Annotated in this window: 54 protein-coding genes and 1 pseudogene (2 of these 55 only partly in view); 29 read left to right on the top strand and 26 right to left on the bottom strand. The window is 71.0% G+C overall.

Annotation, left to right across the window (positions count from 1 at the left end; all coding sequences use genetic code 11):
* The 3 genes from ABD844_RS29235 to ABD844_RS29245 all read left to right on the top strand — a co-directional run.
* Nucleotides 1-407 carry the end of a M28 family metallopeptidase gene (locus tag ABD844_RS29235; protein WP_344885041.1) on the top strand. Its footprint begins 1,150 nt before the window's first position, so 407 of the gene's 1,557 nt are visible here — the last part of the coding sequence; its start codon lies off the left edge, out of view; the stop codon is at nt 405-407.
* 186 nt (nt 408-593) lie between these two features.
* Nucleotides 594-1,208, top strand: coding sequence for a hypothetical protein (locus ABD844_RS29240; RefSeq protein ID WP_344885044.1), 615 nt, complete (start codon nt 594-596; stop codon nt 1,206-1,208).
* 240 nt (nt 1,209-1,448) lie between these two features.
* Nucleotides 1,449-2,057, top strand: coding sequence for a copper resistance CopC family protein (locus tag ABD844_RS29245; protein WP_344885047.1), 609 nt, complete (start codon nt 1,449-1,451; stop codon nt 2,055-2,057).
* 49 nt (nt 2,058-2,106) lie between these two features.
* On the opposite strand, the gene ABD844_RS29250 is transcribed toward ABD844_RS29245, so the two are convergent.
* The 3 genes from ABD844_RS29250 to ABD844_RS29260 form a co-directional block, all read right to left on the bottom strand.
* Nucleotides 2,107-3,351 (bottom strand): MFS transporter, encoded by a 1,245-nt coding sequence (locus ABD844_RS29250; protein WP_344885050.1) that lies wholly within the window; start codon nt 3,349-3,351, stop codon nt 2,107-2,109.
* Entirely contained in the window at nt 3,348-4,439 is a 1,092-nt protein-coding gene (locus tag ABD844_RS29255) for a PLP-dependent cysteine synthase family protein (protein WP_344885053.1), read from the bottom strand. Before ABD844_RS29255 ends, ABD844_RS29250 begins: the two co-directional genes overlap by 4 nt.
* A 95-nt stretch (nt 4,440-4,534) precedes the next feature.
* Nucleotides 4,535-4,948, bottom strand: coding sequence for a hypothetical protein (locus ABD844_RS29260; protein ID WP_344885056.1), 414 nt, complete (start codon nt 4,946-4,948; stop codon nt 4,535-4,537).
* A 220-nt stretch (nt 4,949-5,168) separates the two neighbouring features.
* On the opposite strand from ABD844_RS29260, the gene ABD844_RS29265 reads away from it, so the two are divergent.
* From ABD844_RS29265 to ABD844_RS29280, 4 genes are all read left to right on the top strand, one after another.
* Nucleotides 5,169-6,467 carry an aminotransferase class V-fold PLP-dependent enzyme gene (locus tag ABD844_RS29265; RefSeq protein WP_344885059.1) on the top strand — a complete coding sequence of 433 codons (1,299 nt, stop codon included), beginning with the start codon at nt 5,169-5,171 and terminating at the stop codon, nt 6,465-6,467.
* A 42-nt stretch (nt 6,468-6,509) separates the two neighbouring features.
* A complete protein-coding gene (locus ABD844_RS29270) occupies nt 6,510-7,172 on the top strand; it encodes a hypothetical protein (protein WP_344885062.1) in 663 nt (220 codons plus the stop codon).
* Between the two features lie 67 nt (nt 7,173-7,239).
* A complete protein-coding gene (locus ABD844_RS29275) occupies nt 7,240-7,617 on the top strand; it encodes an ArsR/SmtB family transcription factor (RefSeq protein ID WP_344885065.1) in 378 nt (125 codons plus the stop codon).
* A 71-nt stretch (nt 7,618-7,688) separates the two neighbouring features.
* Nucleotides 7,689-8,381: a cation efflux transmembrane domain-containing protein gene (locus ABD844_RS29280; protein WP_344885260.1), complete on the top strand. Its 693-nt coding sequence runs from the start codon at nt 7,689-7,691 to the stop codon at nt 8,379-8,381.
* Between the two features lie 50 nt (nt 8,382-8,431).
* Here ABD844_RS29280 and ABD844_RS29285 read toward each other — a convergent pair whose 3' ends face one another.
* Entirely contained in the window at nt 8,432-9,322 is an 891-nt protein-coding gene (locus ABD844_RS29285) for a PhzF family phenazine biosynthesis protein (protein WP_344885068.1), read from the bottom strand.
* A gap of 145 nt (nt 9,323-9,467) precedes the next feature.
* Nucleotides 9,468-10,421 carry a hypothetical protein gene (locus ABD844_RS29295; RefSeq protein ID WP_344885074.1) on the bottom strand — a complete coding sequence of 318 codons (954 nt, stop codon included), beginning with the start codon at nt 10,419-10,421 and terminating at the stop codon, nt 9,468-9,470.
* A 131-nt stretch (nt 10,422-10,552) separates the two neighbouring features.
* On the opposite strand from ABD844_RS29295, the gene ABD844_RS29300 reads away from it, so the two are divergent.
* The 3 genes from ABD844_RS29300 to ABD844_RS29310 all read left to right on the top strand — a co-directional run bounded on the left by ABD844_RS29300 (nt 10,553) and on the right by ABD844_RS29310 (nt 13,788).
* The gene (locus tag ABD844_RS29300; protein WP_344885077.1) at nt 10,553-11,065 is read left to right on the top strand and encodes a SigE family RNA polymerase sigma factor; all 513 of its coding nucleotides are present in this window, start codon (nt 10,553-10,555) and stop codon (nt 11,063-11,065) included.
* Complete coding sequence (locus tag ABD844_RS29305) at nt 11,052-11,792, top strand: hypothetical protein (protein WP_344885080.1); 741 nt, start codon at nt 11,052-11,054, stop codon at nt 11,790-11,792. Before ABD844_RS29300 ends, ABD844_RS29305 begins: the two co-directional genes overlap by 14 nt.
* Nucleotides 11,793-11,934: 142 nt before the next feature.
* Nucleotides 11,935-13,788 (top strand): gamma-glutamyltransferase family protein, encoded by a 1,854-nt coding sequence (locus ABD844_RS29310; protein WP_344885083.1) that lies wholly within the window; start codon nt 11,935-11,937, stop codon nt 13,786-13,788.
* Nucleotides 13,789-13,859: 71 nt separating this feature from the next.
* Here the strand turns inward: ABD844_RS29310 and ABD844_RS29315 are convergent, their stop codons facing one another.
* The gene (locus tag ABD844_RS29315) at nt 13,860-15,359 is read right to left on the bottom strand and encodes a multicopper oxidase family protein (RefSeq protein ID WP_344885086.1); all 1,500 of its coding nucleotides are present in this window, start codon (nt 15,357-15,359) and stop codon (nt 13,860-13,862) included.
* Nucleotides 15,356-15,757: a hypothetical protein gene (locus ABD844_RS29320; RefSeq protein WP_344885090.1), complete on the bottom strand. Its 402-nt coding sequence runs from the start codon at nt 15,755-15,757 to the stop codon at nt 15,356-15,358. Before ABD844_RS29320 ends, ABD844_RS29315 begins: the two co-directional genes overlap by 4 nt.
* Before the next feature lie 152 nt (nt 15,758-15,909).
* On the opposite strand from ABD844_RS29320, the gene ABD844_RS29325 reads away from it, so the two are divergent.
* From ABD844_RS29325 to ABD844_RS29340, 4 genes are all read left to right on the top strand, one after another.
* Nucleotides 15,910-17,037: a sensor histidine kinase gene (locus ABD844_RS29325; protein WP_344885092.1), complete on the top strand. Its 1,128-nt coding sequence runs from the start codon at nt 15,910-15,912 to the stop codon at nt 17,035-17,037.
* Complete coding sequence (locus ABD844_RS29330; protein WP_344885095.1) at nt 17,034-17,699, top strand: response regulator; 666 nt, start codon at nt 17,034-17,036, stop codon at nt 17,697-17,699. The genes ABD844_RS29325 and ABD844_RS29330 overlap by 4 nt, the downstream gene beginning before the upstream one ends.
* A gap of 115 nt (nt 17,700-17,814) precedes the next feature.
* Nucleotides 17,815-18,414 (top strand): hypothetical protein, encoded by a 600-nt coding sequence (locus ABD844_RS29335; protein ID WP_344885098.1) that lies wholly within the window; start codon nt 17,815-17,817, stop codon nt 18,412-18,414.
* Nucleotides 18,415-18,416: 2 nt separating this feature from the next.
* Entirely contained in the window at nt 18,417-19,322 is a 906-nt protein-coding gene (locus tag ABD844_RS29340) for a hypothetical protein (RefSeq protein WP_344885101.1), read from the top strand.
* Between the two features lie 61 nt (nt 19,323-19,383).
* On the opposite strand, the gene ABD844_RS29345 is transcribed toward ABD844_RS29340, so the two are convergent.
* Nucleotides 19,384-20,268 (bottom strand): phosphotransferase enzyme family protein, encoded by an 885-nt coding sequence (locus ABD844_RS29345; RefSeq protein ID WP_344885104.1) that lies wholly within the window; start codon nt 20,266-20,268, stop codon nt 19,384-19,386.
* A 78-nt stretch (nt 20,269-20,346) separates the two neighbouring features.
* Between ABD844_RS29345 and ABD844_RS29350 the strand changes: the two genes are divergently transcribed.
* The 5 genes from ABD844_RS29350 (at nt 20,347) to ABD844_RS29370 (ending at nt 25,127) form a co-directional block, all read left to right on the top strand.
* Nucleotides 20,347-20,889: an MFS transporter gene (locus tag ABD844_RS29350; protein ID WP_344885108.1), complete on the top strand. Its 543-nt coding sequence runs from the start codon at nt 20,347-20,349 to the stop codon at nt 20,887-20,889.
* A gap of 91 nt (nt 20,890-20,980) precedes the next feature.
* Nucleotides 20,981-22,075 carry a FecCD family ABC transporter permease gene (locus ABD844_RS29355; RefSeq protein ID WP_344885111.1) on the top strand — a complete coding sequence of 365 codons (1,095 nt, stop codon included), beginning with the start codon at nt 20,981-20,983 and terminating at the stop codon, nt 22,073-22,075.
* A complete protein-coding gene (locus ABD844_RS29360; protein ID WP_344885114.1) occupies nt 22,072-22,851 on the top strand; it encodes an ABC transporter ATP-binding protein in 780 nt (259 codons plus the stop codon). The genes ABD844_RS29355 and ABD844_RS29360 overlap by 4 nt, the downstream gene beginning before the upstream one ends.
* Nucleotides 22,848-23,849, top strand: coding sequence for an ABC transporter substrate-binding protein (locus ABD844_RS29365; protein ID WP_344885117.1), 1,002 nt, complete (start codon nt 22,848-22,850; stop codon nt 23,847-23,849). The genes ABD844_RS29360 and ABD844_RS29365 overlap by 4 nt, the downstream gene beginning before the upstream one ends.
* A 126-nt stretch (nt 23,850-23,975) precedes the next feature.
* Nucleotides 23,976-25,127 carry an aromatic ring-hydroxylating oxygenase subunit alpha gene (locus ABD844_RS29370; RefSeq protein WP_344885120.1) on the top strand — a complete coding sequence of 384 codons (1,152 nt, stop codon included), beginning with the start codon at nt 23,976-23,978 and terminating at the stop codon, nt 25,125-25,127.
* A 9-nt stretch (nt 25,128-25,136) separates the two neighbouring features.
* Here the strand turns inward: ABD844_RS29370 and ABD844_RS29375 are convergent, their stop codons facing one another.
* Nucleotides 25,137-25,967, bottom strand: coding sequence for a hypothetical protein (locus ABD844_RS29375; RefSeq protein ID WP_344885123.1), 831 nt, complete (start codon nt 25,965-25,967; stop codon nt 25,137-25,139).
* An 81-nt stretch (nt 25,968-26,048) separates the two neighbouring features.
* On the opposite strand from ABD844_RS29375, the gene ABD844_RS29380 reads away from it, so the two are divergent.
* Nucleotides 26,049-26,504: a VOC family protein gene (locus ABD844_RS29380; RefSeq protein ID WP_344885125.1), complete on the top strand. Its 456-nt coding sequence runs from the start codon at nt 26,049-26,051 to the stop codon at nt 26,502-26,504.
* A gap of 94 nt (nt 26,505-26,598) precedes the next feature.
* On the opposite strand, the gene ABD844_RS29385 is transcribed toward ABD844_RS29380, so the two are convergent.
* Complete coding sequence (locus ABD844_RS29385; RefSeq protein ID WP_344885263.1) at nt 26,599-28,914, bottom strand: ATP-binding protein; 2,316 nt, start codon at nt 28,912-28,914, stop codon at nt 26,599-26,601.
* A gap of 537 nt (nt 28,915-29,451) precedes the next feature.
* Between ABD844_RS29385 and ABD844_RS29390 the strand changes: the two genes are divergently transcribed.
* Both ABD844_RS29390 and ABD844_RS29395 read left to right on the top strand, forming a co-directional pair.
* A complete protein-coding gene (locus ABD844_RS29390) occupies nt 29,452-32,481 on the top strand; it encodes an AfsR/SARP family transcriptional regulator (RefSeq protein WP_344885128.1) in 3,030 nt (1,009 codons plus the stop codon).
* Nucleotides 32,482-32,643: 162 nt separating this feature from the next.
* Nucleotides 32,644-33,396 carry a hypothetical protein gene (locus ABD844_RS29395; RefSeq protein WP_344885131.1) on the top strand — a complete coding sequence of 251 codons (753 nt, stop codon included), beginning with the start codon at nt 32,644-32,646 and terminating at the stop codon, nt 33,394-33,396.
* Between the two features lie 255 nt (nt 33,397-33,651).
* On the opposite strand, the gene ABD844_RS29400 is transcribed toward ABD844_RS29395, so the two are convergent.
* From ABD844_RS29400 to ABD844_RS29410, 3 genes are all read right to left on the bottom strand, one after another.
* Complete coding sequence (locus ABD844_RS29400) at nt 33,652-34,197, bottom strand: hypothetical protein (RefSeq protein WP_344885134.1); 546 nt, start codon at nt 34,195-34,197, stop codon at nt 33,652-33,654.
* A gap of 74 nt (nt 34,198-34,271) precedes the next feature.
* A complete protein-coding gene (locus ABD844_RS29405) occupies nt 34,272-34,886 on the bottom strand; it encodes an RNA polymerase sigma factor (RefSeq protein ID WP_344885137.1) in 615 nt (204 codons plus the stop codon).
* Between the two features lie 55 nt (nt 34,887-34,941).
* Nucleotides 34,942-35,295 carry a hypothetical protein gene (locus tag ABD844_RS29410; protein WP_344885140.1) on the bottom strand — a complete coding sequence of 118 codons (354 nt, stop codon included), beginning with the start codon at nt 35,293-35,295 and terminating at the stop codon, nt 34,942-34,944.
* Nucleotides 35,296-35,645: 350 nt separating this feature from the next.
* On the opposite strand from ABD844_RS29410, the gene ABD844_RS29415 reads away from it, so the two are divergent.
* On the top strand, nt 35,646-36,470 hold the full coding sequence (locus ABD844_RS29415) for a helix-turn-helix domain-containing protein (protein WP_344885143.1): 825 nt from the start codon (nt 35,646-35,648) through the stop codon (nt 36,468-36,470).
* Nucleotides 36,471-36,612: 142 nt separating this feature from the next.
* A complete protein-coding gene (locus ABD844_RS29420) occupies nt 36,613-37,368 on the top strand; it encodes a hemerythrin domain-containing protein (protein ID WP_344885146.1) in 756 nt (251 codons plus the stop codon).
* A 75-nt stretch (nt 37,369-37,443) separates the two neighbouring features.
* Here the strand turns inward: ABD844_RS29420 and ABD844_RS29425 are convergent, their stop codons facing one another.
* Nucleotides 37,444-38,121 carry a helix-turn-helix domain-containing protein gene (locus ABD844_RS29425; RefSeq protein ID WP_344885149.1) on the bottom strand — a complete coding sequence of 226 codons (678 nt, stop codon included), beginning with the start codon at nt 38,119-38,121 and terminating at the stop codon, nt 37,444-37,446.
* A 286-nt stretch (nt 38,122-38,407) separates the two neighbouring features.
* Here ABD844_RS29425 and ABD844_RS29430 point away from each other — a divergent pair, with 286 nt between their 5' ends.
* Both ABD844_RS29430 and ABD844_RS29435 read left to right on the top strand, forming a co-directional pair.
* Complete coding sequence (locus ABD844_RS29430) at nt 38,408-40,687, top strand: heavy metal translocating P-type ATPase (protein ID WP_344885152.1); 2,280 nt, start codon at nt 38,408-38,410, stop codon at nt 40,685-40,687.
* 129 nt (nt 40,688-40,816) lie between these two features.
* Entirely contained in the window at nt 40,817-41,752 is a 936-nt protein-coding gene (locus tag ABD844_RS29435) for an aminoglycoside phosphotransferase family protein (protein ID WP_344885155.1), read from the top strand.
* 9 nt (nt 41,753-41,761) lie between these two features.
* Here the strand turns inward: ABD844_RS29435 and ABD844_RS29440 are convergent, their stop codons facing one another.
* Nucleotides 41,762-42,664: a LysR family transcriptional regulator gene (locus ABD844_RS29440; RefSeq protein ID WP_344885158.1), complete on the bottom strand. Its 903-nt coding sequence runs from the start codon at nt 42,662-42,664 to the stop codon at nt 41,762-41,764.
* A gap of 97 nt (nt 42,665-42,761) precedes the next feature.
* On the opposite strand from ABD844_RS29440, the gene ABD844_RS29445 reads away from it, so the two are divergent.
* A complete protein-coding gene (locus tag ABD844_RS29445) occupies nt 42,762-43,229 on the top strand; it encodes a cupin domain-containing protein (RefSeq protein WP_344885161.1) in 468 nt (155 codons plus the stop codon).
* Complete coding sequence (locus tag ABD844_RS29450) at nt 43,226-44,560, top strand: MFS transporter (RefSeq protein WP_344885164.1); 1,335 nt, start codon at nt 43,226-43,228, stop codon at nt 44,558-44,560. Before ABD844_RS29445 ends, ABD844_RS29450 begins: the two co-directional genes overlap by 4 nt.
* A gap of 107 nt (nt 44,561-44,667) precedes the next feature.
* On the opposite strand, the gene ABD844_RS29455 is transcribed toward ABD844_RS29450, so the two are convergent.
* The 9 genes and pseudogenes from ABD844_RS29455 to ABD844_RS29490 form a co-directional block, all read right to left on the bottom strand.
* Nucleotides 44,668-45,480: an SAM-dependent methyltransferase gene (locus tag ABD844_RS29455; protein ID WP_344885167.1), complete on the bottom strand. Its 813-nt coding sequence runs from the start codon at nt 45,478-45,480 to the stop codon at nt 44,668-44,670.
* Between the two features lie 118 nt (nt 45,481-45,598).
* On the bottom strand, nt 45,599-47,407 hold the full coding sequence (locus ABD844_RS29460; protein WP_344885170.1) for a glycoside hydrolase family 15 protein: 1,809 nt from the start codon (nt 47,405-47,407) through the stop codon (nt 45,599-45,601).
* Nucleotides 47,404-47,916, bottom strand: coding sequence for a hypothetical protein (locus tag ABD844_RS29465; RefSeq protein ID WP_344885173.1), 513 nt, complete (start codon nt 47,914-47,916; stop codon nt 47,404-47,406). The genes ABD844_RS29460 and ABD844_RS29465 overlap by 4 nt, the downstream gene beginning before the upstream one ends.
* Nucleotides 47,913-49,259, bottom strand: a complete 1,347-nt coding sequence (locus ABD844_RS29470) for a molybdopterin-dependent oxidoreductase (RefSeq protein ID WP_344885176.1) — start codon at nt 49,257-49,259, stop codon at nt 47,913-47,915. The genes ABD844_RS29465 and ABD844_RS29470 overlap by 4 nt, the downstream gene beginning before the upstream one ends.
* 145 nt (nt 49,260-49,404) lie before the next feature.
* Nucleotides 49,405-50,694: an amidohydrolase family protein gene (locus ABD844_RS29475; protein ID WP_344885179.1), complete on the bottom strand. Its 1,290-nt coding sequence runs from the start codon at nt 50,692-50,694 to the stop codon at nt 49,405-49,407.
* Nucleotides 50,695-50,856: 162 nt separating this feature from the next.
* Nucleotides 50,857-51,459 (bottom strand): TetR/AcrR family transcriptional regulator, encoded by a 603-nt coding sequence (locus ABD844_RS29480; protein WP_344885182.1) that lies wholly within the window; start codon nt 51,457-51,459, stop codon nt 50,857-50,859.
* Nucleotides 51,456-52,541 carry an MFS transporter gene (locus ABD844_RS29485; protein ID WP_344885185.1) on the bottom strand — a complete coding sequence of 362 codons (1,086 nt, stop codon included), beginning with the start codon at nt 52,539-52,541 and terminating at the stop codon, nt 51,456-51,458. The genes ABD844_RS29480 and ABD844_RS29485 overlap by 4 nt, the downstream gene beginning before the upstream one ends.
* A 25-nt stretch (nt 52,542-52,566) precedes the next feature.
* Nucleotides 52,567-52,893: pseudogene (locus tag ABD844_RS53315) on the bottom strand (MFS transporter); the annotation flags it as partial.
* A 161-nt stretch (nt 52,894-53,054) separates the two neighbouring features.
* Nucleotides 53,055-54,272 (bottom strand): cytochrome P450, encoded by a 1,218-nt coding sequence (locus tag ABD844_RS29490; protein ID WP_344885188.1) that lies wholly within the window; start codon nt 54,270-54,272, stop codon nt 53,055-53,057.
* Nucleotides 54,273-54,407: 135 nt separating this feature from the next.
* Here ABD844_RS29490 and ABD844_RS29495 point away from each other — a divergent pair, with 135 nt between their 5' ends.
* Nucleotides 54,408-54,923 (top strand): MarR family winged helix-turn-helix transcriptional regulator, encoded by a 516-nt coding sequence (locus ABD844_RS29495; protein WP_344885191.1) that lies wholly within the window; start codon nt 54,408-54,410, stop codon nt 54,921-54,923.
* 9 nt (nt 54,924-54,932) lie between these two features.
* Here ABD844_RS29495 and ABD844_RS29500 read toward each other — a convergent pair whose 3' ends face one another.
* Both ABD844_RS29500 and ABD844_RS29505 read right to left on the bottom strand, forming a co-directional pair.
* Nucleotides 54,933-55,283 (bottom strand): DUF3703 domain-containing protein, encoded by a 351-nt coding sequence (locus ABD844_RS29500; RefSeq protein ID WP_344885194.1) that lies wholly within the window; start codon nt 55,281-55,283, stop codon nt 54,933-54,935.
* 52 nt (nt 55,284-55,335) lie between these two features.
* On the bottom strand, nt 55,336-56,005 hold the 3' portion of the coding sequence (locus tag ABD844_RS29505; RefSeq protein WP_344885197.1) for a phenylacetate--CoA ligase family protein. The gene runs 710 nt beyond the window's last position; only the last 670 of its 1,380 coding nucleotides appear in the window; the start codon falls outside the window, past its right edge; the stop codon is at nt 55,336-55,338.

Consider the following 56,005-nt stretch of genomic DNA (forward strand, 5'->3'; position numbering starts at 1 on the left):
ACGTGATCGAGGAGGACTTCGAGAAGTTCTTCGCCGGGCGCGGGCTGCCGTACAAGGGGAGCGCGTTCACCGGGCGCTCCGACTACGGGCCGTTCATCGCCGTCGGGATCCCGTCGGGCGGGCTGTTCACCGGCGCCGAGACGCTCAAGACCGCGGAGGAGGCCGCGATCTTCGGCGGCACGGCCGGGATCCCGCTGGACCCCTGCTACCACAGCGTCTGCGACACGATCGAGAACATCAACGACAAGGCGCTGGACGTCAACTCCGACGCGATCGCGACCCTGACCGCCAAGTACGCGTTCGACACCGGGACGATTCCCACCGACCCGGCGCCCACGGCGGCGGCCGCACAGCGTGCCGACGCCAAGCACCTCCACCAGCACGGGCCCGCCGACTCGGCGAGCTGATCCATCTCCGGACGGCGCCCGCATCCCCTGTGGTGCGGGCGCCGTTCCGCGTCCGTGCCTGTCGTCTGGGCCCGTCGTCCGTGCCCGTCGTCCGGCCCTGTCGTCCGGGCCCGTGTGATGCGGGGTGGCGCGTCCTGGATCGTGTTCTGACGCGACGGGCGTCACGCGCTCTGGCAGGATGGCGGCGTGGAGGTCGGCCGCCCTGTGATCCGCGCGTTGCGCGCCGCGGCGTTCGCGGCGATCTGCATCCTTGCCTCGGCCGCCCTGCACCTGCTGGTCGGGGGCGGTGCCATCAGACCGCAGGCGCTCGGCCTCGCGGTGGTGGCGACCTGGGCGACCGCCTACGCCCTGGGCGCCAGGCAGCGCGGCGGGCCGACGCTGCTGGCCCTGTGCGGTCTCTCCCAATACGGGCTGCACCGGCTGTTCGCCACGCCCGACGATGTCGCGTCGACCCTGGTGCCGTCGATCACGTTCGATCCGGCGGGTCACGAACACGGCGCAGGATCCGGCATGGTGCTGATCCACGTCGCGGTGGCCGTGGGGTCGAGTTGGTGGCTGGCCCGTGGTGAGGCGGCGCTGGCCGCGCTGCTGCGGCTGGCCGCCGTCCGGGTCGCCGGATGGTGCGGCCTGGTGGTGGCGGCGCTCGCCGTACCGGTGCGGACGGCGGTGGCGACCGGCCCTGCTGTCGTGCCGGTCTGGCCGGAGACGGCCCGCCGCGTCCCGGCGTCGCTCGTACGAGTCGTGTCGCGCCGAGGCCCGCCCCAGGGCCCGCCGAGGGTTGCCGCCCTGCCGCTGATCTGAGACCGCCGATCTGAGACCGCTGATCCGAGGCCCTGATCCGAGGCCGCCGATCCGAGACGGCCGATCTGAGATGGCCGATCTGAGACGGCGGCCTCACGAACGAATGTCCATCCGCCGCTCGCGGCCTTCATGGCCCCGCGAGCGCCCACCATGCCGTGCGGGTATCGCCGCGTGGTGCGTGCGTCGCCGTGCGCCGCCGACAGGCGGCGCGTCTCACCATCTAGTCTTCGGAGTCCGCACTTGACTCACTTTCCCACCCTCGTCCGCCGCACTCTGGCCTCAGCGGTCGGCGCCGCCATGGTGCTGCTGCTCACCGCTCCCGCGGCGCTGGCGCATGACAGGCTCAAGTCCAGCTCCCCGGCCGACAACGCCAAGGTCGAGAGCGTGGAGACGATCGAGCTCGAGTTCACCGCGCGCATGACCATGCCCACGATCGTGCTGGAGGGCCCGGACGGCGAGCGCGTTCCCCTCGGCAAGCCCCGTACGGAGGGCGTCAAGGTCTTCGCCGAGCCCGAAGGCGAACTGGCCGCGGGCCGCTACCGGATCGCCTGGCGGGTGGTCTCCTCCGACGGCCACCCCATCCAGGGCGAGATCCGCTTCACCCTGACCGCCCCGCCCAGCCCCAGCCCCAGTCCCAGTCCCAGCACGACGGAACCTTCACCCGTGCCATCGGAAACCCCGCCGACGGCCTCCGCGCCGCCCGCCTCGCCCGCGGGTGCGCCGGTCGCGGCCGAGCAGGAGGGTGGCGGCGTGCCCGGCTGGCTGTGGATCGCCGCCGGAGCGCTCGTCCTCGGCGGTGTGGCGATCTTCTTCGGGGGTCGCCGCCGTACCGGCTCCGACAGCTCCTGACCGCGACCCTGGTGTGGCCGGTGACCGGCCACACCAGGGCCCCCCGTCCTCAGGCCGCGGCGGTGACAGGGCCGACGCGGGGGAGCCGTTCGCGGCGCTCCAAACGCGTGATCGCCGCCGCGGAGAGCAGGCCGGCGACGGTCAGCAGCGCCCATGGCAGCCAGGCCAAGCCGTACGCGCGGGCGACGTCCATCGTGGTGCCCGCCAGCACGTTCCCGGCGAGGATGCCCACTCCGGACAGCAGGTTGTACAGGCCGTAGTAGGTGCCGATCAGCCGGTCCCCCGCCATGTCGGCGATGGTGGCCATCTCGAACGGGAACGCGATCAGCGACCCCACGGTGATCAGCAGGGTGCAGGCCACCACCGGGGCCATCGCCCACACCACCGGCGGCGACAGGTCCGCCATGGCCGCCAGAGGCAGGAAGGCGACTCCCATGAGCGCCAGGCCGCGGGCGATGGCCTGACCGCGGGTCCACCGGGCCGAGCACCAGGCGGTGAGGCGTACCTGACCGGCGATGCCGAGCAGCGCGGAGACCGCGTACAGGGCCATCACCCCCGCCTGCCCACCGCCCACGCGCTGCACTTCGAGCGGCAGGGCCAGATACATCTGGTACGACAGCGCGTACGAGGCGATCATCGCCGCCGCGAAGGAGACGAACGCGCGGTCGCCGAACGCCTGCCGCCAGTCCCGCAGCACCGGCCGGTCCGACGGCGCCGGGCCGCGCCGGGCGGGCAGGCACAGGCCCTGAAGGACGGTGAGCACCGCGAAGATGCCCGCCGCGGCCAGGCAGACGGTCGTGAACCCGCTGTTCAGCAGGGCGATCCCGGCGAGCGGGCCGAGCAGGATGCCACCCTGGTAGAACACGTTGAAGACGGCGAACGCCGCCACCTTGCGCTCTCCTGCCGCCACGGCCAGGTAGGCGCGGGCCGCCGGGTTGAACAGCGCCCCCGCGAACCCGGTCACCGCCGCGGCCACGATGAGCATCGGCAGCGACGTGGTGAGCCCGAACATCGCGAACCCGACCGTACGCAACGCGCACCCCAGCATGATCATGGGCTTGTAGCCGAGCCGGTCGGCCAACGTGCCGCCGATCAGGAACATGCCCTGCTGGCTCAGGTTCCGCAGCCCGAGGAGGAGCCCGATCGCCCAGGCCGCCAGACCTGCGCTGGCCGAGAGATGCTGGGCGAGATACGGCATCAGCAGGTAGAAGCCGAGGTTGATGCCCGCCTGGTTGATCTGCAGGAGCTGGATCGGCCGGTCGAAGGAGCGGAACTCCCGCAGCGTGCCGCTCATCGGGTGTCTGCCAGCGGGTCGGTCACGTTCGCGCAGCGCGTCCAGCGGTGCACCTCGCGCTCGCCGGGGACGCGCAGCTCGTCGGGCTCGTCGGCGGGAGTCTCGCCGAGCAGGCCGTGGGCGCGGCAGTACTCGTCGTCGAAGACGGTGTTCCAGTACCGCCAGGGCCCGTCGGGAAAGATCGCGACGATGGACTGCTCCGGCGCGGTGCGGGCCAGCCAGCGCGCCACCAGCGTGACGGCGCCGGTGCTCCATCCGCCCGTCACGTACTGGCGGGCGGCCAGGGTGCGGCAGGCCCACACCGCCTCGGCCGGGCTGACCCAGTGCACCTCACCGAAGGCGTCGTAGGCGACGTTGCGCGGGTGGATGCTGGAGCCGAGCCCGCGCATCAGCCGCGTCCGCGGGGGCTGGCCGAAGATGGTCGAGCCGATCGTGTCGACGCCCACCAGTCTCAGGTCGGGGAAGTGGCCGCGCAGCACCTTGTGGATGCCCGCGCTGTGCCCGCCGGTGCCGACCGAGCACACCAGCGTGTCGATGTGGGGCAACCGGCCGAGCAACTCGTGCGCCAGCCCGGCGTAGGCGTCGACGTTGTCCGGGTTGTTGTACTGGTCGGGGCAGTAGGACCCCGGGATCTCCGCGAGCAGGCGCCGTACGCGTTCGCGCCGGGCCTGCTGCCAGCCGCCGACCGGATGCGGCTCGGTCACGATCTCCAGGCGGACGCCGTAGGAGGTGAGGAGGCGGCACATGAGCGGCTCCATGCCGGGGTCTGCCACGAGTACGACCGGGTGGCCGAACACGATGCCGGCCAGGGCCAGGCCGAGGCCCAGCGTCCCACTGGTGGACTCGACGATGGTGCCACCCGGCCGGAGGTCTCCCCGAGCCCGCGCCCTGCGCACCATGTGCAGGGCGGGGCGGTCCTTGATCCCGCCCGGGTTGAAGCCTTCGAGCTTGGCCCAGAACCCACCCCCTCCCGGCACGAAAGGCGCCGACACATAGGCGAGCGGAGTATTGCCGACGGTAAGCGAGAGCGAGGAATATCCGATTTGTGGCGCCGCTTGCGGGCGCGCGAGAACGACATTGGACGACATTGCTCAATCCCCGAAGTGAATACGCGTGATCCACGGCATGACGGAACCGCCACGGATCGGAGTGGACCGGTGGACGACGAATATCGGCCGTCGTCCTATATGCGCATCACGCAGAGAGTTTCCGGATGGGCGCCCACGAGGCGGGCAAGGCCCCCGCAAGCCTGCGGCGCGTGCCCGGCTTCCCCCATGGAGCAGCCGGGCGGGGCCGCGGGTGCGGTGGTGGAGCTGGGCGTCGCGGCCGGGCCGGTCGCCGAGAAGTCCTGCTCGGTGCCATGCCGGTGGTGCTCGGGCAGTTGGTTGTGCAGGCAGTGCGCGCTCTCCTGGACGGCGCCGCTTTCGAAGTGGACCCCGTGGGCCACCGGCTCCGACAGCTCCACCGCCGCGCAGGCGCCGCCGTGCGCGAACACCGTGCCGATGACGAGGGCGATCACGAGCACGACGGGGCTCAGCAGCCGACCGGCGCCGAATGCGGCCGGGCGGCGAGAAGCTGTCGTTCGTGTCGTGAGCATCATCGGCAATCATGCCCTCGGGTTGATGGTCTGCGCCCATCAACGACAAAGGTTCCGGTAAAGAACGCGCCCTTATCCGATCGGCCGGGCGCGTCGATGAGGACCATTCACTCGGGAAAATGTTGCCTCATTCACGCCGACGTCGCAGCGGGGACGCGGCATTTATAGTGCATTTCCCAACAAACCGGCCAGCCCGCTGCCATCTCAGGTGGAGTCCGCCATGACCTTGTCCAGACGTCGGATCATCGCCGGGGCCGGAGCGCTGGCCGCCGGTGCCATGAACGCCCGCCCCGCCGCCGCCGAGCCGCCGCCGCGCGCGCCTGCCGCCGTCACCGCCGCGCGGCTGGCCGAGGACGAGCGCTTCTGGGCCTCCGTCGCCCGGCAGTTCCGGGTGAGCCCGGACTTCGTCAACCTGGAGAACGGCTACTACGGCATCATGCCCGAGCCCGTCCGCCGGGCCTACCACGGCCAGGTCGACCACCTCAACGAGCACAGCTCCCATCTGCTGCGCACGGCGTACAAGCCGCGTGCCGACGAGGTCCGTGACCGCATCGCCGCGCTGCTCGGCGTCACCGGGAACGAGATCGCGCTGACCCGGGGCGGCACCGAGGCGCTGCAGAACCTGATCTCCGGCTACCGCCGCCTGCGCCCCGGCGACGCCGTCATGTACGCCGACCTGGACTACCACAGCGCCCAGTACGCGATGAACTGGCTGCGTGAGCGGCGCGGCGTCCGCGTCGTCCGGATCGTCATTCCGGAACCGGCCACCCGGCGGGCGGTGCTCGACACGTACGAGCGGGCCCTGCGCGACCACCCGGGGGTGCGGCTGCTGCTGCTCAGCCACATGAACAACCGCACCGGCCTGGTGGCGCCGGTCCGCCAGATCATGGCCATGGCCCGCAGCCGCGACGTCGACGTGATCGTGGACGCCGCGCACTCGTGGGGGCAACTCGACTTCACCCTGACCGGCCTCGACGCCGACTTCGCCGCGTTCTCCCTGCACAAGTGGATGGGCGTGCCGCTGGGAGCCGGGTTCATCTACATCCGCGAGCACCGCCTGCCCGACATCGACCCGGCTTACGCCGACGAGACCTATCCCGCCACCGACATCCGCTCCCGCGTCCACTCCGGCACCATGAACGTCGCCCCCTTCCTCACCGTGGACGCCGCCCTCGACTTCCACGAGTCCCTCGGCGCGCAGGCCAAGCAGGCCCGCCTGCGGTATCTGCGCGACCGCTGGGTCCACCAGGTACGCGACCTCGGCGGCTTCGACGTCCTCACCCCTGAGGAGCCGGACATGTACGGCGCCATCACCGCCTTCCGCGTGCGGGGCCGTATCTCCGAGGCCGACAACCTCGCCCTCGCCGACGAGCTGATGAAGCGGCACCGGATCTTCACCGTGGCACGCAAGGGCATGAGCGGCGGCGATGCGGTACGGGTGACACCGGCCTTGTTCACCTCGGCCGACGACGTGGACCGGCTCGTGGCCGCCCTGCGGGGCGTCTCCCGTCGCCACTGACACGTGCTGAACCGTTGCCGCCGGGCCGTACGTGGTAGGGGCATGACGCTGCGACTGCTCGCCCTCCTCGCTCTCGTCGCCGCCTTCGTCGTGGGCACGTCCACGGCCGCCCGCGCCTGCGACTGCGCGGACCTCGCACCGGCGGAGTCGATGGGCCACGCGGAGGCGGTCTTCACCGGCACCGTCGTGAACGTCCGCGCGGGTGCGGCCGATCCCTTCGGCCCACGGCCGCCGATCGTCTACACGTTCCGGGCGGACAACGTGTACAAGGGCGCTGCCGCCGCCGAGTTCGTGGTCGCCACCAACGCCGACAGCGCCTCGTGCGGGTACGCGTTCGGCAAGGGCGGGCGCTATCTCGTCTTCGCCGACTCGGACGCTTCCGGACTCGTGCAGAAGGCTCCGGAAACGGTCCTGTCGTCTTCGCTGTGCGCGGGCAACGTCCCGGTCGACCCGGGCTCCGGCCCACTGCGGCCCGGCGACGAGCGGGCCTCCGGGCACGAGAGCCTCGCGGGTCCTGTCGACGCCGAGCTGATCACCGCCCTGGGCGCTCCCACCAGGGTGAACGCGCCCTCGCCGGGCAACGCCGGAGCCGCCGGTGAGCCGTCAGGGTCCGCCTGGGGGTGGATCGTGGCGGGCGCGGCCGTGGTCGTCGCGCTCGTCATGACGGCCGCGCTCGTCGTCCGCCGCCGTCGTCCCGCCCCCTGACGGCGAACGGGGCTCCCCTGCGATCGGGGCTTGCGGTCAAATGCGATTCTGGCGCTATCATCGTAATATGGCGATTGATAGTGAGAGCGGCCGTTGTGTGAGCGCGGACATCGCGGCGGGGATCCCTCCTGCGGCGGCGCTGTTCCAGTCCCTGGCCGACGAGACCCGGCTGCGCATCGTGCAGCGCCTGACGCGCGGCGAGGCCCGCGTGGTCGACCTGACCACCGAGCTGGGGCTCGCGCAGTCCACGGTGTCCAAGCATCTGGCCTGCCTGCGTGACTGCGGCCTGGTCGACTACCGCGCCCAGGGTCGCCAGTCCTTCTACTCCCTCACCCGTCCCGAACTGATGGATCTCCTCGCCTCCGCCGAACACCTCCTGGCCGCCACGGGCCACACCGTCACGCTGCGCCCCGCCCACGAGCAGGCAGGGGAGACGGTGTCGTGACCACGCCGACCCCCTCCGTGCCGAACCCGGATGCGCCGACCACGTCCGTACCGATCCTGTCCGTGCCGATCCTGTCCGTGTCCGGCCGGAGTCTCTCCCCGGCCCGGCGCGCCTCGCTCCAGCGGCGCATCCGGCTCCTGGTCGCCGCCACCATCACCTACAACGTGATCGAGGCGGCCGTCGCCATCACCGCGGGCACGCTGGCCTCCTCGACCGCGCTGATCGGCTTCGGCCTCGACTCCGTCGTCGAGGTCGCCTCCGCGACCGCGCTCGCCTGGCAGTTCTCCACCGCCGACCACGAGCGCCGCGAGCGCGCCGCCCTGCGCGTCATCGCGATCTCCTTCTTCGCCCTGGCCGCGTACGTGTCCTTCGACGCCGTACGCGCCCTGCTCGGCGCGGGCGAAGCCGAGCACTCCACGCCCGGCCTGATCCTGGCCGCCCTGTCGCTGCTGATCATGCCCTTCCTGTCGTACGCCCAGCGCCGCGCCGGTCGCGAACTCGGCTCGGCCTCGGCAGTGGCCGACTCCAAGCAGACGCTGCTGTGCACGTACCTGTCCGGGGTGCTGCTGGCAGGGCTCGCGCTCAACAGCCTGTTCGGCTGGTCGTGGGCCGATCCGATCGCCGCCCTGGTCATCGCCGCCGTGGCCGTGAAGGAGGGCCGCGAAGCCTGGCGCGGAGACGCCTGCTGCGCCCCACCGGCCGGGTCGATCTCCGCCGCCGCCGGGTCCGGCGAGTGCGCGGACGGCTGCTGCTCACCCACCTGAACGAGGAGCGCCGACCCCTGAAGGTCACGGGCCCGGCGGCGGTGACAGGGCTAGGGTGCGGGGAGCAGCATGGTGCCGTTGCCGACGATGGTGGCGTGTCCGCCGACGGTGACCTCCTGGAGCAGGCCGTCCCGCTTGCGGGCGGTCCCCTCCAGGGCGCTGCGGCGGCCCATGGCCACGCCCTGCTCGACCTGCACGCGCCAGGTGCCATCTCGTTGCGGTGACCGCTGGGCGAGGCCGGCCACCAGCGCGGCGCAGGCCGATCCGGTGGCGGGGTCCTCGTCCACGCCGAGCGCGGGCGCGAAGGAGCGGGCGTACAGGTGCGCGCCGTCGCGCCATTCTCCGGCGAAGACGTACAACTGCGGAGACCAGCCGTCGGCGATGGTGGCCTCCCAGGCGGCCTTGTCCAGGGCGGCGCGGTCCACCAGCTCCCGATCGGCCAGCCGAACGAAGCAGAACCTCAGGCCCACGCCCGCGTACCAACTGTCGACGATGGCGTCCTCGGGGAGCGCCAGGGCCTTGGCGATCGCGCCGGCCGGTGGATCCTCGCCGGTGCTCAGGTAGTCGGGGGAGCGCAGGAGCAGCCGGATGAGGGGCCCGTCCACGGCGACGGCGACCGGCCCGATGCCCTCCTCGAACACGAACCGCCGCTCGGTGGCGCCCTGGTCACCGGTGTTCGCCAGGACGGCCGCGGTGCCCACGGTGGGGTGACCGGCGAACGGCAGCTCCTGGTCGGGGGTGAAGATCCGGACCTGGCAGGTGTGCGCGGGATCGCGGGCCGGCAGCACGAAGGTGGTCTCGGAGAAGCCGAACTCGCGCGCCAGTTGCTGCATGGTCTCCTCGGGGATGCCCTCGGCGTCGGGGAACACCGCGAGCTGGTTGCCGCCGAACGGGCGGTCGCTGAACACGTCGACCAGCGTGAACTCCCAGTTCGTCGTCACGCTGCCACCAGGTCCATCTCCACGGCCGCGCCCAGCGGCAACGCGGCCACGCCGATGGTGGTGCGGGCGGGGTCCCCACCCCCGACGCCACCCATCTGCACCACCGGGTCAGGAAACAGCCGGGTGACGCCTGAGCGCGGCTCCGCTACGGCAGGGCGGGTACCGCCGGGGCGGCGTCGGTCCAGCCGACCTGGAGCAGGAGGTTGGTGTAGGTCTTGTTCGGGAACTCCTTGCCGTCGATCGTGACCGTCCCGCTTTCCGACAGCAGGAGCATCGTGCCGGTGTCGATGATCAGGACGTTCCACACCTTGTGGTCGTCCTTCGGCCGCACGCCCTTTTCCTTTGCCGCCGAGTCCCCCGTGGCCTGCGGGCGGTCGATCCTGACGGCCGTGCCGGTCCTGCCCGCGTCGTCCTTGACCGTCCCAAGGGAGCGGACGTTCGGCCTCGTCAGCAGGGCCTGGTAGGCGGCGGCGCGCACCTCCTTGGGCGCGGGCAGCCGGTGGAAGAGGTCGCGCAGCGACTCGGTGACGCTGCTGTCCACGTCCATCTCCTGCGCGACCCGCGCGGCCTCCCCCAGCCAGGACTTCAGCCCGTCCGGGTCCGCGGGGAGCCGCTGGACCTCGTCGTACGTCAGTTTCTGCCCGCCCAGCATGAACGGGGTCTGTCCCACCCCCGGGGTGACGTGGCCGCGGGTCGGTTTGGTGGACAGCTTCACGACCTGGCCGTCGGCGGTGCGGGACCACTGGGCCGGTGAGCCGTCGCGGCGCCACGCGGCCCGGTCCGCCGCGCTCTTCGGGTAGGCCCCCGGCTGCCGCGACCCGTACCAGGACTTGCCCTCGGGCGTGGTCCAGCCCTCCAGGAGGTGCTGCTCCACCACCCAGTAGCGGTTGGCCCCTCTGCCGAGCTGACGCGGGCTGGTGCGTTTCAACAGCGTCCTCGTATGCCAGTACGCGCCCTGCGGAGGAGCCGAACTCGCGGTCGTGGACCGCGTCGGCGCCTGCGCGTGGCTCGGCAGGCTCGGGAGCAGGGCGGCGCCCGCCACGGCCAGGCCGGCCCCGACCGCGAGGAGCGGCCGGACCGATGTGGTCGTGAATTTCATGCTTCCTCCAGAACGTTCGAACCCGACATCCTGCCAATACGCTTGGGCGCCGCCCGAGGTTGCCCGCGGCACGCAGGCAACTGCCTGTGCGGCCGAGGCGTATTAGGGGGCGTGGAATTGGACAGACAGCAGTGAGCGGCGCGGAGCACGACTTCGGCGCCTTCGTGGCCGCGCGGGCCACGACCCTGCTGCGGGTCGCCTACCTCGCCTGCGGAGACCAGGCGGAGGCGGAGGACCTGCTGCAGACGGCGCTGGAGCGCACCTATCGGAACTGGGACCGGGTACGGCACGACACCCCCGAGCCCTACGTGCGCAGGGTCATCATCAACACCGCCATCAGCCGGGCACGCAGACGGGCGATCCTGAACATCGTCCCGGTACGCGTCCCGCCGGAGCGCCCGGCCAGATCGACCGACGTCGACCTGCGCCACGTGCTCATGGACGCGCTGCGCGGCCTGCCGCCCCGGCAGCGGGCGGTGATCGTCCTGCGGTACTGGGAGGACCTCAGCGAGGCGCAGACCGCTGAGGTCCTCGGCTGCACGATCGGCACGGTGAAGAGTCAGGCGTCGAAGGCGATGGCCAAGCTGCGTACGGCGCTCGGTGAGACGTCCCTGGAAGGAGTGATCGGGAATGCCCACGCTTGAGGACCGGATCCGGCAGATCATGGCGGATGAGACCGCGAGGCTGGTCCCCGCCCCCGACCTCGCGGAGCGGGTCGTCCGTTCCACGCGGCGGAAGAGACGGCGGGGCAGGATCGCGGCCGTGGCCGCGTCGCTGGCCGTGCTCGCGACCGGGCCCCTCTACCTGACGGTGGCCCCGGGCGCCATGAGCACGCCCGACGTCTCCGAGACGCCCGTCGCGTCCGAGACGCCCGCGCCGCCCGCGATCGACGACACCCCGTCCATGCCGTCCGAGCCGCCGAGCTTCGGGGATCTGGGCGACGGGCGGGAGTTCGGGCGGGTCAAGGTGGGCTACCTGCCCGAGGGCCTGCAGTGGTCCAACTGGTCCGTGAACTACGGCGACCGGTACACGACCTCGTGGAACTTCGACGGCGACAAGAACGGCTTCTACTGCGTCCAGATCTACGTGCACGAGGGCGACGCCGTCCTGGAGGTCGACAACAGCGTGCAGGTGTACCGCGACGAGGGGGAGGGCGAAAGTGTGACCATCGGCGACCGGACCGGGTACCTGGTCGTCGCGGGGGTCGGCGAGGACGGAGGGAAGGGCACCCCCACGCTCATCCTGGACATGGGTGACCAGCGGCGGGCACAGATCATGTTCAGCCCCACGTACGTCAAGGAGTTCGCCGATGACGCGGCTGTGAACCGCGAGCTGCGCAAGATCGCGGAAGGGCTGACCGCCGTGGACTGACCGGCCGGTTAGGGGGCACGCCGCCCCGGCGGAGGATCCGACAGGGGATCCGACTATGGGTCTATTGCAGCGGTCTGGTTCGTATGTCACATTCTGTATGCGGTATGTGAATCACCGGGCACCCAGGCGGAGAGGGAGACCCATGAGACGCGCAGGCCGACTTCTGGCAGCCGCCGCGATCCTCCTCCTGCTCAACGCGGGCCCCGGAACGGGGCTCGCCCAACCTCGACCAGGCTCCGAGACCCCGTTCGGCAGGCCGAACGCCGCGACGCCCAATCCCGGAGTGAACAACAAGGCGGTTCCGGCGACCCGACCCGCCGGATACCTGGACCAGACGCGCTCGGAGGTCCTGGCGCGCAACGGCGTCGCCGCCACGAGCAACCCGCTGGCCACCGCCGCGGCGGAGCGGATCCTGCTGGCCGGCGGGAACGCGGTCGACGCCGCCGTCGCCGCGTCGGCGACGCTGGGCACCGTCGAGCCCATGAGCACGGGTCTCGGCGGTGACCTGTTCGCGATCGTCTGGTCGGCGAAGGACAGGAAGCTCTACTCGCTGGCGTCCAGCGGCTGGGCGCCCAAGGCGTGGACGGTCGGCTACTTCAGGAACACGCTCGGCGTCGACGAGGTCCCCGGCAGGGGGATCAACTCGGCGGTCGTCCCCGGCACCGTCTCCGGCTGGGACGCGCTGCTGAAGCGCTTCGGCAGCATGGGGTTCAAGGAGGTGCTGGAGCCGGCCGCCTCGTACGCGGAGGACGGCTTCGCCATCCACGAGGTGATGCACGGCCAATGGAGGTCGTCGGCCAACGCGCTCAGGGAGGACCCCGACTCGGCGCGGACGTGGCTGCCCGGCGGGCAGGCGCCCGAGCTGTACAGCGTCTTCCGCAACCCCGACCTGGCACGCGCGCTGCGCCTGATCCAGAAGGACGGGCGGGACGCCTTCTACAAGGGCCCGATCGCCAGGGCCATCGTGGCGAAGTCGAGGACCGCGGGCGGGGTGATCGCGGCGGACGACCTCGCGCAGTACCAGTCGGAATGGGTGACGCCGCTCTCCACCGACTACCACGGCTACCAGGTGCACCAACTGCCGCCGCCCGGCCAGGGATTCGCGGCCCTGGAGCTGCTGAACGTCCTCGACGTGTGCGCCCCGCGGCTCGGCCTCGACCTGGCCGAGCTGGGTCCGCGTGACCCGCGCTACTGGCACCTCCTCATCGAGGCCAAGAAGCTCGCCTACTCCGACCTGCACCGCTACAACGCCGACCCCAAGTTCGACCCGCCTCCGCTCGACCGCCTGCTCTCCAAGGAGTACGCGGCGACGCTGTGCGACAGGATCGACCCCGACCGCGCGACGCCGCTCGAGGTCACCGGCTCCGACCAGGGCAGCACGGTCTACTTCGCCACGGCGGACCGCTGGGGCAACATGGTCTCCCTGGTCAACAGCGTCTACTCCAGCTTCGGTTCCAAGGTCACCGTGCCCGGCTACGGGTTCGCGCTGGCCAACCGGGGGTCCGGCTTCACGCTCGACGAGGCCCACCCCAACGTGGTGGAGCCGCGCAAGCGGCCGTTCATCACGATCATCGCCGGCTTCCTCACCAAAGACCGCCGGCCGGTGATGGCCTTCGGGAACATGGGCGGCGGCACCCAGCCGCAGGCCCACGCGCAGCACGTGGTCAACCTGATCGATCTCGGCATGAACGTCCAGGCCACGACCGACGTCGCCCGCTTCGACCACAGCCAGGAGAACGACGTCACCAGCCTGGACACGTACCTGTACGACCTCGTCGGGCCGAGACTCCAGGAGATGGGCCACCGGCTCAACCGGGCCAACGGCCACGCGGGCGGCTATCAGGGGATCCTGTTCGAGCCGGATCCGCGCCTGCCGGAGCCCATCCTGCCGAAGGGCGACGGTCCGCGCACGGGTGAGGCGTACGAGCGCCCGGTGAACGGCGTCTACCGGGCCGGCTCCGACCCGCGCAAGGACGGGCACGCCGGAGGCTGGTGACGGGCGCCGGCCATCGGCGCGGGCCTGCGCCGGTGGCCGGTCCACGTGCGCCTCCCGCCCCGCCCTGAGTGCTAGATCACCTCGAAGTCGGCCATCATCGCCATGTCCTCGTGCTCCAGGTTGTGGCAGTGCAGCATGTACAGGCCCCGGTGGCCGTCGAAGCGGGCGAGCACGTCCACGACCTCGTACGGCCGCACGTCGACGGTGTCCTTCCAGCCCGCGTCCGTGGCGGCCGGTGGCCTGCCGTTCCTGGCCAGCACCTGGAAGTGGGCCAGGTGCACGTGCACGGGATGGTGGAAGTCGCCGGTCAGCCGCCAGACCTCGGCGGTGCCCAGGCGCGGGCGGGCCAGCGGCGCCCCGGGCCGGTAGCGCAGGCCGTTGATCGTCCAGGCGTCGTCCGTCCTGCGGAAGTCGAAGGTACGCGTCGCGACGGGACGCGGCCGGTCGGGCGGACGTGACAGGACCGGCGGCACCGCGCTGTCGTCACGCCCTCTGCTGGTGACGACGAACCGCATGACGTTGCCCGCGGGCCCGTCGGCCAGGGTGTTGACCAGGGTGACGGCGGTGCCGACGGGGTAGGCGGAGAAGTCCACGACGACGTCGTACCGCTCGCCCGGGGAGATCGGCAGCTCGTCGTGCGCCACGGGTGCGGCCAGGAGGCCGGAGTCGCTGCCGATCTGCGTGAACCGTCCGCCCGGCGACAGCCGGAGCCGGTACCGGCGGGCGTTGGAGGCGTTGAGCAGCCGCAGCCGGTGGCGGGTGGCGCTCACCTCGGCCACCGGCCACGGCGCGCCGTTGACCAGGATCACGTCACCCTCCACGCCTTCCAGGTACTCGGCGTCCAGCGCGGCGCCGCCGTGATGCCCGCCGTCCGGGTAGCGGAAGGAGCCGTCCTCGTCGAACGACCGGTCGCAGATCATGAGGGGCAGCTCCCGCTCGCCCCCGGGGAGCGGGAGCGCGTCCTCCTCGTCGTCCCGCACCAGTGCCATCCCGGCCAGCCCGCGCCACACCTGCGGCGCGGTGAAGTCCATCCGGTGGTCGTGGTACCAGAGCGTGGCGGCCCGCTGCTCGACCGGGTACCGGTAGTCCTTGGTCACCGGGTGCAGCACCTCGCCGGGGTGGGAGTGGTGAGAGGAGTGGCCCGCGGGCACGACGAGGTCGGTCGGGTAACCGTCGGAGTCGGGCGGGGTGACGCCGCCGTGCAGGTGGGTGGAGGTGGGCACGGGCAGCTCGTTGCGTACGGTGATCGTCACGGGCGTGCCGCGCCGCAGCTCGAACGTCGGGCCTGGGAAGGCGCCGCCGTACCCCCACACCTCGGTACGCAGGCCCGGCAGGATCTCGACGGCGGCCACCCGCTGCGTCACCTCGTACCGGCCGGGGCTCACGGGCCGGGCCACCTCGGGGATCGGCAGCGGCACGGTGAACGGCTCCGGCAGCGGCGCTGCGCCGGCCAGCAGCTCTCCGGCCCTCTCGGGAAGGCGGCCGCACCCGGCCAGGCCGCCCAGCCCCGCCGCGCCCAGCCCGGCCCCGCCCAGCGCGCCGAGGAACGTCCGCCGGGAGACCCGCCTCATGCCGCCCTCCGGAAGGCGAGCCAGGTCCAGGCGGTGAAGACGGCGGACAGCCCGAAGATCGCCATCCCGAGCGGGAAGTGCAGCGCGAGGATCCGCGACTGCCCGAACACCACCTGCCCCGTCTCCAGCACCACCAGGCCCAGACCGGCCAGGGCCGGCCATCCCGGGCCGCGTCCCGGCCGCCACAGCAGGATCGACGCCACGAGCTGCAGGTAGAGCACGCTGTGGGTGACGCCGCCGTTGTCGCGGTGCCAGGTCAGCAGATCGACGTCGCCGGTGACGAACAGCCCGGCGAGCGCGGCCTGCGCGAGCACGCCCGCCAGGTGGACGGTGGCGGTCACGCGCAGGGACCAGACGATCCAGCCGCGCGGTCCCGGCAGGGGATTAGTGGAGCTCATGGCAGGAATGCTCCCGGGACGGCCCCCGGGAGACATCCCGCCCCGGACGGCCTCCCCGCGTACGCCCGGGGACGTACGCGGGCCGCTCAGGCCCACGAACGTACGACCACGGGATGACGTCCGTTCTGGGCACTTTCGCCTACCTTGTGGGAATGGACAGCCGGAAGGTGGACACGCTGGTCGCCGTGGGCGCCCTGGCGGCGATCGTGGGCGGCACGTACGGCAACCTGTCGTGGACCGGCCCCTTCGAACGGCCCCTCGACCCCGCCGGCCTGACGCTGATCACGATCGCGGCGCTCTCGCTCGCCTTCCGGCGCACCAGCCCGCTGGCGGCCGGGGCCGTCGCGGCGGCCTGCGCGATCGTCTACTACGGGGCCCGCTACCCGGGTGTGTTCACCGCGGGGCCCGCGCTGGCCGCGATCTACACGCTGGCCTCGCTCGGCCGCCGCAGGGCCGCGATCTGGCTGGCGGCCGGGCTGGCCGTGCCGGTGTACGCGATCATGGCGCTGGCCGCCGACGACCCCGCGGCCGGGAACTGGATGACGCTGCTGAGCGGCTGGCTGGTGGCCATGGTGGTGGTCGGCGAGGTGGTCAGGGCGCGGCGGGCGTACCTGCGGGCGGTGGAGCAGCGGGCCGAGGAGGCCGAGCGCACCCGGGAGGAGGCCGCGCTGCGCCGGGCCGGCGAGGAGCGGCTGTGGATCGCCCAGGAGCTCCACGACTCGCTCACCCACAGCATCTCGGTGGTCAACGTGCAGGCGGCGCTGGCCGTGGAGCTGTTCGACCGCCATCCGGACCGGGCGAGGGAGGCGCTGGCCGCGATCAAGGAGTCAGGGCGGGAGGCGATGAACGAGCTGCGCGCCTCGCTGGGTGTGCTGCGCCAACTGGAGGAGCCAGAGGCCGGGTTGTCGGGGCTGCCCCGGTTGGTGTCCCGGGCCGAGCGGGCGGGGCTGCGGGTCTCGCACACCGTCGTCGGCGAGCCGTACGCGCTGGCGGCCGAGGCGGACCGGGCCGCGTACCGGATCGTTCAGGAGGCGCTCACCAACGTGCTGCGGCACGCGGGCACGGCGGCGGCGGTCACGGTGACCGTCGAATACGATCACGCGAAAGTCGTCCTGCGGGTGGAGAACGACGGCGAGCCGGGCACACCCGGGCCGGGGATGGGGTTGATCGGGATGCGCGAGCGCGCGGTCGCCGTCGGCGGCTCGGTGACGGCGGGCCCGGGCGAGAGCGGCGGCTTCGCCGTGCGCGCCGAGCTGCCGACCGGGCCGGTCCCGGCGTGATCAGGGTGCTGCTGGCCGACGACCAGCCGCTGATCAGGGCCGGGTTCCGGGCCCTGCTGGAGCTGACCGACGACATCGCCGTGGTGGGGGAGGCGGGCGACGGCGCGCAGGCCGTGGAGCTGGCCGCGCGCCTGCGGCCCGACGTGGCGCTGCTCGACGTGCGCATGCCGCTGATGGACGGCATCCAGGCCACCCGCAGGATCGGCGCCACCCGCGAGCTGGACGGCGTACGCGTGGTGATCCTCACCAACTACGCCCTCGACGAGTACGTCTTCGCCGCCCTGAGGGCCGGGGCCAGCGGCTTCCTGCTGAAGGACATCGAGCCGGGCGACCTGCTGCAGTCGGTGCGCGTGGCCGCGCGCGGCGACGCGCTGTTGTCACCCTCGGTGACGCGCCGCCTGATCGAGGAGTACGTCAGCACCCCGCCCCGCCCCCTGCCCACCCGCGCGCTCGACCCGCTGACCGGCCGCGAACGCGAGATCGTGACCCTGGTCGCCAGGGGCCTGTCGAACGACGAGATCGCCGAGCACCTCGTGATCAGCGTGGCCACCGCCAAGACCCACGTGAGCCGGTCGATGACCAAGCTCGGCGTGCGCGACAGGGCCCAGTTGGTGGTGCTCGCGTACGAGTCGGGCCTGGTGGTGCCCGGCGCGGGCGCCTAGCGGGGCCCGCCCGGCAGGCCCATCGCCGGCGTCAGCCGTTGTGCATCCCCTGTTGCGGGTCGATTCACCTTTTCAATCTTTTCGGCCACCCGGGGAATGCCTAGATTGCTCATTCATGCGCAAGTTAGCACTCGCTCTGGTGTTCGCCATCGTGGCGTCACTCTCGGCCGGGCTCACGGCCGCCGGACCAGTGGTGGCCAACACGTTTGGGTTCTACATCTACCACCCCTCCTGGTGCTGTCCCAAGACCGACAACCGTGACGTCTACTGGAACGGTTCCACCCTCACCAGCAACATGATCGCCGCCGCCGACTACGGCATGGCCAACCTCGACTACCAGACCGACCTGAGGATCGGCGGTTACGACAGCCCCGCCGGCACGCACACCGACCTGGTGATGTACGACGCGTACTACACCGACTACTGGGGCAAGGACTGGGACGGTTCGAGCACGGGCGTCAACATCACCGGTTCGACCAAGTGCGTCAGGGTCGTCGCCCAGGTCGGCGGCGAGTACCTGTGCGACCGCGCCGAACTCCGCTTCGACCTGGCGGACATGAAGACCACGGCCATCCGCAAGAAGACGGCCTGCCACGAGATCGGGCACGCCATCGGCCTCGGGCACACCAACCTGACCTCCTGCCTGAAGCAGGGCACCTCCACCACCCCGACCTACAGCAGCCACGACCGCTCGCACGTCAACGGGGCGTGGTGACCGTGCGGAAGCGCCTCGCGGTGGTCCTCACCCTGGTCGCCGCCATCGCCACCGGCACCCTCGTCGGCACGCTGCTCAACCGCTCGGAACCCTCGTTCTGGGGGACGCTGCGCTACGGGGCCAGCGTGTCCGACGGGGACTACCTGTTCGACTCGGTGGCCGACATCGTCCCAGGAGCCCCCGACTCCGGTGCCTTCAGGGCCGCCGGGGCACTCGTTCAGGGCACGGTGGTGGACATCGAACCCGGCATCGCCTTCGCCTCCGACGACTCGGAGGGCGGCTCGGCCGTCGTGCCCTACGACAGCGCGGACGCGGCCATGCGCTACGCCGGCCTGGTGGTGCGCGTGGACAAGGTGCTGGCCGGCCAGCTCGGTCAGGGCTACACCGACGGCAAGATCCGAGTGCAGGTCGAGCAGCCGGCCACGACCTCGCTCGCCGAGCTGAAGGAGTCCGTCGGCACGGCGGGCACGGGCCTGATGTTCGTCCACAACCTGGCGGACCGGCAGCAGCTCCTCGGCCGCCCCGTCACCGACCCCGCCCAACTGGCCTACGCCCGCTCCGTCCACATCCCGATCGGCGAAGGGCTCTTCGTCGAGGAGGCGGCGGGCAGCCCCGTGATCGCGCCGCTCATGGACGGTCAGCGCGCGGCGCAGCTCCTCGGGTACACCTACGTCTCCGAGGACGGCGAGACCGAGCCCTCTCCCTCGCCGACCTGCGACGACCTCGTCGAACCCTGCTACACGCCGACGGGCAAGCCGTCGAGCAAGCCGTCGGCCACGGCGACGTCGGTACCCGCGGGAGGCACCGAACCGACGACCACCATGCCGCCCAGCCTGACGGCCCTGCGCGCGACCCTGGTCGCCGCGGCCTGCGCCGAGGGGACCGCAGTGGACTCCTCCTCCTGCTGAACGCCCACCGGGCCGTGACCGGGGGACGGCGCGGACCGGCGGGGAGGACGGCCGCCTGCCGTCAGGGGCGCAGCCGGTGGAACAGCTCGACCCTGAGGCGGTGGTATTCGAGGTCCTCCTCGTCGTGCCGCACCCCGGCGCGCTCGGCCTTGCGGAAGTAGGCGTACTCCCTGCGCAGCTTGTGCCGGACGAACTGGGCGAGCGCCTCCGAGTCCAGCAGGCCGGCGGTGCCGCCCGCGTCGTGGTAGGCGGCCACGAACTCCTCGCGCTGCCCCTTCACGTCGTCGCCCCATTCCAGGGCCGCGGCGGCCAGCTCCAGCTCGGGCGGGCCGACCAGGGCCTCGTCCCAGTCGAGGACCGCCACGAGCCGACCGTCCCTGGCCAGGACGTTGCCGGTGTAGAAGTCACCGTGCAGCGGATGGCGTACGGGGTCGCGCGCGTGGAAGTCGGCCAGCCAGCGGTCGAGATCGGGGTCGGCCAGCTCGGCGGCGTCGGCGGGCGGCGTGCCGTACAGGCCGGACTCCTGGAAGGCGGGCACCGGGCGCGGGCCGGGGTCGTACGTCGCCAGCGCCCTGTGCAGGCGGGCCAGCAGCCGGGCGCCCGCCACGCGTACGGCGGGGACGTCGGAGCCGGGCCAGGAGCCCGCGACGTACGGCCAGCAGGAGATCGGGCGGCCCGCCACCGTGATGACGGAGACGCCGCCGGGGGCGGGCAGCGGTGCGACGGCCTCGGGGAGGGCGGCGGCGGCGTGCCTGGCGACGGCGTGGCACCACTCGGACTCGGCGACGGTGCGCCCCTCGGGGCCGATCCTGATCACGTGGCCGCCGAGCCGGTAGGCCGCCGACTCCTCCCCTCCGTACAGGCGCTCCGCTTCCCCCTCGACGCCCCAGGCCGCGGCGGCGGCCCGTCGGATCTCGGGGGTGAGGGGCGTGCTGACGTAGATCACCTCACCAGCCTATGCGCCCCCCGGTGCGGGCCAGGGGAGGATCGTGGTGGGCGGGCCCTTCGTGCCATGATGTGGGGGATGCCCGCTGACATGATGGTGCGCCTGGCCCGCTCGGCGGTGTTCGCCGTGGGGTGCGCCGGGCTGGCATCGGCCGCGCACCTGCTGGCCGGCGGCATGGTGACCGCCCAGACGTTCGCGGCGGCGCTGGCGGTCGGGCTGGTGATCGGCTTCCCCGCCACCGGCAGGGAGCGCCCGTTCGCGGTCATCATGACCTTGCTCGCGGCCGGGCAGGTCGTCTCGCACCTGCTGTTCACCTCGGCGTACCGCGATCTCGTCCTCGACGCCCACACCGGGCACGGCGATCTCTCGCAGGGCGTCGGCATGGTGCTCGTGCACGCGGTGGCGACGCTGCTGACCGCGTGGTGGCTCGACCGGGGCGAGGTCGCGCTGTGGGCGTTGCTGCGCCAGGTGGCCGCGCACGTGGTCTGGTACGTGTACCGCCACACCGTCCCGGTGGTGTGGGCGCAGCCCGGCCCGGTCGCGCCTGAGCGGACACCGGCCGAGGCCGTTCCGTTGTGGCTGTCCCACGCCGTGGTCCGGAGAGGCCCGCCGCACGCCTGATCCCGCCCTCGCTCGTCCTGGCGGGTGTTTCCGCGTTTCCTGACGACCTCAGGCGGCCGTCACGGCTGCCGCATGCGCGAAAGGGACCCTCATGGCGAGGGATGTGCTCTCGGCTGCTCCGTCCCGCTCTGTCCGTTTATCCGAGGCCGGCCGAGCACGGCTGGCACTGATCTTGCTGGTGTTGTCGGCCGGGCTGGTGGTGTCCGTGCTGGCCGGCATCGCGCTCGGCCCGGCGGTCGTGCCGCTGGGCGATGTCGTCCGCTATCTGCTCGCCGCCCTCACCGGCGGCGGCATCGGAGCGGACGAGGTCACCGGCTACTCCATCGTGTGGAACGTCCGCGCCCCGCGCGTGCTGCTCGCGGCCGTGGTGGGGGCGGGGCTCAGCGTCGTGGGCGTGGCGATCCAGGCGCTGGTGCGCAACGCGCTGGCCGACCCGTTCGTCCTGGGCGTCTCGTCCGGGGCCTCGGTGGGGGCGACGGCCGTGGTGGTGTTCGGGCTGTTCGCGAGCCTGGGCGTGTACGCGCTGTCGGTGGCGGCCTTCCTGGGCGCGCTGGGCGCGACGGCGCTGGTCTACCTGGCGGCGCGCGGGCCGCTCGGGATGACGCCGCTGCGGCTGGTGCTCATCGGGGTGGCGCTGGCGTACGGGTTCCAGGCGCTGATGAGCGTGCTGGTGTTCCTGTCGCCGAACGGGCAGGCCGCCCGTACGGTGCTGTTCTGGCTGCTGGGCAGCCTCGGGTCGGCGACCTGGCAGTCATTGCCGCCGGTGACCGTGGGCGTGCTCGTCACCATCGTGCTCCTGATGCGCCACGCGAGGGCGCTCGACGTCCTGTCGCTGGGTGACGAGACCGCCGCCAGCCTAGGCACGGACGCGGCGGCCGTACGCAGGGGGTTGTTCCTGCTCACCGCGATGGCGACGGGGCTGATCGTCGCGGTCAGCGGGGCGATCGCGTTCGTCGGGCTGGTGCTGCCGCACATGGTGCGGATGGTGGTCGGCTCCTCGCACCGGCGCGTGCTGGCGGTGGCTCCCGTGGCGGGCGCGGTCTTCATGGTCTGGGTCGACCTGCTCGCCCGGACGTTGTTCGCGCCGGAGGAACTGCCGCTCGGCGTCCTGACGGCGCTGGTGGGCGTACCGGTCTTCGTGGTGCTGATCCGGCGTCGCGGTTACCTGTTCGGAGGTGGCAAGTGATCCTCTCCCTGCGTGCGCTGTCGGTGGAGCGGGCCGGACGGGCGCTGATCGAGCGGCTCGATCTCGACGTGGGCGACGGCCAGATCGCCGGTGTCATCGGCCCGAACGGCAGCGGCAAGTCCACCGCGCTGCGCTGTGTCTACCGCGCGCTGCGGCCGACCTCAGGCGCGGTGTTGCTGGAGGGCGCCGACCTGACCTCGCTCAAGCTGCGCGAGAGCGCCCGCTCCATCGCCGCACTCACCCAGGACGCCCACGCCGAGCTGGACTTCACGGTCGAGGAGGTGGTCGGCCTCGGCCGCGCCCCCCACGTGCGCGGCAACCGGCCGCTGGACGCCCGCGAACGCGAGCTGTGCCGCGCGGCCATGCGGCGGATGGACGTCGCCCACCTGGCCGACCGCAGCGTGCTGACGCTGTCGGGCGGGGAACGGCAACGGGTGCTCGTCGCCCGCGCCCTGGTCCAGGAGCCGCGCGTGCTGGTCCTGGACGAGCCCACCAACCACCTGGACGTACGCCACCAGATCGCCCTGCTGTCCTTCCTGCGCGGCTGCGGCCTGACCGTGCTCGCCGCATTGCACGACCTCAACCTCGCCGCCGCCGTCTGCGACCGCATCGCCGTGCTGCGCGCCGGACGGCTCGTCGCCACCGGCACCCCGGCCGAGGTCCTCACCCCGGAGCTGATCCGCGACGTCTTCGGCGTCGAGGTGACGGTCGTGGAGCACCCACGCACCGGCGCCCGCCAACTCCTCTACGACCTCGATGAAGGAACCCGCTCATGATCCGCGTCAGACCGTTCCTCCTGCCGGCGCTGCTCGCCCTGCCGGCCCTGCTGGCGACCGGCTGCGGCGCCACCGTACGACCGGCCGCCACCGGCGCGCCCACGACCGTCACCATCTCCAACTGCGGCCAGAACGTCACCTACACCCGCCCGAGCCGCCCGGTCGCCTACGACGTCAGCGGTGCAGAGAAGATGTTCGCCCTGGGCCTGGCCGACCGCATGCGCGGCTACGTCATGAACACCCTCAGCGACCCCTCCATCGCCGGATCCCCCTGGAAGGACGCCTACACCAAGGTCGAACGCCTCGGCAACGAACGCATCACCCGCGAACTCGTCGTCGCCGCCAAGGCGGACTGGGTGCTGGCCGGCTGGAACGCCGGCTTCAGCGAGGAACGCGGCATCACCCCGGCCCTGCTCCAACAGGTCGGCATCGCCAGCTACCTGCACACCGAGACCTGCTGGGGCTACGGGGACAAGGGCCTGGACGTGCCGCCGCTGGAGGCGCTCTACACCGACCTGCGGAACCTGGGCCGGATCTTCGGCGTCGAGCAGCGGGCCGAGCAGCTCGTCACCGAGCTCAAGGCGCGCATCGCCGCGCTGAAGCGGACCTGGCCCAGCGGCGGCGCCCCCGCCAAGGTGTTCGTCTACGACTCCGGCGCCGACCAGCCCTACACCGCCGGACGCCACGCCGCCCCGAACGACCTCATCGCCGCGGCGGGCGGCACGAACATCTTCGCCCAACTGGACAAGGGCTGGACCACGGTCGGGTGGGAGCCCGTGGTCGAGGCCAGGCCCAACGTCATCGTGATCATCGACTACGCCGACCGGCCCGCCAAGGAGAAGATCGCCTACCTGGAGTCGCTGCCGCAGATGAGGTCCGTACCGGCGGTGCAGGAGGACCGTTACCTGGTCATGTCGTACGGGGAGGCCGTCAGCGGCCCACGCAACGTCAAGGGCGCCGAAGACCTCAGCGCCTACCTCCGCTCCATCGGCCGATGAACCCACCCCGGACGAGCGGGCCCTTGAATCCCCACCAAAAGGATCATTAGCCTCAATGAGGCAACGCTGGCTCGCTCGACACCCGCCCAGGGCACGCATCCGCTGCGTGCCCGCATCGGAGGTACGGTGACACCCGATCCGATCCCCGCCATCGATCACATCTCCGCCGGATACGACCCCGATCCCGCGCTGTCGATGTCCTTGCACGCCGACGCCTACACGGATCAGAAGTGGTTCGACGTCGACCAGCGGGCGATCTTCGCTCGTACCTGGCAGTGGCTGTGTCACGTGGAGAAGCTGCGGGAGGCGGGCAGCTACGTGACGGGCACGGTGGCCGGGATGCCGATCGCCGCCGTCCGGGACGAGTCAGGCACGCTGCGGGCGTTCTACAACGTGTGCAAGCACCGGGCGCACGAGCTGCTGTCCGGTTCCGGGGCCCGGCGCAGCATCGTGTGCCCGTACCACGCCTGGAGCTTCGACCTGACCGGCCGGTTGAGACGAGCGCGCAACACCGGCGGCATGCCCGGCTTCGACCCCTCCACCGTCTGCCTGGACCAGATCCAGGTCACCGAGTTCGGCGGCATGGTCTACGTCAACCTCGCCCCAGACGCGCCCCCTCTGTCGGAGCAGGCCGGGGGCCTGGAGGCGGAGATCGAGGCGCGGGCGCCGGACGTGTCCGAGCTCACCCTCGCCCGCCGGCTCACCTACGACATCGCCTCCAACTGGAAGAACGTCGTCGACAACTTCCTGGAGTGCTACCACTGCCACGTGGCCCACAAGGACTTCGTGTCCCTGGTCGACATGAGCACCTACCAGGTCACCACGTACGGGATCTACTCCAGCCACATGGCCCAGGCGGGCAAGACGGACAACTCCGCCTACGACGTGTCGGGCGCGACGGTCACCGAGCACGCGGTCTGGTGGCTGTGGCCCAACACCTGCCTGCTGCGCTACCCCGGTCGCGGAAACTTCATGGTGCTGCAGATCATCCCCGACGGCCCGGAACGCACCCGCGAGATCTGGGACTTCTACCTGGAGACCGCCCAGCCCAACGAGGTCGAGCTGGACAGCATCCGCTACATCGACCAGGTTCTCCAGGCGGAGGACATCGCCTTGGTGGAGAGCGTCCAGCGCGGGATGCGCACCCCCGCGTTCACCCAGGGCAAGATCGTCTACGACCCCGACGGGTCCGGGCTGTCGGAACACGCGCTCCACCATTTCCACGGCCTCGTCCTGGACGCCTACCGACAGCACCTCGAACGACCCCGCACCCGATGAACCGTCGGGTTACTTGAGTTTGAGGTCGATGCGTACGCGCTGCAGGATTTCGGCCGAGTACTCGCGTAGCTCCGTGCGGAAGGTTCTGGCGTCCCCGCTCTTCAGTACGTAGTCGTTCCAGTCGGGCAGTTCCTTCTTGGCGAGCTCTCTGGCCCGATCGGAGGAGCTGTCGAACATCCGGGTGTCGTAGTCGTCGCCCGGCTCGGCCGCGTAGGCCCGCTCGAAGAGGTCGGTGAGCTCCTCGACGAGCCGGTCGAGGGCCTCGTGGTAGATGGGGCTGAACACGGAGGTCTTCTTGATGTCGGACGCGCCGTCGAAGGTGCTGTAGACGGTGATCTCGAGGTCGGTGCGAGTCCCGTACTTGTCGGTCGTGGGGTTGTCCCACTGGCGGCTGCGCTGGAGGCGTTCGATCTTCAGGAGCTCGGACATGCAGCCGTCGAACAGCTTGGACCCGCCCCACCACACATCGGGGCAGGCAGGGCGTTCGGTGTAAACCCAGTCGACGACGTATTGGCTCGGGAACGTTCCAGCGCTCATCATCGAGCGGATGCCGTAGGTGGTGTCCTCGATGAACTGGTGCTCGGAGTGGCTGAGGTTCAGCCGTAACTCTCGTTGGACCCGGCCCCCGACCAGCGTGTACGTCCCGACGCCCGTGCTGGTTTCCGAGCGCATGAAGGGGGCGCGTTCGGGTGCCTCGCCGTCCAGCCCAGGCCGGGACACGAAGTGGAAGGTCGCGATGTTGCGCTGAGCGGTGACGTTCTCGTTGATCCTGGTGATCCAGGCCTGGCGAGAGTAGTCGTCACGGCCGTAGCCGGTGTGATCGAGCAGTGCCACCTTCATGGCGAGGCCCCTTCCGTGTGATGTGCCTCATATCGAGGAACGTAGAACGGCGTTCCTGTCCCGTCCACACCCGGGTGTGCGGTGCCGGTGCTGCCGTGCGTGTTGGTGGAGGAGACGCTGGCGTTCTACGAGGCGCTGGGGTTCGAGGCGACCTACAAGCAGCGCAAGCCGTACGTCTACCTGGCGCTGCGGTGGAGTGGGCGCGACGAGCCGGACGAACTGGAGTACGGCGGCTCGAAGAAGCTGACCGGCCTGGCCCGCGCGCTCGACAACGCCCGGATCCTGCGCGAGTTCAAGAACGATGACCGGCAGGCGTTCCGCGCGCTCAAGTCCGCGGTGCGCCGGCACGGTGCGAATGCCCCTGCGGTCGAGCGGGGCCTCGCCCTGTGCCACCTCATCGACCTGGCCACGGTGCTCGGCGAGCCCGCCGAACCGTGGATCGCCGATCTGCGCGCGCTGGAGCTCACCGCCGGCGACCGGCAGCGCATCGAGTCGGAACTCGGCCTGCTCGCCGGACTGCGGGAGTGGCTTTCCTGAGCGGGAGCGAGGCGTTTCAGCGACGGATCAGGGTCGATTCAGACCGCTGTGAGAGCGTGTGCCCACGCGAAAGGAGGTGGCGTTGGAGCCTCGATCAGCGGTCCACGGGTTCACTGCCGTTGTCCCCGAGACGCTGGATTCTCGCGCGTACGCCGTCGGCATCCGTATGGCCGAGGTCGGTGAGGATGTCCAGGGCTCGTCTCCAGGCGTCCCGTGCCGCGTCGGCCTGGCCGGCGGCGAGGTGGCTGTCGCCCATGTTCGTCAGCGCGTCGGCCAGCTCGTGGCGGTCGTCGAAGTCCCCGAGCAGGGCGGCGGCGTTCTCGTAACAGGTGATCGCCTCCTGGTGATGGCCGAGGTGACGGCGGACGTATCCGAGGCTGTCCCAGGTGGCGGCCTCGCCGCGCCGGTCACCGATCTCGCGTTGCAGGGCGAGCGCCTGCTCGCAGTGGGTACGGCCCTTGTCGTAGCTGCCGAGCTGGGCGTACAGCCACCCGAGATTGTTGAGTGCGCGGGCCTGCCCGATCCGGTATCCGCTCAGTACGTACAGGGTGAGGGTGGCCTCCGCCTGACGGAGTCCTTCCTGGCGGTGGCCCAGCGACCACAGGACCCAGGCGAGGGTCCGGGTGGTCTCGGCCTGGCCGATGAGGTCATCGTGGTCGGTGAAGTGCTCGAGGGCACTGACCAGGTGGAGGTTCGCCTCGTCGAGGCGGCCCAGCTTGATGAAGGCACGGGCGAGACCTCTGTGGGCGTAGGCCCGTCCGGACTGGTCGCCCGCCCGGGTCGCCGCCGACAGGCCGGTAGTGTGCGCGGCGGCCAGGTCGGGCCAGCGTCCCTGCCGGTCGAGGAAGTCGTCCATGGTCCAGGCGAGCTGCCAGGCGTGGCGCGGGAATCCGGTGTCAGCGGCCGGGTTGAACGCGGCGAGCACCTGGCTGGATTCGGTGGACAACCAGGTCATGGCCGCCGCGTAGTCCGCCAGGAGCTCCGGGGTGACTCCTGGGACGGGCGCAGGAGGATCCAACGGTCTGCGGTTCGGCATCACCAGCAGGGCGGCGGCGTGGGCGGTGTGCAGATAGTGGTCGAACAGGCGGTGCCTGGCCGCACTCCGTTCGCCGGCCGGTTCGGCGGTGTGGGCGAGTTCGGCGGCGTAGGCGGACAGCAGGTCGTGGAAGACGTACCTGCCCGGAGCGTGCTCCATGATCAGGTGGACGCGGGCGAGTTCGGCGAGCAGCCCGCGCACCTGCGCCTGAGGCAGTGCGGCGAGGCTGGCCACCGCCGCGACCGCGAGCTCCGGCCCCGGGTGCAGCCCGAGCAGCCGAAACAGCCGCGCCGCCGCAGGACTGAGCGTGTTGTACGACCACGAGAACACCGCACGGACGTCGGTGATCGAGGCGTCCCCGGTGAAGGCGTCCAGTTGGTCACGCGTTTCGCGCAGTTGGCGGACCAGGTCGGCGAGGGAGAAACCGCGATGAACGGCGGCACGCGCGGCGACGACGGCCAGGGCCAGCGGCAGACGGGCGCACATGGCGACCAACTCGTCGAGCGCCGCGGGTTCGGCGACCGCTCGCTCCGCGCCCAGGCGCAGGGTCAACAGCTCCTTCGCCTCGGTGCCGGACAACAGGTCCAGGGCCAGCAGGTGAGCGCCTTCCGCGGCGACCAGGCTGGAGAGCTGGTTACGGCTCGTCACGATGACGACGTTGCCTGGCGAGCCGGGGAGCAGCGGGCGGACCTGCTCGGCGTCGCGTGCGTTGTCCAGCAACACCAGCATGCGACGATCGGCGAGCAGGCTGCGGTAGAGCGCGGCCTGCGCGTCGACCGCGCCGGGGATCCGTTGCGGGGACACCTGCAGCGCGTCGAGAAATCCGCGGATCGCCTCGGCCGGGGTGACCGGTGATCCGCTCGGGTCGAATCCGCGCAGGTTCACGTACAACTGCCCGTCGGGGAACCTGTCGCGGACCCGATGCGCCCAGTGCACCGCCAGCGACGTCTTGCCGACCCCCGCGGTGCCCGTGATCACGAGCTGGTACGACGTCTCGGGGGCAAGCGTCCGGTCCAGGAGCGTTAGCGCCTCCGCCCGGCCGGTGAAGCCGGCGACGGCCGCCGGTAGCTGCTGCGCCGGCACCGCCGTGCTCGCAGCCGCCCTGGCCCGGCCGCTGCCGACCGGCTTCGGGGCCGCGACCAGAGCGGAGAGCTCGGATTCCGAGACGGAGAGCGCGTTCGCCAGCATTCGTACCGACCCGATCCGCGGCCGCTGGATTCGGCCGGACTCCAGGCCGCGAATCGTGCCCACGCTCAAGCCCGACCGCTGTGCCAGCTCTTCCTGGGTCAGAAGGGCTTGCTCCCGAAGCGTCCGCACCAAGGTGGAGAGCAGACCCTGTCGGCCGGAATGCGAGGACGTGTCAGGATTACGCATAATCTCTGCGGTCACTCCGGAATTGATGGTGACTTGACGGCTAATTGACTTGATCTGTTCGCGAAGGTTGATCAGTCTAATCCACAGGAACTGATCGGCACCGACGTCGCGGACGTCCGCCGGCGGGTCCTGGTTCGACGGGGAATCTCGGGGAGGCACCACGTTTGTTCTGCATGCTTGCGGCCATCGGAACGGCTTGAAGTTTCCGGCCGGAAGGCGATGACGGTCGCGCCCAGCGGCTCGCGGGCGAAGAAGACACCGGCGGCCCACTGGACGACGCTGCCCGCCCACCCCCCAGCGCGCCGACGTCTCGACTCTGTGGAGCCCGTCGGCCGCCCCTGACCTGACCGGTCAAAGCACCCAGCGGACGAGCGGCTGCCCGCCCTCGCCTTGTCGTTCCTCTTGGACGGTTGCCCCCCCGCCGAACCAGATACCATCACCGAACTGATTGGCAGGTGAACCTATGTGCCGCCACCAGGCATCGAGCACTTTCCCGCCCGGGCCGGTTCTCGTCATGCGATCCGAGGGCGCGGGGTAATGGTGGGCGAGGCGGAGTTCCGCCTGCTCGGACCCGTCGGAGTGTGGGCGGGCAACGCGCCGCTGGGCCCGGTCGCGGCGCAGCAGCGTTCCGTGCTGGCGATCCTGCTGCTGAACGTGAACCGGACCGTGCACTTCGACCGGCTCGCGGCAGCGGTATGGGGACAGGAGGTCCCGATGTCGGCCCGCAACGCGATGCAGGGATACGTGTCGCGGTTACGGAGGGTCCTGCGTGACGTCCCGGACGCCGAGGTGACCACGTCTTCGCCCGGCTACCGGCTCAAGCTCGATCCGCTACGGGTGGACGTTCATCTGGCCCGGCACCTGGTACGGCAGGCCAGAGCCAAGGCGGGCGAGCCGGGCGACGACGCATCGCTCCTTCTCGGCCTGCCCGAGGACGTGCCGGACGACGTCCTCGACGCCGGCAACCTGCTCAGGCAGGCGCTGACGTTGTGGAACGAGCCGCCCTTGGGCGGCGTGGCCGGCTCCTGGCTGCAGGAGACGTTCGGCGCGTCGCTGGAGGAGGAGCGGCTGGCCGCCCTCGAAGATCGCATCGCCATAGACGTGCGTCTGGGCCACCTGCACGGGCCCCTCGCCGAGCTGCCGGTGCTGCTCAAGGAACACCCCTTGCGGGAACGGCTGGTGGCGCTGGCGATGACGGCGTTGCACCGGGACGGACGCCGGGCCGACGCGCTGCGGATCTTCCGCGAGGCCCGCGAGCGGCTGGTCACGGACCTGGGCATCGAGCCAGGAGCCGACCTGCAACGCCTGCACCAGCACCTCCTGACCGTCGAAGGCATCCAGGACACGTCCGTCGCCGCGGACCGGCGCGGCAACACCCCGGCCGCGTCCGCCTTCGCCGTCTGGCGCAGGGACACCCCGGCCGCCGCCGCGGTCAGGCGTGGGGAGAATGCGGCCGTCCCCGTGAAGCAACCGCGGCCGGATCGACACCCGCCCGCATCGGCGCAGGCGCCGCTGCCCAGAGAGCTGCCGGCCGACCTCGCCGCCTTCGTCGGGCGATCGGCCGAGGTGAGGCTCGTGCGTGATCTGCTCGGCCGGGACGCGGCCGATCACGTACGCGTCTGCCAGATCAGCGGCATCGCCGGCATCGGCAAGTCCGCCCTGGCCATCCACGCCGCACACGCCCTCGCGGGCCGCTACCCCGATGGTCAGCTCTATGTGGACCTTCACGGAGCCAGCCCGCACACCACCCCGCTCGACCCGGCCGAAGTGCTCGGCCGCTTCCTGCGCTCGCTCGGCCTGCCCGGCTCCGGGGTACCGGCCGATCTGGAGGAGGCCGCGGCCCGCTTCCGTTCCATGACGCAGGGCAAGCGGCTGCTCGTGGTCCTGGACAACGCCCGCGACGCCGCCCAGGTGCGGCCGCTGCTGCCCGGCAGTCCCACCTGCGCGGTGCTGGTCACCAGCCGCCGGATGCTGACCTCGTTCGACGGCGTGCTGCAGGTGCCGCTGGACGTGCTGCCGGACGGGGACGCCCTGGACCTGCTCACGCGACTGGCGGGCGAGCAGCGCATCACGGCGGAACGCGCCGCCGCCGCCGACCTCGTCCGGCTCTGCGGCGGCCACCCCCTGGCCCTGTGCCTGGCCGCGGCACGCCTCAACGCCCGTCCCTCCTGGCCCGTCTCCCTGCTGGCCGGTCGGCTGACCACGGCCCAACATCGCCTGGACGAGCTGCGCGCCGACGACCGGGCCGTACGCGCCAGCTTCCACGCCAGCTACCAGGAGCTGAAAACCGATCCCGACGGGCCCGCGGCGGCCCGGATGTTCCGGCTGCTCAGCCTGCTCGACGGCCACGACATCGGCCTGCCTGCCGCCGCCGCGCTGGCCGACCTGCCGCAAACGCGCGCGCAACGCCTGCTCGACCACCTCTCCGACGCCCAGCTCGTGGACAATCACGCCCCCGACCGCTACCGCCAGCACGACCTGCTCCGCCTGTTCGCCCGGGAACGGGCGGCCGACGAAGACACCGAACAGGACCGGACGGCCGCCGTGGAACGGGCACTGCACCACTACCTGGCCACCGCCCGCTCCTCGGCGCGCAGACACAAGCACGCCTCCTTCTGGCGCACCGAGATCGGACCCCGGTACCTGGCCCAGCCGGGAACCCCGCTGCACACCCCCGAGGACATGCGTGCCTGGGTGGAACAGGAGGAAGGCAACGTGGTCGCCGCGGTCGGGCAGATGGTCCGTACCGGCTCGGCCGACCTGGCGATGGCGCTGGCCGTGGTGTTCGCGGTGTCGCTGTTCAACCACGGGCTGTGGCTCAGCCAGCTCACGCTGGCCACCTGGGCGCTGCAGGCCGCGCGGCAGAGCGGGGACACGCACTATCAGGCCATTGCCCTCGGCGACCTCGGCTGGTGCGAGCTGTGCCTGGGCAGAAGGGCCGAAGCGATCGGTCACCTGCGCCAGTCCCTGACCGCGCAGGAGGAACTGGGCAATCTCCACCGCCAGGCGTCCGTGCTCGACCAACTCGGCGTCGCCTACCGCGGAGCCGGCCGGTTCGACGAGGCCATCGAGCACCACCTGCGGGCCCTCCACCTCGACCGCGCCGTCGGCGACACCGAATCCATGTGCGCCCGCCTGGCCCATCTGTGTGTGGCCTATCAACGGCTCGGACGCTTCACGGAGGCGATCGACGTGGGCGTCCGCGCCGTCGACCTGCTCGGGACGACCAATGCCACCGCCGACCTGGTCAGCGCCATCGGCAACCTGGCCGAGGCGTACCGGCTCGCGGGGCAGCCCCAGCAGGCGGCCGGGCACTACCGGCGAGCCCTGCACCTCTACCAGGAAGCGGGGTACGCCGGCGACTACCGCGAGGCCGAGATCAGCTGGGGGCTCGGGCACGCCCTGCACGACGTCGGCGACACCAGCCACGAGGGCGAGGCCCTGCGATCGCGCCGGCACGCGCTCTCCATCCTGCGCCGCCTCGGCCTGATCACCCCCGAAGAGCACCACACCATCGACACCAGCGCCACCCCCCTGACACCAGAGGTCATCCGACGCCACCTGTAATAGCCACCAACGAACGCCTAACGCACAAAACGCCCGATGCCCCGGAAAAAGGGCTGAAATGCGAGACGTCAGGCCGTTTCAGAGTGTTTTCAGAGCTTTTCAAGGGCCTTGCCCCAAGATGGTCTACCGCAAACGACCCAGAAGCCCGTCGGGGGCGGGCGGATGCGCCGTGCGCGCTCGACGACCCGCGCGGCAGCCCCCGGCACTTACCGGAAAGTGATCCATTCCATGACACGCGTACGTGCCATGCTCCTGACGGCCGTCGCCATGACGACCATGACCCTCACCGCCTGCGGCACTCTCGTGCCCGCCGACCGGCAAACTTCGGAAGCCGGCATGGCCACCGAACAGCCAAGCCAGAGCTCCACCGCCGAAGGGCCGGGCGAGGGCGACCCGCAGGCGTCCACCAGCCCGGACGAGGCCGCTTCGGACAGTTCGGACGAGGCCGGCTCGGACGAGGCCGCTTCGGCGCCGGGGAAGACGACGAAGGCCGGTACCCGGCTCCAGATCGGTGAGCAGGCGATCCTGCCCTACAGGAACGGCACCATCGGGATCACCGTGACCGCCGTCGAGAAGGGCGATCCGGCCGAGCTCGAGCGGGAGTTCGGGGCTCGGGCCAAGGGCATCGTTCCGTATTTCATCCGCTATACCGTCGCGAACGTGGACGGTGAGGACAGGTCGTTCGCGTCGGCGCCGTACCTGCAGCCGGTCACCGCGACCGGCGGCCCCACCGGCGCCGTGGTGACCGGCAGCATGGACGGTTGTGAGCGGGAGTCGGCCCCGAAGGACTTCGCGCAGGCCGGCGCCACCTTCGAAACCTGCCGGCTGACGGGTGCCCGATCGGGCGTGGAGATCGTGGGCGCGGAGTTCGACGACGACACCTACCGGGACAAGCCCGTGGTGTGGCGCAGGTAGCAGGCTCCCTCCGGCGCCCCGTACCGGCCGTCGGCATGACGCTCACTTGCCGTTGCGCAGGGCGTCAGCGGGCAAGTCGCGCCTGTTCGTCGCGCTGGGCAGGAGCCGGACTGCTCTTCCTCGACAACACCTTGACCCGAAACGAGCCACAGTGTCGAGGAAGAGCACAGAGATCGCGGCACCTCGTCGGAAAGGGCCCGATTGCCCGAGCTCGCGGCGGCGTGCTGCCACCGCACGCCGCACCGGCGTGCGGGATCAGCCGCCGATGCCGCCCTCGGGGCCCTCCCGCGTCACGGGCCCGCCGGGAACGACCTCACAGGGCGCCACCGCGCCGGTCGCGACCCGGACGCTGGCGCTGGCCATGCGGTTGTCCCCGCGTTCCTCGTACCACAGGGTGTAGACGAAGGTCTGGCCCGGCTTGATCTGCTCCGGATGCAGCCTCCAATAGGCCTCCTCGCCGTCTGCGGGCGGCTCTGTGGTGAGCAGGGCAGGATTGTCCGGCAGGTACGTGCCCCGGGGCTCCTTGCACTGCTTGCCGGTCGGCAGGAAGGTGACGCTCGCCCGTACGTCGAGATCGCGCAGCCTGCTTTCGATCACCTCGGGACGCTGGTAGTCCCTGACGTAGATCTTGAGGGATCCGTCCGGTTCGCGGATCACCGCGTTCGCCGGGGTGGCGCCCTGGCCCAGCAGCACGGGGACGCCGATCACCAGCACGGTGGCGACCGCGGTTCCCAGGACGGCCAAGCCCAGCCGACGACGGCGCGGGCCCACCCGTGCTGGTGCGGTTTCCTGTTCGATCATGGTCAGCAGGTGGGCCCTTCTGGCCAAGTGCCGGGCGGTAGGAAGGTCACGTTCTGCTGGAAGCGTCTGGTCTGTCACAGCTTCTCGCCCTTCGTCCGGAGCGCTGAGAAGCGCTCACTCCATCTGTGTCCTGGCTGCGGCTTGGCTTCCCTGCCCAGCAGGTCCTTCAGGCGGCTGCGCGCCCGGGACAGTCGCGACCGCACCGTGCCCACCGGGATGCCCAGAGCGACGGCCGCTTCCTCGTAGGTCAACTCGGACCAGACGCACAGGGCGAGCACCTCGCGGTCCGCCGCCGGCAGCCGGTTCACCATCGCCAGAATCTCGCGCATCCGGTGCTCGTCGTCGATTCGCCCGGCGATGTCCTCGGCGGGATCGGGCTCGTAGGCTTGGGACGGGAGCTGGTCCAGTGCCGTCCTGTGGCGGCGCAGCGACCGTTGCCGATTCCGTAAGACGTTGTTGGCCACGCCGAGCAGCCAGGGGAGCGCGCTTTCGTGGCGGATTCGCACCTCGCCGCGCCGCCGCCACGCCTCCAGGAACACCACCGAGGTGAGGTCCTCGGCGGCCGACCAGTCCGCGGTGCGGCGGAAGCAGTGGTTGTAGACATTGGGCGCGTACTTGTCGAACAACGTCCCGAAGGCCGCGCTGTCCCCTTCGGCCGCGCAGGACCAAAGCTCGAAGTCAGTACTCACGACTCATCTGTGTCCGCACGTTGAATTCGGTTCCATGAGTAGCCTGCGGGCGCGGTCAGTGTTTCAGGCCGTCACCGTGCAGCAGGCACTCGGGGCAGTGGGGGATCCTCCGGGGCGGAGGCGGATCGTCGGCGACGGCCGTCAGGCAGGTGTCCGTGACCCGGCTGGAACGCTGGGCGAAGAGCACCCGCGGGCCGTACAGGCATATCAGCTTGAGCAGGTAGACGGTGCGTTCGAAGCACTGGTCGTCGGGTTTCAGCACGGCTCGGCACAGCAGCGCCGAGACGGAGCACAGGAAGATCGCCACGGCGAGCCCGATCGCGATGCCGCACACCGTCAGCACGGTGCCGTTCGTGACGATCAGGGCGGTGACCACGATCCCGGAAAGCGCGGGGCGCTTCCTGGCCAAATCGACGACCCGATGGCGTATTCTTTTCTGATGCGGCATGGTAGTTCCCTGCTGTGTCCGTGCGGGCCATCACTTCTCGTCCTTGCCCTAGGCCGAAGTGGTGGCCCGACTCTTTTCCGGGTAGGCGAGCGGATTAGCCTTACATATCCCGATCACCACCTCTCCGACGGGCTGTGGATTCAGGTTTAGCGGTCGGGATCGGAGCCCGTCCACAAGCGGCGACAAGCGCGAGAGATGATCGATTCTGGCGGTCCAAAACGGACACGCGAAAGTTTGCGGACAACGACGGACAGGAACGAACGGATATGCGATGATGGCGTGAGGACACCGTTCAGTCGAGGTCACGCCCCATGCCGTCTCCGCAACGCCGACTTGACCCCTCGATTCCCCGCGAGCGCTTCGCCCTGGAGCTCCAAGATCTGCACCGCGCGGCGGGCAAGCCGACCCAACAGGTGCTGGCGTCCGCGATGCACTGCTCCCACGCGACGGTCTCCGCCATTCTCAACGGCCACCGTTTCCCGTCCTGGGAGCACACCCGCGCCTTCGTGAAGGCATGTGTGGGGGACGAGTCGGAATGGCGCAGGAAATGGATTCAGGCGGACCGGGAGATCAACGCCGACGGAATGCCGTTCGGATCCGAGGTGGCCATTCCGGAGTCGGGCGTCGTACGCCCAGCGTGGTATCTGGACAATGAGCAGTTCTATCTCAACGCGGCCGAGGGGGTCCGCGCCACACGCAGCCGCATTCTGGTCACCTACGTGCGGCAGCGACCACCCGACCATTACACCAGCGATGCCGCCGCCGAATATTTCGCGTCGGTGCTGGACTGGGCCCGCCGGCCGGGGGCGCGGTCCGTGCGCCGCATCATCGGCATTTCCAACCGGGAGATGCGCGACTGGGTGCACCGCCATTACGAGGACACCAAGGACATCCGCAACTACGACGTACGGGTGCTCCGCTGGGAGCTCGAGGCGGACGGCATCAACATGGCGCTCTTCGACGACTCCGCCGCCTTTCTCGCCTTCTCCGGGGTCGCCAGTCAGGAGTTGAGCGGGTTCCGGGTGGACAGCCCCGAGTTCCTGCGCTATTTCGTCGGCTATTTCGACCAGCTCTGGGCGTGCGGCACGGCGCTGGAGCGGTACGTGTCCGCTCAGGACGACGCCCGCCCCCTCTGAACGGGCAGCCGTGGTGGCCCGCCGGGCAGAGGCAAGCATTACCCCCGCTATCGCGTCAGATCACCGGCGGCCGGGCAGGCATCTGGGGTGATGCGGTCCAGTCGGCCCGTATCGGACTGGTTGGGGGAACGCGGGGTCGACGATGAAAGACGAAGCACGGGACGACCCCGAGACCCCGACCGTACGCCGCCGCGAGATGCTCAGCCTGCCCGTCGCCATGGCCTGCGGCTCGGCGGTGCTGACCGCGTGCGGCACCCCGCAACGGGCCGGTGTCACCGCGACGCCCACTCCCGTACCCAGCTCGGAGCAGGCCCAAGAGATGCCGGTCACGCCACCGGAAGACCTCATGCGCGAGCACGGGGTGCTCAAACGGATCCTGTTGATCTACCGGGAGGGCATCCGGCGGATCAACGCCGACGAGCCGGTGCCCGCCCAGCCCCTGCACGCCGGGGCCGGCCTCATCCGCACCTTCATCGAGGACTACCACGAGCAGCTCGAAGAACGTTACGTCTTCCCACGCCTGGTCGAGGCCGGCAAGCTGACCGGCACCGTGGCGGTGCTGGTCCGGCAGCACGAGCGCGGACGCGTACTGACCGGACGCATCCTGGACGCCACCGCCAAGCCCTTCTCCCGGCAAGCCCGTCGAGACCTGGTCTCCAACCTGGCCGCCTTCATCCGCATGTACGAGCCGCACGAGGCCCGCGAGGACACCGTCGTCTTCCCCGCCATGCGGGACGTCATCCCGCCCAAGGAGTTCAGGGAGATGGCCGAGACGTTCGAAGACGAGGAGCACCGCCGTTTCGGCGCGGTCGGCTTCACCGGCATCGTCGGACAGGTCGCCGACATCGAGAAGTCTCTCGGCATCTACGACCTCAACCAGTTCACACCCCGCGTATGACCCGACTGGAGGCGAGCCCGGACCCGCTTCGGCACGGGGGTTCGCGGAGTCGGTCCTCGATCGCTTGTCGCAAGCTCAGCGGCAGTGGATGCGGCGGCCGGTGATCCGGTGCGGCACGATGCGGAGGTAGAGGTGGCGCTCGCCCCCCGCCCACGGACTGACGTCGGCCTCGGCGACCTTCTCCACCTCGTCCGGCGGCACGTGGTGGGCAGGGCCCTGGACGAGGACGCTCCAGCCCTCCCGCCGGACCTCGTCGAGCCGGTCCACCTGGAAGCCGATCTTGATCTCCACTCCTTCCACGCCGGTGCGCAGGCCCTGGTCCATGGGGCCGCCGTAGGCGGTGCGGAAGACGATGGCGCCGCCGTGGAGCCGGTAGTTCACGGGTAGCACCGTGGGCCCGTCCAGGCTGTTGAACGCCACCCGGCCGATGCCGCCAGGGGCGATCAGACGCAGGCACTCCTCGGGTTCGAGTACCTCCAGAACCGCGTTCGGGGCGGCGTGGCCGGGACCGGGCGGCCGGTCGCGGCCGCCGCCCCGCAGGTCTTCGACGGTCGTTTCGAGGGCGGCGGCCAGGCGGGCCACCGTTCCGGGGTCAGGGATGCCCAGATGGCTTTCGAGGTACTGGACGTATCCGGCGGACATGTCGGCCCGATCGGCGACCTGCTCCGGAGTGAGGCCGAGTCTGTGGCGGTGATGGCTGATGCGCCGCCCGAAGTCCCCGTTGCCTGTCATGAGCGTGTCCTCCCTGGTCATGGCCATGAAGCTACCCATCGGCCCCTTCGCTAGACAGAGCCCTTCGGCCCGCGCCTCACCGACCTCCGGCCCTGCCCACCGTGATCGACGGCGTTCACCGTCGGCATCGACCAGAGATCACCTTCGACAAGGACGATCTCCTCATCGTCGGCCCCGGGAGGTGAGCCGCCAGGAGCCGGGCCAGGGACGCTCGTCGCGCAGGCGCGCTGCGTCCTCACGGGTGCGGGGCCGTCCGGCCAGGTCGAAGGTCCTGGGAAGAAGCCGGTCAGATGGGAAGGCTGGTGGTGTGGAGCGTCTGTGGTCGATGGCCTTCCTCGCCTTCACAGTGGCCGCCCTGGCCGTCGGGGGCGCACTGAGCCTGGCCGGACTGTCCGGCTGGGGCGACGTGGTGCTCGCGGCGGGAACGATCGTGGCCATCGTCCCGGCGTCGTGGTGGGTGTTCTCGGCGCTGCGCGCGGGCCGGCTCGGGGTGGACGCGATCGCGGTGCTCGCCCTGGTCGGGACGCTGGCCGTACGCGAGTACCTGGCGGGTGCGCTGATCGCGGTGATGCTGGCCGGCGGGCGGGCGCTGGAGCAGTACGCCATGCGCCGGGCGCGGGGTGACCTGACCGCGCTGTACGAGCGGGCGCCCCGCTGGGCGCATCGGTACGAGCGTGACGGCCCCCGCAGAGTGGACGTCTCCACGTTGTCGCGGGGTGATCTGCTGCTGGTGCCCGCAGGGGAGATGGTGCCGGTCGACGGTGTGATCATGAGAACCGCGGCGATGCTGGACGAGTCGGCCCTCACCGGTGAGGCGCTGCCGGTGGAGCACCCGGTCGGCGAGAACGTACGCAGCGGCGTCGTCAACGCGGGACCGGCCTTCGACCTGCGGGCCACCAGTACGGCGGAGGAGAGCAGCTACGCCGCCGTGGTGCGGCTGGCGCGGGAGACCGAGGCGGACAGCGCTCCGGTGGTGCGGCTGGCCGACCGGTTCGCCGCCTGGTTCCTGCCCGTGACGTTGGCGCTGGCGGGGCTGGCGTGGGCGTGGTCGGGGGAGGCGGTGCGGGCGGTCGCGGTGCTGGTGGTGGCCACCCCCTGCCCGCTGCTGCTGGCGGCGCCCGCCGCGATCGCCTCGGGGCTGTCGCGTACGGCACGCCGGGGCGTGGTCGTGAAGGGCGGCGGCGCGCTGGAGACACTGGGCCGCGCCCGCACGCTCGTCCTGGACAAGACGGGCACCCTTACCCAGGGGTGTCCCGAGGTCGTGGACGTCGTCGCGGCCGAGGGCTTCACCGTCAGGGACGTGCTGGGGCTGGCCGCCGCGGTGGATCGGATGTCCTCACACGTGCTGGCCGCCGCCATCGCCCGCGCCGCGGAAGTACGGGGCGCGGAGCGGTTCGGCGCCGAGCGGGTGCACGAGGAGGTCGGAAGCGGCACGACGGGGACGGTCGGCGGCCGGCTGGTGCAGGTGGGAAAGGCGCCGAGAGGGCTGGACTCGACGTGGATGGCGGCCCAGCGGGCCAGAGCCGCGCTCGACAGCGCGATGACCGTCTGGGTGAGCGTGGACGGCGGGGTCGCCGGAGTGATCCTCCTTCGTGACGCGGTGCGCGCGGACGCCGGCCGTACTTTGCGCAGGCTCCGCTCGTCGGGCATCGAACGCGTGGTGATGCTCACCGGCGACCGGGCTGAGGTCGCCGAGAGCGTGGCGGCCGTGCTCGGCATCGATCGGGTGCTCGCGGAGCGTACGCCCGAGCAGAAAGTGGCGGGAGTCCGCGAGGAGGCCGTCCGCGCGCCGACCGTCATGGTCGGCGACGGCGTCAACGACGCACCGGCCCTGGCCGCCGCACAGGTCGGGGTGGCCATGGGGGCGCGCGGATCGGCGGCCTCCACCCAGGCGGCCGACGTGGTGCTGACCACCGACCGGCTCGATCGGCTGGCCGACGCCATGGACGTGGCCCGGCGCGCCCGGCGGATCGCGGTGCAGAGCGCGGGAGCCGGGATCGGGTTGTCGCTGGTCGCGATGGTCGCGGCGGCCCTGGGCGCCATTCCGCCGGCCGCCGGCGCCCTCCTTCAGGAGGCCATCGACGTCACGGTGATCCTCAACGCGCTGCGCGCCCTGCGCCCCGTCAGGGGCACCCGCGTGCAGGTGGACGCTCCCACCGACGCGCTGCTGCACCGTTTCGACCGCGAGCACGCCGCCCTGCGGCCCGCGCTGGAGCTGCTCCGTGAGGCCGCCGACGCGCTTGATCGCCCGTCGCCGTCGACGCTGCCCCTGCTGCGGCACGTCCACGACGTGGTGTCCCGCGAGATCCTGCCGCACGAGCAGGCCGAGGAGCGGTATCTGTACCCGGCGATGAGCAGGCTGCTCGGCGACCCCGAGGCGACCGTGACCATGAGCAGGGCGCACGCCGAGATCAACAGGCTCGCGGGCAGGCTGGGCCGCCATGTCGAGCTGGCGGGGGCGGCGGGGCCGGGGCCGGAGCAGATCGACGACCTGCGGGCCTGCCTGTACGGGCTGCACGCCGTGCTCACCCTGCACTTCGCACAGGAGGAGGAAGCGTACTTCTCGCTGATCGGCCGGGCCGAGTGAGGGGGGCGGATGCGATCGAGCCCGGGTAGGGTGGGTGCATGCTTTGACGCCTGCCCGGTGATCGGGCGCCTCCGTGACCTCCTTCGTTCGTCGTAGATCGACCCTGGACCCACGAAGGAGATGTCTTCCATGAACACGTCCATCGACGTTCCCGATCCGTTCGCCGCGTCCTATGGCGCGAACGGTGCCGAGGCGCGCGCTTGGCTCGCCGAGCTGCCTCGTCTCGGCGGCGAGTTCCTGGAGCGTTGGGAGCTGCGGCCCGACGGCCCGGCCGCGTACGGCATGGCCTCGCTGGTCCTGCCCGTGCTTCAGCCCGACGGGGCACCCGCCGTGCTCAAGCTTCAGCAGCTCCGGGAGGAGACCGCCGGCGCCGCCCCCGGGTTGCGGGCGTGGGACGGCGGCGGCATCGTACGCCTGCTCGACTACGACGAGCAGAGCGGCACGCAGTTGCTGGAACGCCTGGACGCGGCCCGGCCGCTGTCGTCGGTGGCCGATGACGACGCGGCCATGCGGATCCTGGCCGAGCTGATGGCCCGCCTGACCTCGGTTCCCGCCCCCAAGGGCCTGCGACGACTGTCCGACGTCGCCGCGGCCATGCTGGAGCAGGTCCCGCAGGCCCTGCCGGTGCTGCGCGACCCTGGGGAGCGGCGGCTGGTGCGCACCTGTGCGTCCGCCGTGGCCGAGCTGGCCGGAGAGCCCGGCGACCGCCTGCTGCACTGGGATCTGCACTACGACAACGTCCTGGCGGGGGAGCGGGAGCCCTGGCTGGCCATCGACCCCGAACCGCTGGCCGGCGACCCGGGGTTCGAGTTGCTGCCGGCACTGGACAGCCGGTGGGAGGAGGTGGCGGCCACCGGTGACGTGGCTCGCGCGGTGCTGCGCCGCTTCGACCTGCTCACCGAGGTCCTCGGTCTCGACCGGAGCCGGGCGGTCGGCTGGAGTCTCGGCCGCGTGCTGCAGAACGCGCTTTGGGACATCGAGGACGGCAAGGCCACGCTCGAACCTGCCCAAGTGGCGATCGCCCTGACGCTGCTGCGCCGGAGAGAACCGGCCACCTTCCGCTAACCTTGTTTGTCAAGACAAAACATTTTGTCGGCAGGTCCGCCGCACCGCTTCGAGCAGGTGACGCAGCATCGGGGACGGCGGGTCGGGCGGGACGGCGAGCGAGGTGGTCAGGCGGAGGCCGGCCAGCGGGCGCAACGCCACCCGCGACATCGTCGGCAAGCCGCCGACCTCGTAGAACACCGTCCAGGACGGCGGATCGGCGGCGATCTCCGCCAAGGTCTCCTGAAAGCCGCGGAACGGCGGGCCCGTCACCGGTTCGACGCCCGCCGCCCGGAACGCGTCGAGCACGAGGTCGTGGAAGGGCGGGTTGGCGGCGCGGGGCGCGAGCCGCAGCGGCAGGTGCGCGAGCCGCGCGATGTCGAGCTCCGGCTCGGCGGCCAGCGGGTGGTCGACCGGGAGCGCGACCATGAGCGGATCGTCCCAGACAGGCAGCAACTCCAGCCCGGGTACGCCGGCCGAGGCCCGCACCAGCGCCGCGTCCAGCTCGCCGGAACGAACGGCCGCGAGCCGCTCGGTGACCGGCAGACTGCTCAGCCGGACCTTGAGCCGGGGCGCGATCGCCGACAGCGCGTTCAGCGTCCGGTAGAGCCGGTCGCTGGGGCCGCGTACGACGCCGAGCCGGAGCACGCCCTCATCGCCTGCCACCACGTCGGCGGCGGCCCGGCGCAGCCGCCTGGTCGCGGCGAGCACGGCACGCGCCTCGGTGAGCAGCCGCTCGCCGTCACCGGTGAGCCGTACGTGCCGCGTCGAACGGTCGAACAGCCGGACGCCCAGCTCGCGTTCCAGCCGGCGTACCTGCTGGCTCACCGCGGACTGCACGATGCCGATCCGCTCGGCGGCTCGGCCGAACCCGCCCTCGTCGGCGACGGCCACGAAGTATTCCAGTTGCCGCAGTTCCACCTGCGTGCCCATTCATCTCGATTCGTGATTACCACAGTCGTCAACTGCTTCTACCTCGCCATTCATTCCTGACGTGCAATGGATGACGTTTCCAGTAGAAGGGACCACCATGACCGTTTCCGATACCGCCCTCGTCGTACATCCGGGGGAGGCGGCCACGGCGTCACTGGCGCACGGCGGGTTCGACCTGCTGGCCGACGGGGGCGCGGTCAGCGCCAGCCGGCTCACGCTCGGCACGGGCGCCGACGGTGCCCGGCCGCACCGCCATCTGCTGTCGTCGGAGCTGTTCTACGTGCTCGACGGGGCGATGAGGTTCTACCTCGGCGGTGACCTGGTCAACCTGGCCGCGGGCGGGCTCGTCGTCGTGCCGCCGGGTCTTCCGCACGCGTTCGGGGCGGCCGACGGCCGTACGGCCGAGGTGTTCGTGGTGCTGAGCCCGGGGATCGAGCGGTTCGGCTACTTCGAACGGCTCGCGGCGATCAGCAGGGGCGAGGCCGCGTTCGAGTCGCTGCTGCCCGAGCAGGACCGTTACGACGTGCACTTCGTCGACGTGCCCGACTGGCGGGTGGCCCGATGAGCGCTTCCCACGCCGCCACGGGCCGCGTGGCAGAGGGCGGTGTGACGGCTGCGCCGGGTGGGGCACTGTCTCGCGGGCTGCGGATCGGCCTGCTGTTCGGCCCGACCGTGTTCGGTGTCACGGCGGCGGGCGTGGCGCTGCCGCAGGTCTCCGCCGCCCTGGAGGCCGGGTCTGCCGCGGTCGCCTGGGTGCTGATCGCGCACGCACTCGCGCTCGGCGTCGGCACGGCGCTGTTCGGGCGCTTCGCCGACTCCTGGGGCGTACGCACGTCTCTGCTCGCGGGCTCGGCCGTACTCGCGGTGGGCGCGATCGCCTGCGTCGCCGCGCCGAACCTGGGCGTACTGGTGGCCGGGCGGCTCCTGCTGGCCACGGGCTCGGGCGCGATGGCCGCCGGTGGCCTCGCCCTGCTCGCGATGACCGCCCCGGAGCTGCGGGCCCGATGCCTGGCCGTGTACGGCGCCGTGATGGCGGTGTTCGCGGCGGCGGCGCCCCTGCTGGGCGGCCTGGTGACGGCCTGGCCGAGCTGGCGGGCCACGGTCGCGCTGCCGGTGCTGTCGCTGCTCGCGGTGCCGTTCTGCCTGCCGCTCGTCACGCGGCCGGGCAGCGGGCAGCGCATCGACTACGCCGGGGCCGCCGCGCTGGCGGGCGCGGCCGGCGCGCTGCTGGTGGCGATCCAGTCGGGCACGCTCGGCCTGCCGGGGCCGGTGGCCATCGGGCTGGCGGCGGTCGCGCTCCTGCTCGGCGCGTGGGTGCTGCGCCGAAAGGACGGGTTCGTGCCGCGCCCTGTGGTGGCCGACCGGCGGTTCGTGCTCGCCATGGTGATCGGGGTCGGGATCTTCGGCGGGCTGTTCGCGACCATGTACGCCGTGCCGCAACTGCTGGCCCGTGAGTACGGGTGGAGCGTCCTGGAGGTGGGCGCCGCGCTGCTGCCCGGTGCCGTCGTGGGCGCGGTCGGCTCCCGCATGGCGGGGTCGCTGACCGCCCGCTGGGGGCGGACGGTGCTGGCGGGCGTCGCCGCCGCCGCCGGGCTCACGCTCGGCTACGCGGGTCTGGCCGGGGGTGGTCCTTGGCCGGTGGTGGTGGGCGCCGCGCTGGGGCTGGCCGCGTTCGCGGTGGCCCAGGTGGTGCTGACCGCCGAGATGTCGGGACGGATTCCGCCACCGCAGCGCGGCGCGGGCATGGGGTTGCTGAACCTGACCTTCTTCGTGGGCGGCGGTGCCGGATCGGCGATCTGCGGCGCGCTGGCGGGCCCGCTCGGGCTCACCGCGGCGCTGGCGGTGGTGGCGGTGTTCCCGCTGGTCGCGGCGGTGGTCGCGGTCGCGTCCCGCTGACGGGCCGCATGAAGGTCGTCAAGGCACGCCAGGGTCTCCCCTGCCGTGGGTCAGGCAGGGGACGTCCAGGGCGTGCAGCACGACGAGTTCGACCCACGCCGTCCGGCTCACGGCTTGCGGGCGACTCCGCACATGGCGCTCACCACTGTGGCCGGCTCGTCCCAGCGGTCCGGCTCGGGGTGCCACTCCGGCGTGGGCACCACGCCGGGCTCCACCAGCTCCAGACCGGTGAAAAAGCCGGCGATCCGCTCAGGAGAGCGGAGCTGGTAGGTGTTGGCGGAGCTCTTGTTGTACGCGGTGACCGCCTCGATCAGGGCCGGGTTGGTGTTCGTACCGTCACTCAGCGCCAGGTGGCTGCCGGAGGCGAGGGGCTCGAGCAGCCGGTCGATGACGCCCTGCGGATCGTCGTCGTCGGTGAGTTGCCCGGCGATGCTCAGCATCATGACCGCGACCGGCCGGGACAGGTCGAGCGTCCTGCCCGCCTGCTCCAGGATCAGGCCGGGCCGGCGGACGTCGGCGTCGACGTAGTCCGTGGCGCCTTCTGGCGTGCTGGCGAGCAGGGCCCGTGCATGCGCCAGCACGATGGGGTCATTGTCCACGTAGACGACCCGCGAGTCGGCCGCGAGTCTCTGCGCGACCTCATGCGTGTTGTTCGCCGTGGGCAGCCCGGTGCCGATGTCCAGGAACTGCCGGATCCCGGCCTCCCGCACCAGGTAGCGCACGGAGCGGACGAGGAACTCGCGCTGCAGCCTGGCGACCATCGCGAAGTCGGGGAACAGCCGCAGCAGGGTCTGGCCGGCCTCGCGATCCACCTTGAAGTGATCCTTGCCGCCGAGCAGGAAGTCCCAGACCCGCGCGGAATGCGGCACGGTGGTGTCAACGCGGTTCCAGACTGATGCGTCCGCATTGCTGTCACTCACATTGGAGCATTTTTCCATATCAATGATCTCGAATGTGCTCTATTGCCCTACTTCGATAAAGTTGCCGAGGCTCTGTCCGAGGCGGCGGCCGGCCTCGCGCTGTCGTGACCCGGCGTGCTCAACGACGGGCGTCCCCGATGGCGCGGGCGGCGTTGATCAGGCCGATGTGGCTGAGTGCCTGGGGGAAGTTGCCGATCGCCTCCCCCGTGGTGGCGTCCACCTCCTCGCTGAGCAGGCCGACATCGTTGGCGCAGGAGGCGGCGGTCTCGAACGCCCGCCTGGCCTCGGTGTCCTGACCGAGGAGGGCCAGCGCGTGGGCGAGCCAGAAGGTGCACAGCAGGAAGGTGCCCTCCCGGCCCGGCAGCCCGTCGGCGGAACGGTAGCGGTGCACCAGTCCTCTCACGTCTGTCAGTTGGGTGGCGACCGCCTGCACGGTGGAGCGGATTCGCGGGTCGTCCGGCGGCAGGAACCCGACCAGGGGCATCATCAGGGTGGCGGCGTCGAGATGGGTGCCGTCGAACGTCTGGGTGAAGGCGCCCGCCTGCTCGTTCCAGCCGTGGCTCAGGATCGCGGCATGGATCTCGTCGCGGACGCGCGTCCAGTCGGCGACCCGGGAGGCGGCTCCCAGCACGGGGGCCAGGGTGATCGCCCTGTCCAGCCCCACCCAGCACATCAGCTTGGAGTGGGTGAAGTGAGCGTTGGGGCCGCGGATCTCCCACAGGCTCTGATCCGGCTCCTGCCAGCGGCGCGCGGCGGTCTCGGCCACCCCGATCAGCAACGAGCGGGTGAGGGGGTCGAACGGGCCGAGGTCCCGGTAGGTCTGGTGGGCGGCGTCGAGCAGTTCGCCGTACACGTCGAGCTGACGTTGTCGCCAGGCGTCGTTGCCGACCCGTACGGGGGCGCTGCCCCGCCACCCCCGCAGATGCGGCAGCCGCCGTTCGCTCAGGTCGCGCTCGCCGCCGATGCCGTACATGATCTGCAGGTCCGGGTCCGTGTCGGCCTGGGTCGCGCACGCGCGGGACAGGAAGGTGAAGAAGGCGGTCTCCTCCTCCTCGCAGGTGGCCGTGTTCAGTGCGTGCAGGGTGAAGCTGGCGTCGCGGACCCAGGTGTAGCGGTAGTCCCAGTTGCGCTCCCCGCCGATGCTTTCCGGCAGGGAGGTGGTGGCCGCCGCCACGATGGCCCCCGTCGGGGCGTAGGTCATCGCGCGCAGGACCCGGCCGCTGTGGTTGACGTGCCGGCGCCAGGGTCCGTCGTAGTCGGCGTGCCCGCGTGACCAGGAGCGCCATCCCGCGACGGTGTCGCGTATCCGGCGCGCGACGGCCCATGAGGTACGGCGCGGCGGGTCGGGTGCCCAGGCCGGGCCGGCCTGCAGGGCCAGACCGACGCTCTGTCCCGCGCGCAGGGTGAGACCGGCGTCCGCGACCGAGCCGCTGGTCCGGAACTCCACCGGGCTGGACAGGGTGAGCACGTCGGCGCCGCCACGGGCGATCAGGCCGCCGCCGACCGGTTGCATCAGCGGGCGGACGAGGCCGTACTCGGGCCGGGGCGCGTACACGATCTCCACGGGTACCCGCCCTTCCGTGCAGGTGAGCCGGCGAAGGAGCAGGCCGGGCGATGACGTGCCCAGCGCGTGCCCGCGTTCGCCACGGCCCAGCGCGAGAGCGTCCAGGAGCACCAGAGTGCCGCCGGGTGTCCGGAACGTGGTCTCCAGCACGAGGGTGTCCTCGACGTACCGGCGGGTCACCTCGGCCGGACAGGCTGGCCGGATTGTCCAGTGGCCGGCGTCTTCGTCCAGCAGTCGGGCGAAGAGCGCCGGGCTGTCGAAACGTGGCAGGCACAGCCAGTCGACAGAGCCGTCGGACGCGACCAGCGCGGCGGACCGGCAGTCCGACAGCATCGCGTAGTCGCCGATCGGCCGGGTGCTCAACGGCCGGCCCGCCCCGCGAGCAGGCGCCGCAGCACGTAGAGCAGTGCCGAGGCGGCGAAGAGCACCAGGGTGACCGCGATCCATCGGGTGAGATAGGGCATGGTGCTCAGGGCGACCGCCGCCCGGTAGTTGGGCTCGGCGCCGCGCAGGATGAGCGGAGACCACACCAGCAGCAGCAGACCGGAGAACGCGGTCGGCACGCGCAGGTGGTTGATGAGAGCCGGCGGCCGCCTCGGCGGCCGTGGTCGAGGCCGAGCGGCCGTACGGCCACGGCGACGGGTAAGCGCGGTGGAGGACCTGGCGGCGAAGTCGGCGGCGGAGTAAACCGGGAACAGCACCAGATCGTGAAAGATGACGGCTCCCACGAACCACACCAGAAAGCCCGGCCAGATCCCCACGTCGACCACCCGGATGGTGGCGTAACCGGCGACCAGGAAGCAGAGGGCGAGTGCGAGCAGGTGCCACAAGGGGGCGCCGTAGATCCTCGCCCACCGGCTGTGGCCGTTCAAGACCTCTCCTGGGTGAAGTCGAGCTCGCGCACCCACTTCGTGTTGTGCACTCCCGGCGCGTTGGGGACGATGACCCGCGCCGGGTATCCGTGGTCGAGCGACAGATCGGCGCCGTTGACCCGGAGCGCCAGCAACGAGCGCGGGTCGGCGACCTGCGCGGCGCTGAGCGAGGCCGTGCCGAAGTAGCCGACGCGTTGCAGCGACCTGGCGGTGACACCGGTCGAGCCGGGCTGGACCCCGGCGAGGCGGGCGAGGTCGGCCAACCGTACGCCGGTCCAGGTCTGGACGGTCGACCAGCCTTCGACGCAGGCGATCGGCAGGGCGTAGGTGTACAGCGGCATCGCCAGCAGGTCCGCGCGGGAGAACTCCCTCCGGCTCGGTCCGGTGAGTGTGAGCCGCCAGGACTCACCGGTCTGGTCCGACGTGACGCCGAGGCTCGCCGCTGTCTTGTTGACCTGGAAGTCGTTCGGGCCCGGACCGTAGTAGCGCCCATGGGGAGCGAGCAGCGCGGTACGACGCAACGGCCCGTCGATGCACTGGCCGACGGACAGGCCGAACATGACCAGCGAGCCGCCCCCGGCGAAGGCCAGCAGTCCGCGCCTGGACATCGTGGCGGGCGCCGGGTCGGTGGGGACCAGGCCGTCGGGGTCCGGCGGCTCCGGGCGGGTGTCCGCCACGGAGGTGCGCAGATAGTCGCGCAGGCCGTACGTCCGCAGGGTGTGGATGACGCGGGGCAGCTTGATGACGACGTGCACCACGAAGGCGGCCATGAAGATCCAGGCGCCGTAGAAGTGGGCCGGGTAGAAGGAGAACGGAAAGACGTAGAAGAGCTGGACGTTGAGTATCCCGGTCACGAACTGGAACACCGCGCCACCGACCAGCAGCAGCAGGCTGGCCCGCTCGACGACCTCCGCCACGGACCGGGCGGGCGGCCAGGAGAACAGCTTGGGGATGACCGACCACAGCTTGGCCAGGAGTATCGGCACCAGCGTCAACCCGCCGATGACGTGCACGCCCTGGGTGACCCGATACAACCAGACCGGGTCCGTGGGCCAGTCGAACAGGTAGAAGCCCAGCAGGCCCCTGCCTGGGGTCATGTCGTTGCCCGGCAGCCGGGGCTCGTAGGCGGCGTACGACACCAGGCCGGTGATCGCGACGAGGGTGATCCCGGCCAGCAGGATCAGCCCGAGCACCGAGGTCAGCCAGGGGCCGCGGAGCGGGCTGCGCCAGAACTCCGGCCGGAACGGCCCTGGCGGTCCGCTCCACCCCCTCAGGCGCGCGGCCAGGCTGCCCTTCTTGCCGGGCTCGAACTCGTGATCGTGCCCACGCGACGCATCCGGCACCGGTCCCCCCGAAATCCAATGTCGGCTGTCCGGTCTCCTTCACCGAAAACGCTTCTTCCAAAGCAACGCCACGGCACCCATTCGGCAATGTCCGGCTGCTCGCCGTACGGAAACCCGTGGAGAGACGCCTCCGCGGATTCGCGAACTACGCCGCGAGTGCGGTGAGGAGAGCGTCTGTGTCCTTTTTGACCCGTCCGCCCTGCACGACGATCCGGATCGCCTCGGGGTCGGCGAGAGAGTGGATGCTTCGGAACGGATGCGACCTCGTGACGACCAGGTCGGCGAGCTTGCCGGTTTCGATGGTTCCCAGCTCGGCATCGAGGCGGAGCAGCTCGGCCGCGTTTCGTGTCCCCGTCTGGAGGGCCTGCCAGGGCAGCAGCCCGAGGTCGACGAGGTGCCCGAGCTCCGTCAGATTCCGGCCGTGCGGGAACAGCGCCGCGTCGGTGCCCAGTGCGACCTTGACGCCGGCGCCTATCGCCCTGGCGAGGTGCTCCTGTGCGATCTTGAACCACTCCACCCGCTTGGCGTAGACGAACGGCGACATGTGGCCGGGCTCCGGAAGGTTCAGCGCGGTGCTCAGTGTCGGGACCAGGAAGGTCCCGTGTTCGAGCATGAGATCAATGCCCTCCGCGTCGATCCCGGTGCCATGTTCGACACTCGCCGCTCCGCCGCGGATCGCCTCCAGGATGCCTCGCGCCCCGTGCGCATGCGCGGCCACCGGCTGTCCCTGGCGACGCGCCGCCTCCTTGACCACGATGCGGACCTGGTGCTCCGGCACGCCGATGTCGTCCGGCGAATCGGAATGGCTCGCGACCCCGCCCGTGGTGCAGATCTTCAGAACGTCCGCTTCGGCACGGACCAACTCGCGCACCACGCGGCGAATCTCGTCATCGCTGTCCGCGATACGACTGGCCGCGGAGTACGCGCCGCCGATCTGGGTTCCGTTGGGAAGACAGAGATCAGCGTGCCCGCCGGTCGGCGAGATCGCGCTCACCGCGAGGTGCAGGCGTGGACCGTCGACAAGACCCTCGGCGATCGCGTGGCGGTAGCCGGCGTCCAGGCCGCCCAGGTCTCGCGCGGTCGTGATCCCGGCCTCCAGCGTCTGCCGGATCGTACGCGCGGTACGCAGGTGGCTGTGGGTTTCGAAGCGGGCGAGCGCCGCGAGCGGCGACTCCTCCCCGGCCAGGCCGAGGTGCACATGTGTGTCGATGAACCCCGGCAACACGTAGGCGCCACCGAGTTCGACCGTAACCGTCTCGCGAGGTACGTCCGCCGGTTCCCTACGCGGACCGACGTAGACGATCCGATCTCCCTGGATCCCCAGCTCGCCATCCTCGACGAGGTGCTCACCGGTGCCATCCCAGATCGTGCCGCCCACCAGGCGATAGCGGCCTGTGTGGGCAGGGACCATGGGGAGTCTGGCCTTGTTCGACATGGATAACCTCTTTTCCGTTTGAGCATGGGCAGGTGACGGGACGGCAAGCCGAGCAGGAACATGGGGCGTACACGCCGCCGCCAGAATTTGGGCGCGCAGAAGCCGGCCCAGGGCATTCGTCGGCCCCGGCCTGACGAATCGGGTGAGAACGGAAAGGCTCGCTCAGGCGTTGGGATACAGCGGTGGAGAAGCCGCTACGGCCCGCGCGACACGGGCCATGACCTCCTCGGTCAGCTTTTCCCTCCTCGCCATCGTGCGATAGAAGACGAATCCGCCCAGCATGTCGAGCACCGCGTCGAGATCTGTCTCGGGAGGTATCTCGCCCCGCTGGATGGCCCGAGCGAGGATCGTCCGACCGTTGGCACGCCGCTCGCTGAGCAGGGCATCGTCCACGAGCCGACGCACCGCGGGCTCCACCAGGGCCGCCCATATCGAGCGCCCCTCGCCGTCGGGCTGCGTGAACCCGCGATAGCTGGCGCCCTGCTTCATGTGGATGAGCAGGTCCTCGGCCAACGAGCCCGAGTTGGGCAGCTCGCCGACCTCGGTGTCCTTCAGCAGAACGGCCGCGACCAGCTCTTCTTTGGTTGCCCAACGCCGATAGATCGCGGTCTTGCCGCAGCCCACGATCGCCGCGACCTGTTCGACCTTCAGACCGGCGAAGCCGTCCTTGCGGAGGAGCTCCTCCGCGGCGTTGAGCACCCGCTCGGTCAGCTCTACGCTCTTGGAGCGGCCCCCGGTCTGCTCTGCCTTAGCCATCTGCATCATTCTGTCACACGAGATTCCGAAACGCAACGGTTCGTATCGCTACTACGCGTTCGGGTCAGGCAGATCGCAACGACCGCCACCGCGAACAGGATTGCGCTCGTCATCCAGATCATCATGTATCCGCTGATCAGCGGAACCCCGGCGGAATCCACGTAAGTGCTCAATGCCACCGCGAAAGCGGCGCCCGCGATCGAGCCGGCCAGAGTTCGGATCGAGTTGTAGACGCCTGAGGCAACGCCCGTGGCATCGGCAGGAGCCAACTCGGCGAGCAGTGCCGGCAACGCCCCGGACAGAAGCCCGTATCCCAGCCCTGAAAGGAGCGTCGCGATCCAGATGTGCCAGAGCTCATCGTGGAAGAAGAACTGGAACAAGGACCCGACACCCGGCAGCGTGACACCGGCGAGCAACAGGAGTTTCATCCCGACGCGGGAAGCCAAGAACGCGAACCCCACCGCGCCGACGCATGCGAGCAGGGCGAGGCCCGCCGAGAGCCCCGCGATCAGCGGCGGCTGGGCGGCGAAGCCGTAACCGACACGGGCAGGGTCGGCGGCGAGGAACAGAGTAAGCGGAGCAAGCGATCCGAAGACCACGAAGCCGTAGCAGAGGCCGACGATGTACAGAGGCCCGAGCGCGCGACTCGTCACGAGCTTGATGTCGATCGCGGGGGCCTCGACGCGGAGCTCCCACCAGACGAAGAAGGCGAACACGACCGCCGCGACAAGGAGTGACACGTACGTGGCCGGAGACGTGATGCCCACCTCCCCGACCATGCGGAGACCCCACAGCAGCAGCACCATCGCGATCGCCAAAGTCGCGAAACCCACGCCGTCGACCTTGCGATCGGATCGGGCGGTGGACTCGGGCACCTTGGTGAAGACCACCAGCGAGGTCAGCAGGCAGAGCACGCCTGGGACCAGCAACGTCACGGTCAGCGAACCGCTCACCGCGTCGACCACGCCGGCCAGGACCGTCCCGGCCATCCCGCCGATCGTGAGCACGGCGACGAGCAGGCCGATCGCCTTGCGGGCGGTCGCTCCAGAGGTCCTGCTGTGCACCAATGCGATCTCGAGCGGGAGCCACACGGCGAGTGGACCGGGTGAGGACCCGACCTGCGAGAGCGAGCTCATAGGTCGGCGAGAGGGCGGTCAGCAGGGTGCCGGCGAGAACGATGACGACTGCAATCCGCAGAATTCTCCGATGCCCGAACATGTCGCCGAGTTTGGAGAGCAGCGGGACACACACAGCAGCCGTGAACGTCTGCAAGGTGGCGAACCAGGTCATGTTCGCCGCCGTCACCGCGTAATGCTCGGCAATGGCGGGCAGCAGGGGACCGTAGTAGCTCTGAACGAATCCACTGGCGAATTCGCAGAAGACGAGAAATCCGACGATGGCGCGGGCAGATGGAATGCGTGTCGACTTGGCGATAGCTGTCATCTGGGAGCTTTCTGGCTGAAGTAGTCAGAGCGCCGCGCGTCACGCCGCTCTGACGGGCCGACGATCCCGTACGATACGCTACGTTCCGTACCGAAACAACAGGCGCGGCCAACTGCCAGGTTCTGCCGGTAGATCGAGGGGAGGGAGACCGCGTCGACGGGTCACCAGCGAACGGGGACCTCTTGCAGGCCGCCGACCAGCAGCCCTTCCACGCGCCGCAGTTCTTCGGCCGGGACGGCCAGTTCGAGGGTCGGCAGCCTGCGCAGCAGGGTCTCCAGCGCGACCTGCATCTCCGTACGTGCCAGGGCCTGGCCGAGACAGGAATGCGGGCCGGCGCTGAAGGCCAGGTGCGGGTTGGGGGTGCGGCCGAGGTCCATCTGGTCGGCGTGGTCGAAGACGTTCTCGTCACGGTTGGCGGAGGCTATGGCGCACACCACGGTGGTCCCGGCCGGCAGCGCCTGCCCGCCGATCTCGGTCTCCTCCGGCAGGTAGCGGCGCAGCCCGAAGCCGTGGTTGACGTCGAAGCGCAGCGACTCCTCCACCGCGGTGCGCACCAGGGACGGGTCGGCCAGCAACCGCTCCCACCGGGTACGGTCGGCCAGCAGCATGGCGACCATCTTGCCGATCGCGTTGGCGGTGGTCTCGTGCCCGGCGACCAGCAGCCCCATCGCCGTGGTGAGCAGCTCGGCGTCGGACATGCCCTGTCCTTCGCCTTCGCTCTCCCGCACCAGCATGCCGATCAGGTCGTCGGTCTGATCGGCCCGCTTGGCGGCGATGTGGGCGGACATGTACTGGGTGAACTCGCCCATCGAGGCGCGGGTCTCCTCCCGGGAGTAGCGCGTGACGCTCAGCAGCATGTCGGACCAGCGGGAGAAGCGGTGGCGGTCGTCGGCGGGCACGCCCAGCATGTCGCAGATGACGTACACCGGCAGCGGGAAGCCCACGTCGGCCTTGAGGTCGGCGGGCGCGCCCTTGCGCACCATGTCGTCGATGAGGTGCTCGGTCGTCACGGTCATCGAGGGGCGCAGGGCCGCCATGCGCTTGGCGGTGAAGTACTTGCCCACCATGCGGCGCCAGCGCCGGTGCGGCTCGCCCTCGTCCGGGATCGCCATGGTGGAGTCGCCGGTGGCGACGCCGCCGCCTGAGCCCTCGGGAGCGATGCGGGCGGCGTTGTCGGCGGCGGTGGGGCGGGCGAAGCGGGAATCGGTCAGCAGGGTCTTGATGTCCTCGTGGCGGGTGAGCATCGTGGCGTGGTCGCCGCTGGGCAGTTCGATGGTGGCCATCGGGCACTGGCCGCGCAGCCGCGCCCACTCCTTCGGCGGCTCCAGCGCCGTGTCGTAGCCCAGCGGGTAGGGCAGAACCTCGTCGTTGTGGCTCATGGGTCTCCTTGGTGAACGATCGGTGTCGGTACGTCGGAGCGGCGTGCACTATGCACATAGTAAGCATAATGCACAAAAAATGCATGATGCTTCTCTTGGGCATCATGCAATCTGCCGTATCGTGCAGGTGAACACATGCGCGATCGGAGGTTCGCCCCTATGGACGCCGAGCAGGCGAGCGCCCGCCTCGAGTGGGAGCTGATGATTCTCACGCGGCAACGCGAGCAGGCCATGCTGCAGGTCAGGCCCGGAGATGAGCGCCTGGATCGCAGCGCCTACGTCCTGCTGAGCCGGCTCGAAGTGCAGGGCCCCATGTCCATCGCGGATTTCGTCGACGCCTTCGGCCTGGCCGCGTCCACCTTCAACCGGCAGACCGCCGCCCTGCTGCGGGACGGACTGGTCGAACGCACCCTCGACCCGAACGGCAGCGTGGCCCGCAAGTTCCGCATCACGGCGGAAGGCAGCCGACGCCTGACCTCCGACCGCCGCCAGGTCGTCAACGGCCTGGCCATGGTGCTGACCGACTGGCCGCCCGAGCGCCTGGAGCGATTCATCGCCGACTTCCAGCAGTTCAACGAGGACATCGAACGCCTCACCGGGCGCCCCTGGCCACGTCCGGCCGCGGCCACGACGCCGCCCACCGGAGGTTAGCCGGCCGGGTCAGGTGGCCTGCAGCAGCTCGGCCAGGTCGGCGGGCATCGGCATGGGCTGGGTGAGGCCCACGGTCGCGCGGCCGGTGTTGCCCTCGGGATAGCGGCCCAGCGCCGAACCTGGCGCGGCCACGATGATTCGGATGACCTGGCCGAACGCCTCGCGGCGGTCGCGTTGGCGGATGGCGAGGGTGAGCATGGCGATGTGGTTGGCCGTGTGCGGCCAGGGCCAGGGCTGGGACAGGATGTGGGCGCGCTCCAGGTGCCGCCAGCGGGCCTCCGGGTCGGTGCTGACGCGGGCAGCGCGCATCTCGGCCTGGTAGGCGGCCCGTACGGTGACGGGCATCGGACGGCTGGTCATGGGGTGGGTCCTTCCGGTCGCTCATGGGCAGGGCGGGTGGCGATGATCCGGATCAGCGGGTCGAGGGTGTGGCCGCGGTGGCGGGGATGACGGTGCGGTACTTGCCGCCGGCGTTCTGCCGCGGCGGCTCACCGGCGCGTTCGATGGCTACGTGGGCCAGGCCGTGGCGGGCCAGCAGCTCGCTGAGGCGGGTCTCGACCTGCTGCCAGACGATGTCGGGGTCGGCACCGGGGGCGGGGTGCAGCCGGATCCGCAATGCGGCCGGTGCGGTCTGGACGATCTGGAACAGCTCCAGCCCCGGCACGGCCTCCAGCAGGGTGGCCAGCGGCAGCGGGGCGAGGGAGGCCGGCTCACCGCCGTCGGCCCGAGGGAAGGTGAGCAGGTCCGCGGCGCGGCCCTGGACGCGGACGGCCGGGCCTGGGTGGCCGCACGGGCAGTGGCCGAGCCGGGTCTGGACGGCGTCGCCGAGGTCGTAGCGCAGGATCGGCTGGATGCGGTTGGCCAGGTTGGTCAGCAGCACGGTGTGGGAGGGCCGACCGGCCGGGACCGGTCGATACTGCTCGTCGACGGGTTCGAGGATGGCCCAGTCGGCGTTGAGGTGCATCCAGCCGTGTTCGCAGCCGTAGGACAGGAACGGGCACTCGTTGGCGGCGTAGCTGGTGCGTACCTTGGCGTTCAGCGCGGCCGCGATGCGTGTGTGCTCCGGCAGCGGCAGACCTTCG

It is taken from the genome of Nonomuraea antimicrobica, from assembly GCF_039536965.1.
Classification (GTDB): Bacteria; Actinomycetota; Actinomycetes; order Streptosporangiales; family Streptosporangiaceae; genus Nonomuraea; species Nonomuraea antimicrobica.

Bases quoted from the DNA above. Each gene is read 5' to 3' on its own strand.
- ABD844_RS29415 (WP_344885143.1), top strand. From the start codon at position 35,646: ATGCCGTCTCCGCAACGCCGACTTGACCCCTCGATTCCCCGCGAGCGC.
- ABD844_RS29315 (WP_344885086.1), bottom strand. From the start codon at position 15,359: ATGAGGCGGGTCTCCCGGCGGACGTTCCTCGGCGCGCTGGGCGGGGCC.
- ABD844_RS29440 (WP_344885158.1), bottom strand. From the start codon at position 42,664: ATGGGCACGCAGGTGGAACTGCGGCAACTGGAATACTTCGTGGCCGTC.
- ABD844_RS29310 (WP_344885083.1), top strand. From the start codon at position 11,935: ATGAGACGCGCAGGCCGACTTCTGGCAGCCGCCGCGATCCTCCTCCTG.
- ABD844_RS29475 (WP_344885179.1), bottom strand. From the start codon at position 50,694: ATGTCGAACAAGGCCAGACTCCCCATGGTCCCTGCCCACACAGGCCGC.
- ABD844_RS29425 (WP_344885149.1), bottom strand. From the start codon at position 38,121: ATGACCAGGGAGGACACGCTCATGACAGGCAACGGGGACTTCGGGCGG.
- ABD844_RS29350 (WP_344885108.1), top strand. From the start codon at position 20,347: ATGCCCGCTGACATGATGGTGCGCCTGGCCCGCTCGGCGGTGTTCGCC.
- ABD844_RS29250 (WP_344885050.1), bottom strand. From the start codon at position 3,351: ATGAGCGGCACGCTGCGGGAGTTCCGCTCCTTCGACCGGCCGATCCAG.
- ABD844_RS29500 (WP_344885194.1), bottom strand. From the start codon at position 55,283: ATGACCAGCCGTCCGATGCCCGTCACCGTACGGGCCGCCTACCAGGCC.
- ABD844_RS29490 (WP_344885188.1), bottom strand. From the start codon at position 54,272: ATGAGCCACAACGACGAGGTTCTGCCCTACCCGCTGGGCTACGACACG.
- ABD844_RS29305 (WP_344885080.1), top strand. From the start codon at position 11,052: ATGCCCACGCTTGAGGACCGGATCCGGCAGATCATGGCGGATGAGACC.
- ABD844_RS29355 (WP_344885111.1), top strand. From the start codon at position 20,981: ATGGCGAGGGATGTGCTCTCGGCTGCTCCGTCCCGCTCTGTCCGTTTA.
- ABD844_RS29495 (WP_344885191.1), top strand. From the start codon at position 54,408: ATGCGCGATCGGAGGTTCGCCCCTATGGACGCCGAGCAGGCGAGCGCC.
- ABD844_RS29445 (WP_344885161.1), top strand. From the start codon at position 42,762: ATGACCGTTTCCGATACCGCCCTCGTCGTACATCCGGGGGAGGCGGCC.
- ABD844_RS29400 (WP_344885134.1), bottom strand. From the start codon at position 34,197: ATGATCGAACAGGAAACCGCACCAGCACGGGTGGGCCCGCGCCGTCGT.
- ABD844_RS29270 (WP_344885062.1), top strand. From the start codon at position 6,510: ATGACGCTGCGACTGCTCGCCCTCCTCGCTCTCGTCGCCGCCTTCGTC.
- ABD844_RS29335 (WP_344885098.1), top strand. From the start codon at position 17,815: ATGCGCAAGTTAGCACTCGCTCTGGTGTTCGCCATCGTGGCGTCACTC.
- ABD844_RS29390 (WP_344885128.1), top strand. From the start codon at position 29,452: ATGGTGGGCGAGGCGGAGTTCCGCCTGCTCGGACCCGTCGGAGTGTGG.
- ABD844_RS29295 (WP_344885074.1), bottom strand. From the start codon at position 10,421: ATGAAATTCACGACCACATCGGTCCGGCCGCTCCTCGCGGTCGGGGCC.
- ABD844_RS29435 (WP_344885155.1), top strand. From the start codon at position 40,817: ATGAACACGTCCATCGACGTTCCCGATCCGTTCGCCGCGTCCTATGGC.
- ABD844_RS29385 (WP_344885263.1), bottom strand. From the start codon at position 28,914: ATGCGTAATCCTGACACGTCCTCGCATTCCGGCCGACAGGGTCTGCTC.
- ABD844_RS29375 (WP_344885123.1), bottom strand. From the start codon at position 25,967: ATGAAGGTGGCACTGCTCGATCACACCGGCTACGGCCGTGACGACTAC.
- ABD844_RS29325 (WP_344885092.1), top strand. From the start codon at position 15,910: ATGGACAGCCGGAAGGTGGACACGCTGGTCGCCGTGGGCGCCCTGGCG.
- ABD844_RS29320 (WP_344885090.1), bottom strand. From the start codon at position 15,757: ATGAGCTCCACTAATCCCCTGCCGGGACCGCGCGGCTGGATCGTCTGG.
- ABD844_RS29255 (WP_344885053.1), bottom strand. From the start codon at position 4,439: ATGTCGTCCAATGTCGTTCTCGCGCGCCCGCAAGCGGCGCCACAAATC.
- ABD844_RS29420 (WP_344885146.1), top strand. From the start codon at position 36,613: ATGAAAGACGAAGCACGGGACGACCCCGAGACCCCGACCGTACGCCGC.
- ABD844_RS29265 (WP_344885059.1), top strand. From the start codon at position 5,169: ATGACCTTGTCCAGACGTCGGATCATCGCCGGGGCCGGAGCGCTGGCC.
- ABD844_RS29480 (WP_344885182.1), bottom strand. From the start codon at position 51,459: ATGATGCAGATGGCTAAGGCAGAGCAGACCGGGGGCCGCTCCAAGAGC.
- ABD844_RS29260 (WP_344885056.1), bottom strand. From the start codon at position 4,948: ATGCTCACGACACGAACGACAGCTTCTCGCCGCCCGGCCGCATTCGGC.
- ABD844_RS29450 (WP_344885164.1), top strand. From the start codon at position 43,226: ATGAGCGCTTCCCACGCCGCCACGGGCCGCGTGGCAGAGGGCGGTGTG.
- ABD844_RS29395 (WP_344885131.1), top strand. From the start codon at position 32,644: ATGCGCCGTGCGCGCTCGACGACCCGCGCGGCAGCCCCCGGCACTTAC.
- ABD844_RS29275 (WP_344885065.1), top strand. From the start codon at position 7,240: ATGGCGATTGATAGTGAGAGCGGCCGTTGTGTGAGCGCGGACATCGCG.
- ABD844_RS29365 (WP_344885117.1), top strand. From the start codon at position 22,848: ATGATCCGCGTCAGACCGTTCCTCCTGCCGGCGCTGCTCGCCCTGCCG.